General features: G+C 59.7%; 34 protein-coding genes and 1 pseudogene. 18 read left to right on the top strand and 17 right to left on the bottom strand.

Annotated features, from left to right (window positions below; translation table 11 throughout):
• Window positions 1–1,016: 1,016 nt before the first annotated feature.
• The 4 genes from frc to GSQ93_RS07095 all read left to right on the top strand — a co-directional run bounded on the left by frc (window position 1,017) and on the right by GSQ93_RS07095 (window position 5,394).
• Complete coding sequence (frc, locus tag GSQ93_RS07110) at window positions 1,017–2,264, top strand: formyl-CoA transferase (RefSeq protein WP_158934913.1); 1,248 nt, start codon at window positions 1,017–1,019, stop codon at window positions 2,262–2,264.
• Window positions 2,265–2,373: 109 nt separating this feature from the next.
• The gene (locus tag GSQ93_RS07105) at window positions 2,374–3,162 is read left to right on the top strand and encodes a fumarylacetoacetate hydrolase family protein (RefSeq protein WP_158934912.1); all 789 of its coding nucleotides are present in this window, start codon (window positions 2,374–2,376) and stop codon (window positions 3,160–3,162) included.
• A 13-nt stretch (window positions 3,163–3,175) separates the two neighbouring features.
• Window positions 3,176–3,895 carry a hypothetical protein gene (locus GSQ93_RS07100; protein ID WP_158934911.1) on the top strand — a complete coding sequence of 240 codons (720 nt, stop codon included), beginning with the start codon at window positions 3,176–3,178 and terminating at the stop codon, window positions 3,893–3,895.
• A gap of 254 nt (window positions 3,896–4,149) precedes the next feature.
• The gene (locus GSQ93_RS07095) at window positions 4,150–5,394 is read left to right on the top strand and encodes a YbfB/YjiJ family MFS transporter (RefSeq protein ID WP_158934910.1); all 1,245 of its coding nucleotides are present in this window, start codon (window positions 4,150–4,152) and stop codon (window positions 5,392–5,394) included.
• A 166-nt stretch (window positions 5,395–5,560) separates the two neighbouring features.
• On the opposite strand, the gene GSQ93_RS38650 is transcribed toward GSQ93_RS07095, so the two are convergent.
• Entirely contained in the window at window positions 5,561–6,238 is a 678-nt protein-coding gene (locus GSQ93_RS38650; RefSeq protein WP_367889738.1) for a DUF4148 domain-containing protein, read from the bottom strand.
• Window positions 6,239–6,483: 245 nt separating this feature from the next.
• Complete coding sequence (locus GSQ93_RS07085; protein ID WP_158934909.1) at window positions 6,484–7,383, bottom strand: LysR substrate-binding domain-containing protein; 900 nt, start codon at window positions 7,381–7,383, stop codon at window positions 6,484–6,486.
• Window positions 7,384–7,497: 114 nt separating this feature from the next.
• On the opposite strand from GSQ93_RS07085, the gene GSQ93_RS07080 reads away from it, so the two are divergent.
• Window positions 7,498–8,664 (top strand): mandelate racemase/muconate lactonizing enzyme family protein, encoded by a 1,167-nt coding sequence (locus GSQ93_RS07080; RefSeq protein WP_158934908.1) that lies wholly within the window; start codon window positions 7,498–7,500, stop codon window positions 8,662–8,664.
• Window positions 8,665–8,785: 121 nt separating this feature from the next.
• Window positions 8,786–10,414 carry an NAD-dependent malic enzyme gene (locus GSQ93_RS07075; protein WP_158934907.1) on the top strand — a complete coding sequence of 543 codons (1,629 nt, stop codon included), beginning with the start codon at window positions 8,786–8,788 and terminating at the stop codon, window positions 10,412–10,414.
• Between the two features lie 128 nt (window positions 10,415–10,542).
• On the opposite strand, the gene GSQ93_RS07070 is transcribed toward GSQ93_RS07075, so the two are convergent.
• Window positions 10,543–11,067: a hypothetical protein gene (locus GSQ93_RS07070; protein ID WP_158934906.1), complete on the bottom strand. Its 525-nt coding sequence runs from the start codon at window positions 11,065–11,067 to the stop codon at window positions 10,543–10,545.
• A 277-nt stretch (window positions 11,068–11,344) separates the two neighbouring features.
• On the opposite strand from GSQ93_RS07070, the gene pyrE reads away from it, so the two are divergent.
• Together pyrE and GSQ93_RS07060 are read left to right on the top strand one after the other, a co-directional pair.
• Complete coding sequence (gene pyrE, locus GSQ93_RS07065) at window positions 11,345–11,860, top strand: orotate phosphoribosyltransferase (RefSeq protein ID WP_158934905.1); 516 nt, start codon at window positions 11,345–11,347, stop codon at window positions 11,858–11,860.
• Window positions 11,861–11,961: 101 nt separating this feature from the next.
• Window positions 11,962–12,357, top strand: coding sequence for a VOC family protein (locus GSQ93_RS07060; protein ID WP_158934904.1), 396 nt, complete (start codon window positions 11,962–11,964; stop codon window positions 12,355–12,357).
• 294 nt (window positions 12,358–12,651) lie between these two features.
• On the opposite strand, the gene GSQ93_RS07055 is transcribed toward GSQ93_RS07060, so the two are convergent.
• Window positions 12,652–12,876, bottom strand: coding sequence for a hypothetical protein (locus GSQ93_RS07055; RefSeq protein ID WP_158934903.1), 225 nt, complete (start codon window positions 12,874–12,876; stop codon window positions 12,652–12,654).
• A 765-nt stretch (window positions 12,877–13,641) separates the two neighbouring features.
• Between GSQ93_RS07055 and GSQ93_RS37590 the strand changes: the two genes are divergently transcribed.
• Both GSQ93_RS37590 and GSQ93_RS07050 read left to right on the top strand, forming a co-directional pair.
• Complete coding sequence (locus GSQ93_RS37590; RefSeq protein WP_174254585.1) at window positions 13,642–13,782, top strand: hypothetical protein; 141 nt, start codon at window positions 13,642–13,644, stop codon at window positions 13,780–13,782.
• Between the two features lie 519 nt (window positions 13,783–14,301).
• On the top strand, window positions 14,302–15,834 hold the full coding sequence (locus GSQ93_RS07050) for a GGDEF domain-containing protein (protein ID WP_158934902.1): 1,533 nt from the start codon (window positions 14,302–14,304) through the stop codon (window positions 15,832–15,834).
• A gap of 215 nt (window positions 15,835–16,049) precedes the next feature.
• On the opposite strand, the gene GSQ93_RS07045 is transcribed toward GSQ93_RS07050, so the two are convergent.
• Window positions 16,050–16,523, bottom strand: coding sequence for a hypothetical protein (locus GSQ93_RS07045; RefSeq protein ID WP_158934901.1), 474 nt, complete (start codon window positions 16,521–16,523; stop codon window positions 16,050–16,052).
• 166 nt (window positions 16,524–16,689) lie between these two features.
• Here GSQ93_RS07045 and GSQ93_RS38015 point away from each other — a divergent pair.
• Window positions 16,690–16,821: pseudogene (locus tag GSQ93_RS38015) on the top strand (IclR family transcriptional regulator); the annotation flags it as partial.
• 72 nt (window positions 16,822–16,893) lie between these two features.
• On the opposite strand, the gene GSQ93_RS07035 reads toward GSQ93_RS38015, so the two are convergent.
• The 5 genes from GSQ93_RS07035 to GSQ93_RS07015 form a co-directional block, all read right to left on the bottom strand.
• Window positions 16,894–17,430, bottom strand: coding sequence for a YMGG-like glycine zipper-containing protein (locus GSQ93_RS07035; RefSeq protein WP_158934900.1), 537 nt, complete (start codon window positions 17,428–17,430; stop codon window positions 16,894–16,896).
• Between the two features lie 25 nt (window positions 17,431–17,455).
• Entirely contained in the window at window positions 17,456–17,806 is a 351-nt protein-coding gene (locus GSQ93_RS07030; RefSeq protein ID WP_158935014.1) for a hypothetical protein, read from the bottom strand.
• A 660-nt stretch (window positions 17,807–18,466) separates the two neighbouring features.
• A complete protein-coding gene (locus tag GSQ93_RS07025; protein ID WP_158934899.1) occupies window positions 18,467–19,150 on the bottom strand; it encodes an anti-sigma factor in 684 nt (227 codons plus the stop codon).
• A complete protein-coding gene (locus GSQ93_RS07020) occupies window positions 19,140–19,748 on the bottom strand; it encodes an RNA polymerase sigma factor (protein ID WP_158934898.1) in 609 nt (202 codons plus the stop codon). The genes GSQ93_RS07025 and GSQ93_RS07020 overlap by 11 nt, the downstream gene beginning before the upstream one ends.
• A gap of 165 nt (window positions 19,749–19,913) precedes the next feature.
• Window positions 19,914–20,051 carry a hypothetical protein gene (locus GSQ93_RS07015; RefSeq protein ID WP_158934897.1) on the bottom strand — a complete coding sequence of 46 codons (138 nt, stop codon included), beginning with the start codon at window positions 20,049–20,051 and terminating at the stop codon, window positions 19,914–19,916.
• Between GSQ93_RS07015 and GSQ93_RS07010 the strand changes: the two genes are divergently transcribed.
• Together GSQ93_RS07010 and GSQ93_RS07005 are read left to right on the top strand one after the other, a co-directional pair.
• A complete protein-coding gene (locus GSQ93_RS07010) occupies window positions 20,050–21,015 on the top strand; it encodes a metallophosphoesterase (RefSeq protein WP_158934896.1) in 966 nt (321 codons plus the stop codon). The genes GSQ93_RS07015 and GSQ93_RS07010 overlap by 2 nt on opposite strands.
• Window positions 21,016–21,050: 35 nt before the next feature.
• The gene (locus tag GSQ93_RS07005) at window positions 21,051–21,416 is read left to right on the top strand and encodes a cupredoxin domain-containing protein (protein WP_254073788.1); all 366 of its coding nucleotides are present in this window, start codon (window positions 21,051–21,053) and stop codon (window positions 21,414–21,416) included.
• A 5-nt stretch (window positions 21,417–21,421) separates the two neighbouring features.
• Here GSQ93_RS07005 and GSQ93_RS07000 read toward each other — a convergent pair whose 3' ends face one another.
• A complete protein-coding gene (locus GSQ93_RS07000) occupies window positions 21,422–22,519 on the bottom strand; it encodes an aldose epimerase family protein (RefSeq protein WP_158934894.1) in 1,098 nt (365 codons plus the stop codon).
• Between the two features lie 11 nt (window positions 22,520–22,530).
• A complete protein-coding gene (locus GSQ93_RS06995) occupies window positions 22,531–23,739 on the bottom strand; it encodes a DNA-binding transcriptional regulator (protein ID WP_158934893.1) in 1,209 nt (402 codons plus the stop codon).
• Window positions 23,740–23,986: 247 nt separating this feature from the next.
• On the opposite strand from GSQ93_RS06995, the gene xylA reads away from it, so the two are divergent.
• The 5 genes from xylA (at window position 23,987) to GSQ93_RS06970 (ending at window position 34,417) form a co-directional block, all read left to right on the top strand.
• A complete protein-coding gene (xylA, locus tag GSQ93_RS06990; RefSeq protein WP_158934892.1) occupies window positions 23,987–25,303 on the top strand; it encodes a xylose isomerase in 1,317 nt (438 codons plus the stop codon).
• Window positions 25,304–25,567: 264 nt separating this feature from the next.
• A complete protein-coding gene (gene xylF / locus GSQ93_RS06985; RefSeq protein WP_158934891.1) occupies window positions 25,568–26,596 on the top strand; it encodes a D-xylose ABC transporter substrate-binding protein in 1,029 nt (342 codons plus the stop codon).
• A gap of 78 nt (window positions 26,597–26,674) precedes the next feature.
• Window positions 26,675–28,231 (top strand): D-xylose ABC transporter ATP-binding protein, encoded by a 1,557-nt coding sequence (xylG, locus tag GSQ93_RS06980; protein ID WP_158934890.1) that lies wholly within the window; start codon window positions 26,675–26,677, stop codon window positions 28,229–28,231.
• Entirely contained in the window at window positions 28,228–29,427 is a 1,200-nt protein-coding gene (locus tag GSQ93_RS06975; protein ID WP_158934889.1) for a sugar ABC transporter permease, read from the top strand. Before xylG ends, GSQ93_RS06975 begins: the two co-directional genes overlap by 4 nt.
• Window positions 29,428–29,542: 115 nt before the next feature.
• Entirely contained in the window at window positions 29,543–34,417 is a 4,875-nt protein-coding gene (locus tag GSQ93_RS06970) for an NAD-glutamate dehydrogenase (RefSeq protein ID WP_158934888.1), read from the top strand.
• 61 nt (window positions 34,418–34,478) lie between these two features.
• Here the strand turns inward: GSQ93_RS06970 and tdh are convergent, their stop codons facing one another.
• The 5 genes from tdh to GSQ93_RS06945 all read right to left on the bottom strand — a co-directional run bounded on the left by tdh (window position 34,479) and on the right by GSQ93_RS06945 (window position 40,468).
• The gene (gene tdh / locus GSQ93_RS06965; protein WP_158934887.1) at window positions 34,479–35,507 is read right to left on the bottom strand and encodes an L-threonine 3-dehydrogenase; all 1,029 of its coding nucleotides are present in this window, start codon (window positions 35,505–35,507) and stop codon (window positions 34,479–34,481) included.
• Between the two features lie 35 nt (window positions 35,508–35,542).
• Window positions 35,543–36,742, bottom strand: coding sequence for a glycine C-acetyltransferase (locus GSQ93_RS06960; RefSeq protein WP_158934886.1), 1,200 nt, complete (start codon window positions 36,740–36,742; stop codon window positions 35,543–35,545).
• A 169-nt stretch (window positions 36,743–36,911) separates the two neighbouring features.
• Window positions 36,912–38,174: an MFS transporter gene (locus GSQ93_RS06955; RefSeq protein ID WP_158934885.1), complete on the bottom strand. Its 1,263-nt coding sequence runs from the start codon at window positions 38,172–38,174 to the stop codon at window positions 36,912–36,914.
• Between the two features lie 318 nt (window positions 38,175–38,492).
• Window positions 38,493–39,290, bottom strand: a complete 798-nt coding sequence (locus GSQ93_RS06950) for an ABC transporter substrate-binding protein (RefSeq protein WP_158934884.1) — start codon at window positions 39,288–39,290, stop codon at window positions 38,493–38,495.
• A 116-nt stretch (window positions 39,291–39,406) separates the two neighbouring features.
• Window positions 39,407–40,468, bottom strand: coding sequence for a GlxA family transcriptional regulator (locus tag GSQ93_RS06945; RefSeq protein ID WP_158934883.1), 1,062 nt, complete (start codon window positions 40,466–40,468; stop codon window positions 39,407–39,409).
• Between the last annotated feature and the right edge of the window lie 647 nt (window positions 40,469–41,115).

Below are 41,115 nucleotides of genomic sequence, written 5' to 3'. Positions count from 1 at the left end.
TTTTAACCGCACTACCCTAAGTGTCCACAGCGTGCAGTTCCCATTCATAGGTGCCCCAAAAGCACGGTGCTCGCCAGAGCTTCGGATGTGTGAAACCCTCCTTCTCCGAACACGGGTTCTGACTCGCTTCGCCACCAGTGACTGAACCTGCCCATGGTTCACCCCGCGCTATCCGCGGATAACCTCCCTGCAAATTTGTTTGTACAACGAATTACTAAGAATAGAAACTGTAAAAAGCGGCAAATTTGTCCTTGGCTATCGTTCAGGAAAACGATAGTGCGGAACGCTCCTTTAACCCATTAAGAAAGTCGCCGCAAACGTGCGTGGGGCTGTTCGGGTTCCTTGGCAAGGGTGCTTGCCCGAGAGCACTGGTGGCAAAGCGTGTCTATGTCAGGATTCGCGGGAAGGAGGGGTTCAAACATCCGTGGCTCTGGCGAGCACCGTGCTTTTGGGGCACCCATGAATGGGAACTGCACGCTGTGGACACTTAGGGTAGCGTGTTTTAAAAGCGTTTTCTTTGCTTCGTTTCTTTGTCGCTTTGGACAAAGAAATGACGTGCCGCCACGCACAGTGGCTAAAAGTGATAAAGAGAAAATCCGACTCACGCAGACCGCTAAGGCCGAAAGCACCAACCCGGCACTGACCCCGACCACTAACCTTAGAACCCAGCACCCCGGGATAGACCCCACCCCGACTATGAATCCATCATCTCGCGCACTGCAGCAAAACCCGCCCAACATTCGCCACTGCGCGACCATCTCCGCCTTACCGCACCGCACAACTCCCCGCGTACCACGCAAAAACCCTTGACTAATACTGTGTATAGAATATTGTATATCACAGTGACAGCACTTCACCCGGTGCCATGAGGGCAGAAGCACAGAAGCGGAGCAAACCAGCCCACCATGACCGGAGCAATACGAAACAGAACGAATCCGCAACACTAAAAACCCGCCACGACCAAAGCGCACCACAAGTACCACGATATAAAACCTACTAAAGGTTAGGAGACAGGCATGAGCAAAGCCCTCGACGGGGTGCGTATCCTCGATTTCACGCACGTTCAATCGGGCCCGACCTGCACGCAATTACTTGCATGGTTCGGCGCCGATGTCATCAAGGTCGAGCGCGCCGGCGCAGGCGACGTCACGCGTGACCAACTGCGCGATATCCCCGACGCCGACAGTCTTTACTTCACCATGCTGAACCACAACAAACGTTCGATCACCATCGATACGAAAAACCCGGACGGCAAGAAGGTCCTCGAGTCGCTCGTGAAGACTTGCGACGTGCTGGTCGAGAATTTCGCCCCCGGCGCACTCGACCGCATGGGCTTCACATGGGAACACATCCAGGAGCTGAACCCGAGGATGATCGTGGCATCGGTGAAAGGCTTCGGCCCCGGCCCGTACGAAGACTGCAAGGTCTACGAGAACGTCGCACAGTGCGTGGGCGGCGCAGCATCGACCACAGGTTTCGACGACGGCCCGCCGGTCGTCAGCGGCGCGCAAATCGGTGACTCAGGCACGGGCCTGCATCTCGCGCTCGGCATTGTCACCGCGCTCTACCAACGCAACGCCACCGGCCGCGGCCAGAAGGTGCTCGCCGCCATGCAGGACGGCGTGCTCAACCTGTGCCGCGTGAAGCTGCGCGATCAGCAACGGCTTGAACGCACCGGCACGATGAAGGAATACCCGCAGTACCCGAACGGCACGTTCGGCGAGGCCGTGCCGCGCGCCGGCAACGCATCGGGCGGCGGGCAGCCGGGCTGGATCCTGAAGTGCAAAGGCTGGGAAACTGATCCGAACGCGTACATCTACTTCATCACGCAAGCGCCGGTCTGGGGTGAGATCTGCAAGGTGATCGGCAAGGAAGAATGGATCGATCATCCCGACTTCCGTACGCCCGCCGCGCGGCTTCCGCACCTCAAGGGCATCTTCGCCGAGATCGAACAGTGGACGATGACCAAGACCAAGTTCGAAGCCATGGAGATCCTGAACCAGCACGACATTCCGTGCGGCCCGATCCTCTCGATGAAGGAAATAGCCGAAGACCCGTCGCTGCGCAAGACCGGCACGATTGTCGAAGTGGACCATCCGGTGCGTGGCAAATACCTCACCGTAGGCAACCCGATCAAGCTCTCCGATAGCCCCACGGACGTCGTGCGTTCACCTCTCCTGGGCGAGCATACCGACGAAGTGATGGCGGAACTCGGGTACTCGCCCGATCAGGTCGCGACGTTGCGAAGCCTCGGGGCGATCTAGATAACGGGCGCACTAAGGTCGCGCTCGCGTTGCTACTTGCAGGCGGGCATCGCTGCGGGTTACGGCCGCCGTTCTTAAACGGCAGCACCACTTCTTCAGGGCTTTCAACGTGGCTAACTGGATACGTTTTTCCCGCGCCGATGGCGCGGTGGGCTTCGGCACGCTGTCGGAAGACGGCAGGCGCGTGACGCAGTACGAGGGTTCTCCCTTCGACATCGACATCGTTAGCACAGAGCCAAGCGGCGAGGAGTTGGACATAGAAGCGCTCACGCTGCTGGCACCCTGCCAGCCGGGCAAGATCGTCGCGCTCTGGAACAATTTCTACGCGCTATCGAAGAAGCTCGATAAAGCGCCGCCTAAACATCCGTTGTTCCTGATCAAGCCTGCACGGACGGTGATCGGCACACGTGATGCCATACGCCGGCCCGTCAGCTACGACGGCAAGATCGCTTACGAAGGCGAGCTGGGCATCGTGATCGGACGGCGCTGCTCGTCGGTATCGGCGGAAGAAGCCGAGGCCGCGATCTTCGGCTACACGTGCGTCAACGACGTCACCGCCGGCGAACTTCTTCAAGAGGATCCGAACTTTCCGCAATGGTGCCGGGCGAAGGGATTCGATACATTCGGGTGCATCGGACCCACGATCGCAACCGGATTCGACTGGCGTGCGGCGCGCGTGATCACCACGCTCGATGGCGTCGAGCGGCAGAACTATCCGATCGACGACATGATCTTCACGCCCGCCGAACAGGTCAGCCTGATCTCGCACGACATGACGCTCGAACCCGGCGATGTCATCGCCTGCGGCACGTCGCTCGGTATCGGTTCGATCAAGGATGGCGCCGAGGTGTGTGTCTCGATCGAAGGTATCGGGACCCTGGTCAATCGCTTGCTCTGATGCGGAGACATCAATGCTCGACGGTGCGTTATGTGCGTTCGCGGTAATGGCATCGATGCAGAGCCTGAAGGCGCCGGGCGCAGTCTCGCCCACGCGGCGGCAGGCATTGCGCGATGCAACCGGCGTGGGGGCGGCGGTGATCGTGGCTTACGGCATGGCGACGGGCTTCGACTCGATGCTCGTCGCGCTCGCCATCGCGGCGTTCGCGATGCTGACGCCACGACTAGGCCGGACCACGCCCGCATCGATGCAAAGTGCGCTGGCGCTGGCCGCGCTTGCGTCGGCATCAGCAGATCGTGTGCTCGGCTTTGACCCGGGTTCGTCGCTTGAATTGACAGCGCTCGGCGGCATCGCGGCGATTGCGTTTGCGTTCGTGTTGGGCCGCGTGCGCTTCCGGGTATCGAATGCAAAACTAACTAGCGCGATGCACTTCGCCTGCGCCGCGTTGTGCACGGTCATTGCCTATACCGCTGGGTTCGAAGGCGGCGCGGTGGCGGTGGTGATCATCGGGGCGATGGTCGCGTTGATCGGCGCTTACCTTGCAATGGCGATGGCCGATCGCGCGTATCCGGTTTTTATCGCTGCGTTGAACGGCTATGCCGCATGTTCGGTTGTCGCGGCCGGCGTCGGGCTGTCAAACGGCGCGCTGGTGGTGACCGGTGTGGCGCTCGTACTCGGATGCGTGGCGACGTGTACGAGTGTCAGGCCGTCGGGTGTGCGCATCGAGAAGTAGGGCCGCGAGTCTATGCTGCGGGGTATCGAAATAGCGTGCTTCGGCGCGCTATTTGCGTTTTGAAGCCGAAGTTTTGTTGCGCCGAAGGGAGGACTCGGCATCAAGGCGTTGAGCAGGGAGCGAAGGGCACGAGCGTGCCGCTACGATGAAGGCGCGTTACCATAGCGACTCGTCGGCAGATGCCGTGGCCGAGCCCGGTAACGTTCATATCCTCCGAGTTTCTTTAGCCCTCAGTCCACAAGCCGCCATAGCCGATGATCGACGAAACAAGCAGAACCGCGGCACAGGCAGCGCCTGTTCATGCATCGCGCACTCGCCGGCACACGCTTGTGCTGGCCGCGGGTTTGTCATTCGGGAGCGCGATCGCGCTTGGCCTCACGCGCTTCTCCTACGCACTTCTGCTGCCCGCTATGAAGGCCGATCTCGGCTGGAGCTTCGCGCAAGCCGGCGCGATGAACACCGCCAATGCGCTGGGTTACCTGCTGGGCGCGCTTGCATTTCCGTTTGCATCGCGTCGATGGCCTGTGGGTCTGTGTTTCATCGCGGGATGTGTCTTGACGGCGGCGTTGATGACCCTCGGCGGCCTGGTTTCCGATACCCATGCATTGCTCGCGCAACGGGTCGTCACCGGTATCAGCAGTGCGTTGATTTTCGTCGGCGGCGGGGTGCTGGCAGCGCGTCTCGCATCGGCCCATCCACGCGATGCAGGCTTGGTCCTCGGGCTCTTTTACGGCGGTGCGGGCAGCGGGATAGTCGTCGCGGCATTGCTGGTGCCCATAACCACGTTTAGCGGTCTGCATGGCTGGCAATGGGCCTGGTTCGCGTTGGCCGCGGCTTGCGCGTTGGCGTCCATCGCAGCAATTGCCGCCGCTCGCAGGATCGAGCACAGCGAACCAGCGCCGGCGGTTCTTGCTGCACACGCTGCTTCGCCAGTGCGCCCAGCCCCTTTGCCCTGGCGCCATTTCGGTTTCATGCTGGCCGCTTACGCGCTGTTCGGCGTGGGTTATATCGGCTACATGACCTTTCTTATCGCACTGCTTCGCGCAGCCGGCATGAGCGCAACAGTAGTGACCGCGTTCTATGTGCTGCTCGGTCTGGCGACCATTGTCTCGGCCCGGCTCTGGTCGGGGTTACTCAACCGCATGAGCGGCGGGCAGGCGCTGGCGGTGTTCAACGCGGTTCTTGCGTTTGCTACCGTGATGCCCGCACTGTTCACGCAACCGGCGGTGGCATTCGTATCGGGCGCGTTATTCGGCGCGACGTTTTTATCGGCGGTGGCATCGACCACGGCATTTGTCCGGCACAATCTTCCAGCCACGCAATGGACTCGCGGAATCGGTGCATTTACGATCGTGTTCGCTGTGGGGCAGATTGTTGGGCCAGTGGTCATTGGCTGGATCTCGGATGGTGCCGGTCTCGCTCGCGGGCTCATGTATTCATCGATCCTCCTTGCCGCAGGCGCTGTTCTCGCGATGTTGCAGAAGCCATTGCGCGTTTGAGTGCGGTATGCGGGCTTTCCGTTGATCGGAGGCCCGGACTTGATTAGTACTGAGCAGAGCTTAGTTGTCTACCGCGCATGAAAAATCGCTCAGAACCCACAAGGTAATGAGCGATTTTTTGAATCCCTAGGCTAAGCGATCAAGCCGCGGCACGATCGATCAAGTCTTAGTGACCAAAGTAGATTGAGTGCTGATCGTCGCCGGAAGCCGGCGTGACGGGAACGTGTAAGCCTGAAGCTGATGTACCGCTGGTCGAAGGACCATACGCTTGTGATTCAACCCCGTTCGATGCATCAACGCGTTGCTGCGCTTCCTGCAGCGCTTGCGGATAGTAGTTGTCGTTCGTCGCCGGACTGTAGCCGGCCTTTTCTAACTGGGTCAACTGCGCGCGAACTTCCGCACGCGTCACGGGTGCGTTGTTGTCCTGAGCGAATGCGAATGAAGGAGCTGCAAGCGCAGAGGTTATAAGCAGGGCAGGGAGAAATAGCTTGGGTAACTTGGCTGACTTGGTCATGATGAAACCTCCAGAGTTTGTTTTCGATTTCGGAAGACGGTGAGACTGAGTGCCCGTGTCTGCATGCGCTTCTGATGAAAACAAGTCTAGGCCGCCTATTGCCGGTTTTAAACGATAGTTTCGGCGAAAGATATTTGCCGTTTCGGCAACAACGGGCGCGTGTCCCAAGGGTGGTGCATACGTGTTGGCCCTATTTCGGTAACAAATCGTCCTTCTTGTGATGGACCGTGCGTACGCATTCGATTCCAGCACGAACGCCTCGTTGGCGAGACGGCCGTCGAACGCAACCGGACGCGACGAAATCACCGCTGCCGCGCCGAGCTTGCTCAACGCATCAAGTGCTTGCTCATGCAGCGCGATGCTACGTTGCGCAGCGTCCGCATCGAAGCTTGCATGCTCCGCGAGCCACGGGCCGAACGGCATTTCGTTGGTGACGAGAATGTCGGGGCGGGCACTTTCGACGGAGCGGCGGATGGCATCGCATGCCGGCCCGGCCGGTTGCAATCCTTCGGGCTACTATAAATACGCAATGCGAGCAGTTGTCGTGACGAAGTAGTCGTTATCACCAAGCGAGGTTACTGGGACGTGCGAAAGTGCTCGACCAGGAAGTCGATAAACGCACGCATACGCGCGGGTTGATTGCGGCGGCTTGGATAGTAGACAAACAAGTCCGCGGGCGGCAGCAGGAATTCCGGCAGCACGACTTTCAGCCGGCCGCTTTCCAGGTACTTCGCGAGGTCCCATTCTGAGCGGATCGAGATACCATGTCCATCGAGCGCCCATCCAAGCACGATGTCGCCGTCGTTACTCGAGAGGCCGCCGTGCACCTTGACCGACACCGTCTCGCCTTCGCGCGTGAAACGCCAGACCCCGTAAGCGTCGTCGTTTTGCCGGTGAAGGATAGTCCGGTGGCGAGCGAGATCGGCAAGCGCCGTGGGGTTGCCATGCCGCTGCAGATACGCAGGCGATGCGCACAGGAAGCGCCGGTTCGACATGATGCGGCGCGCGTTGAGCCGCGTATCGGGTAACGCGCCGAAACGGATAGCGAGATCGAAACCCTGCTCGACAATATCCACCGGTCGATCCGTCACATCCAGTTGAACCTCGACCTGCGGATAGCGCTGCACGAACGCGGAGACGAGCGGCGAGATGGTCGTGCGGCCGAAACCGAGAGAGGCATTCACGCGCAATATGCCGCGGGGTGCTTCGCGGCTGCGCGAGACTGCATCTTCCATTTCACTGACGGCGGCAAGAATACGCGTAGCGTGCCGCAGATACGTGTCGCCCTCGTCAGTAAGGCTCGCGCTGCGCGTGGTGCGGTTGACGAGCCTGACGCCCAGCCGCTGTTCCATCAGCGCGAGCCGCCGGGTGGCTGCGGGTGGCGTCAGATCGAGCGCACGCGCAGCCGCCGACAAGCTGCCAAGGCGCGCCAGTTGGACAAAAAACTCGAGATCGGAGGTGACGTCATTCTTCATTTAAACTGAATAATCATATGTGTACCGTTGAAGTGTAACGCGGCTGCGCGCGCGTAAGCTTCGTTATCAGCTTATGCGTTCCCACGTATTCCTCGGCACACAGGAGACAGTCACATGAAAATCGTCGAAATCCGCGAGCAAACCATTCCGATCAGTTCATCCATTCGGAATGCGTATATCGACTTCAGCAAGATGACCCTGAGTCTCGTTGCCGTCATCACCGACGTCATTCGCGACGGCAAGCCCGTCGTAGGCTACGGCTTCAATTCGAACGGGCGTTACGGCCAAGGCAAGCTGATGCGCGAACGTTTTATCCCGCGCGTGCTGGAAGCCGAGCCAGATTCGTTGCTCGACACGTCGGGCAACAACCTCGACCCGCACAAGATCTGGGACACGATGTTCACGAACGAAAAGCCCGGCGGCCACGGCGAGCGCTCGGTTGCCATCGGCACGATCGACATGGCGGTTTGGGATGCGGTCGCGAAGATCGAAGGCAAGCCTCTGTTCCAGTTGCTGGCAGAACGTTATGGCAACGGCACGCCGGATCGGGACGTGTTTGTCTATGCAGCGGGAGGTTATTACTATCCGGGCCAGGATTTCGGCAAGCTGAAAGACGAGATGCGCAGCTATATTGACCGCGGTTATACGGTGGTCAAGAAAAAGATAGGCGGCGGTTCCCTTGACGACGACCTGCACCGGATAGACGCGGTGCTGTCCGTGCTGCAGGATGGTCAAAAGCTTGCCGTGGATGCAAACGGCCGCTTCGACCTGGACACAGCCATTCAATATGCAAAGGCGCTCTCGCAATACGACCTGTTCTGGTATGAAGAGGCGGGCGACCCCCTCGATTTCGAACTGCAGGCCACGCTGAGAAATTACTACGACAAGCCAATGGCGACCGGTGAGAATTTGTTCTCGATGCAGGATGCGCGTAACCTGATCCGCTATGGCGGCATGCGGGCCGACCGCGACTATCTGCAATTCGACTGTGCGCTGAGCTATGGGCTGGTCGAATATTTGCGCACGCTCGACATGTTGCACCAGCACGGCTGGTCCCGTTCACGCTGCATTCCTCACGGCGGCCACCAGATGTCGTTGAACATTGCAGCGGGTCTCGGCCTGGGCGGCAACGAGTCTTATCCGGATCTGTTCCAGCCATTTGGCGGCTTTCCGGACGGCGTGAAAGTGCATAACGGCTATGTGAGCTTGCCGGATCTTCCCGGCATCGGCTTTGAAGGCAAGAGCGATTTGTATGTCCACATGCAGGCTTTGTCGTCGTAAGGGTTTCTTCTCTTCACCGTCACATGCCTTAGCTATTTTCTAGCCTTTGGCGTGGCGTCGCCCGATGTATTCATACGCTATTCGGTGCAGTCCCTAAGCGCCGGCTGACAGGAATATTGCAATGCAAAAAACTAGCGAGCTGACCGGCCGCGATCTCCTTCGCGATCCCCGTCTTAACAAAGGCTCTGCCTTTACCGAAGCCGAACGGCGTCAATACCATCTTGAAGGGTTGCTGCCGCCGGGCAGCAGTTCATTGGAATTGCAGGTCGCGCGTACGCACACGGAACTGGCCAATCTCGACAACGACTTGCAAAAATATCTTCTGTTGTCCGATCTTCAGGCCCGCAACGAGACCTTGTTCTACGCCACGATCATGTCCGATCCGGCGACGTTCATGCCGCTCGTCTATACACCGACAGTCGGCGAGGCATGCCAGAAATTCAACCATATCTTCCGTGCAACGCGGGGCATGTATGTGCCCATATCGGCACGGGGAAGGGTGAAAGAGCTGCTGCAAAACTGGCCGGAAGAGGACGTTCGCTTCATCGTGGTGACGGATGGCGAACGCATTCTCGGACTAGGCGACCTGGGTGTCGGCGGGATGGGCATTCCTATTGGCAAGCTCTCGCTCTACACGGCCTGCGCAGGTGTGCCACCCCAATACTGCTTGCCGGTGACGCTGGACGTGGGCACGAATAACCGCGACCTGCTCGACGATCCTCTGTATCTCGGCCTGCGTCAGGAGCGTGTTCGGGGCGACGAATACCATGCATTCGTGAACGAGTTTGTCGAAGCCGCGCTGGAGCTGCATCCGAAATGCTGCATCCAGTGGGAAGACTTCGCCAACTTCAATGCCGTGCCGCTGCTGGCGCGATACAAGGACAAGATCTGCACCTATAACGACGACATCCAGGGCACGGCCGCCGTCGCGCTGGCGGGTATTTTCGCCGCGCTTCACATCTCGAAGCAAAAGCTCGTCGACCAGCGGTTCCTGTTTTTGGGCGGCGGCTCCGCCGGGACCGGCATTGCCGAGTTGATCAGCCAGGCGATGGTGCTGGAAGGCTTGAGTATCGACGAAGCACGGGCGCGCAATGCGCTCTTCGACGTGAACGGGTTGATGGTGAAATCGCGTCAGGACCTGGCCGACTTCCAGAAGCCTTTCGCCGTGGATCATGCCCCCGTGAACACGTTTGCTGACGCAGTGAAGGCACTGAAACCGACGGGCATCATTGGTGTCAGTACCGTGCCGAAGCTGTTCAACCAGCAGGTGATCGAGGCCATGGCGGAGATCAACGAGCGCCCGATCATCTTCCCGTATTCCAACCCGACCTCGCGCTCCGAGTGCACGGCCGAGGAAGCGTACCGGTGGTCCTCCGGCCGCGCGATTTTCGCGAGCGGCAGTCCGTTCCCGCCGGTGGAAATAGAAGGGCGCACGTTCGTGCCCGGGCAAGGGAACAACGTCTATATTTTCCCCGCGCTGGGCATGGCCGTGTTCGCCACCCAGGCGACTCGCGTCACGGACGAAATGTTTATTGTCGCGGCGAAAGCAGTGGCCGAGCAGGTCTCCGAAGCCAGTCTTGCAACCGGCCTGATCTATCCGCCGCAGAGCAAGATTTTCGAGGCCTCGCTCCACGTGGCCGTGCGCGTGGCCGAGTGTATTTTCGATAATCAACTGGCGCGCGTGCCAAGGCCGGACGACATCACCGCGCTGATCCGCGGATGCGCCTATAAGCCGGCATACGCGCTCTGAGCGGGTCGTGCGTTCGATTTGCTCAAGCCGGATTGTGCCGAGGTTGGAACAACTTGAACGCTCTCGGCACGCTTGGGCCGGAAATTCCGGCCCAAGCGGTTTTGCTCTGCCTTCAGGGCGCTGATACGCTAGGCGAGCGCGGCCCGGATCCGGTCGATCGCTGGTATCTCCGGCGCGTTCTCGCCAAGCCGTTCACGAGGGCACCACGGGTACGGTAGGGCGTCGGCCCATCGCAAGATCGGCTCGACTGTGTCCTGCGGCAACGTCGTCATCTCTTCTATCGTGATACGAAGTTGGCGGACCTGTCCGGAATGCTCGGCCGCCAGCCAGCCGTATCGGCCGAAACCGGCACGCGCCAGACCGGTGCTTTTCTCAGACATACAGACAAGCCAGTCGCAGCTAAACGCCAGACCCTCTGCGGGCGGGGCGCCAATGCAGAACGTGTAGACGTTCTCATAGCGCTGGGCAAACTCGCTCACCAGAACAGTCGAAATATCTTTCGCGCCTTTGACCGTGGCCGGGAATGAGATTTCCGAGGTATTCACTTGCATCGTCAGTTCGGCATCGGCGGTAAATGCCTCGGAGATCAAAAACGGCCGATTGCCGTCCTTCGCCCGAATATAGGTTTCGATGGATTTTTGCAGGGTGATCATGGGCAGTTCATTGACTATGCTGACAGGATAGGAACGGGTGCGGGGCCGAGTCTATCGCTGCCTGGCGCGTGCAGGGGCGGTATCCCTGCGGGCTGAGCGGGCATGCGGCCCGTGTTTTATCGCGGTCTTGCGCGCCCGGAAATTCAGGCGGGCTTTCTCATTGCGCCGTGTGGAAAAAAGCCGGGCTTGGGATAATTGCTTCCTCGAAAGCCAGTTTTCGCGTAGATTTGCGACCGCGAAACAATTGTTACCCGGTAAAAGTAAGAGGAAACCATTCATGACCATTGCCCGGCGAATCCGCGAAGTGTCCAAGTTGACCGGCGAGTTCCTGCTGCGTTCAGGCACGCGCAGCAACACCTACTTCGACAAATATCGCTTCGAGTCCGATCCCGTCTTGCTAAAAGCGATTGCGGAAGCGATGGTGCCCCTGATCCCCCCAGGCACTGAAATATTGGGCGGTCTCGAGATGGGCGGCATTCCGATCGTGACCATGCTCAGCCAGGTGACCGGCTTGCCGGCTGCGTATATCCGCAAGGAAGCGAAAGAGTACGGCACGTGCAAGTACGCAGAAGGCGCCGATCTGGCCGGACGCAAGCTTGTGCTGGTCGAGGACATTGTGTCGAGCGGCGGCGCGATCTCCGACGCGGTGACTAAACTGCGCGCCGACGGCGTGCCCGTCTCGCTGACGCTGTGCGTGATCGACCGTGAAAGCGGCGGAAAGGAAATGCTGGCGGGAATCGGGATTGAATTGAAATCCCTCTATACTTTCTCGCAGATAGAAGCCGGGCAGTAAGGCTTGCTTTGCGCTGATTTCGTGTAGATTTTGTGCCGATTCTGTATGCGCTTGGCACCCTGAGCACGCCACCCTGAGTCTCCATCCTTGAGCGCCCGAGCATGCAGCTTCTCGATCACGTTTCTATCGGTGTTCCCGATCTCGACGTAGCCCGGCATTTTTACGACGCGATCATGAGCGCGCTCGGGGCAGCGAAGGTGTATGACTTGCCTCACGCGCTTGGATACGGCGAACGGTGCACACCGCAGGATGCTGGGTCGACCTATTTAGCGGTGTACCTGGATCAGGGCCTGATAGGCGACAACAAACGGCACTGGTGTTTCAAGGCCGCCTCCCGTGCGCAGGTCGACGCGTTCCACGCGGCTGGCCAAGTCGCCGGGGGAAGTTCGGACGGCCTCCCAGGCTTACGATCCGACTACCACCCAGGTTATTACGCCGCCTTCCTCTATGATCCGGCGGGCAATCGCGTTGAAGCGGTTTGTCACCTTGACGGCTGATGGCCGCTTTGTTTTAAGTCTCCGCTCAAGCCTTTACTAAGCGTCTGAGTCTCCCGCAAACACAGTTGTATGCGCGGGAGAGATCGTCGATGGTGATGGCTTGTTCGAGGCTCTTGGCGATGAGGGTTTTACGCTGCCACTGCAGTACGAGAATCCGCGTTGCACCCAAATATAAATAATCATTAGCATGACAAAATTATTTGTTTCGCGCGAGGGGAATCTTTCGTACGCCAATCAAACAGCTAGTGTCCTTCTCGCCGCCGTCGTCAGAACGGCAAGCAAGTGCCAGTATGGCTATTGAGTTTGGTCGGTATCCGTCGAGGCCTGCTGGTGCCGATGCCCGTGGCCTCGTCCGGTCGCGGCCGGGGCGCTGGCCTGAACGGGCGGTGCGGGCGGATGGTTGATGTACTGGAAGTTTTGTGCGATGACCGAGTTGGCGGTGTCCTGACTGGACTGTGCGTAAGCAGAAGAAACGAACAACAGACAGACGACGCCCGGAGCAAACAAGAAACGGTTCATGTGGGACTCGGTTGTATTGATCAGCTCATGGTTTTCAGTCGCACGTTCCGGTCGGATAGAACTAGAAAGCTTGCCGAAAAGTGCGGCCGCTGATCCAACTCGTGAACGTGATCAAAGCGAGATCAAAACGTAGAGAAAAAAACGGCCCACCCATGAGGGCGGGCCAAGCTGCAGTCACTTGCATCACTCACAACCGCGTCCTGGGAGAAGACGCATATCGAGTGTATGCCGCGCTTGCGGCGAATGCGTTGCAAGACCGCTTACATGCGTTACACGGCATGACAAGAGGCCATCGAAAGTAGCAGGAACAAGCCTTGCATAATGTGGCCAGACTGCATGCCGAAACCTGGCGTGCAGCGTGATCGATGAACGGCACATGGCGTCCGGATAGCCCGGATAGATTACAAAACTCCAACATGGAACCTGTATTCGACGAAAGCATTGACCAAGCTGAACCGATCTTAAGTTCCGGATCTTGATTCACGCTTGCTTCGCGTAAACCCCAGCGTTTTTGGCACAAAAAATTGCGAAAAGTTTGTTATCCAATTCGTTTTCGAGCCGTTAACAAGGGGAATAGGCGGGCAACCATCGACTGGCGGGAAGTTCCTGGAACACATGATCAATGACATCGTCAACCGTGAATGTCGGGGTTAAGGCGTGTTGTTGAACGTCCGCCGATGTCGGCGTCTGTACCGCCTGTGCACGAACAATTCGCTCTGTGAAGCCAATTCACTTTTTTACTGCCTCACCCCTATGGAAAACACCATGAAGAAAATTGCCATCACCCTTGCTCTCGCTGCAACGACGTTTTGCGCTATCGCCCCGGCCTACGCTGCGCCGTATCATCACCATCGCGAGTGCCACAAAGTGAAGGTGCATCATCATTGGGAAAATCGCTGCCATTGATTACGGGGAGCTTTCCGGCTGATCGATGTGCGGGCTTGGCATCGATAGCCGGTTAAATCCGCGACATCAACCGAGAGATCGTCAAGATCTTGGGCATCGCGATTAAGCAGCATTTGAAAAAGCCGTTCCGCATTTCGCCGGAACGGCTTTTTCGCATCCGGCATTTCACAGCGCGACGGGTATCGTGACGCGGTTGCATTGCAAGAACAGCCTTGACGGGTAAGCGCGTGCAAGAGAAAGAAAGATCATCGCAGGCCGGCTTGGAACGCATAGAATAATTGCATGATGAATAGGTGCCGGGGTGTGCACCAATAAATGGGAACAACCAGGCAGATCGAAAGGTGGGACGTGCATGCAAAGCATTGACTGATTGCATGGGTAATTGCGGCTTTAGGGAAAAACCAGTTTCCACAAGCGGGAAAGTCGATCAGCGAAGTGCAAACAGGCGCGGGTCGGCTCGGGTCCGATAAGCGCCAGACAATAGCGACTTAGTAGCGCCTTAGCGTTGGAAGCCTTCGAATGTTAAAAAAACCGACTATTTTCTTTCGGCTAAGAGCGGCATTAGCGCGCCATCCGAATGCAATAGGTCTAGGCAGCATCGCTTTCTCGGTGATCGTACTCGGGTTCGCCCTCGCTGTTCTCGTGGAAGCGCGTCAGGACGCCACCGCCCGGGCTATCGAGAATGCGGACAACCTGGCGCGCGTCATTGAACATGACATCACCTACACCTCCCAACTCACGGACCTCTCTATCCAGGCGGCCGTGGACGGCGCGCAAGACGCAGATGTCATGCGGCTGCCGGACCGCCTGAGGCGGGAACTCCTCTTCGACAGATCCGCCACCGCTAGCCAGTACATAGGCTCGTTGCTGTGCCTTGATTCGAGGGGAAAGATCATTGTCGATTCCACCAGCGTGGTTCCACGCAGCGTGGATCTGGCCGATCGCACCTGGTTCACCGTTCATCGCGACAATCCGGCACTGGGGCTGTTCGTCAGCCGTCCCCTGCAGTCGCGCCTCAATCCCGGCGAAGTCGATCTCATGTTCAGCCGGCGCGTGAACCATCCTGATGGCTCGTTCGCCGGCGTGGTCGTGGCGGCCTTCCGGCTCGACTACTTCCAGAACCTGCTGTCGGGCGTCCAGCTTGGTCCCGGGGGTGCCATTACCCTCTTGCAGGATGACGGCCATGTGATCCTACGTTATCCGAATGATGGGAGCCCGGTCGACGAGAACTTCAGCGGAAGAAAAAACTTCGAGCGGTTCAGGCAAACCCATGAGACGTCGTTCATCGACACCTCGGGACGCGACGGAGTGGAGCGGCTGTACAATTTTCGCAGGTTCGACAAGCTGAAAATGATCGTGATCATTGCGCCTGCGACCCGTTACGTGTTTGCAGACTGGACGAGCCGGGCGTGGTACATCGGCATTGTCACCGCGCTGTTGATTGTCGGTATGTTGTTTGCCGCGCAGCTGCTCTCCGTGGAATTCCGGCACAGGCTGGAAGTCGAACAACAGTTGCGCGACATGACGCGTATCGACGGGCTGACGGGCCTGAGCAACCGGCGCAGCCTGGACGATCGCCTTATGCTCGAATGGCACCGCTCGAAACGATCAGGCAAACCGTTGGCGCTCCTGTTCGTGGATATCGACCGGTTTAAACGCTACAACGACACGTACGGTCATCAGGCGGGTGACGATGCGTTGACCGCCGTGGCGCAGGCGATCGCGCGTAACAGCCAGCGGCCAGGCGATATCGCGGCGCGCTTTGGAGGCGAGGAGTTTGTCGTCGTGCTGCCGGAGACGGACGGTGCGGCTGCAGCTACGGTGGCAGCCGCTATCCACGCGGCTGTGCGCGGACTGGCTATCGAACACAACGGCAGCGAGCATGGGGTTATCACGGTAAGCATCGGCGTGGCGTGTACCGACACCGAGGAGGTAACCGACGCGCTCGCGCTGATCAAGGTGGCAGACCAGGCCGTGTATCGCGCGAAGGCGTCAGGCAGAAATCAAACCAGCATGGCCGAGCCATTCGGCGGAGCGGCCGTTACGTCCTAGGCCGGATTTCAAAGCCCGCGGCTTGATGCAAGGCGTGCATCGGCGTGACTTTTACTGATGCGTGAGCATAGGCTGATAGTGACGAGGACACGCCCCGGCATTCGATCAGCGGGTTCCGATCGAAGAGGCCAGGGCGGTGATGGTGTCCTTACGTTGCTGTGCCTTGGTTGCCATCCCTTACTTGCTCGCGGCAACATCCTTTCAAACGCACGCTCTCAGGCCGCGCCGGTGACCGGGGTTTTATCACGCGTTGACGTGACATGCTGTCTGGCCGCCTCGTTGCAATGAGCGAGCGCGCGCACGGCAAGGGAAAACGCTACCTGGGTGTCGTGAGCGACGGCGCTACGGTCATCGTCGAAGAGCTTGGCTGCGTGGCGCAAATGCTGCGCTGCTTGTCCATGCAGTTCCGCGGCTGCCGCGTGATGCTGCGCTGCGGTGGTGCTGTGTTCAGCGGACCCTGTTGGCGGTGGTAATACGGTCGACGCGCCCGCGTTGTGTTTGACGACGTTGTTGGCTTCGTCTATGGCGTGAAGCGCATAACCATGTGCCATGACCGCTTGATGGGCGGCGTGGTCGTAGTCCTTGCCTGCTCCGAAATGGTGTGACGCCTCGCGATGAAATCGCGCGGCCTGCTCGTGATGCGACGCTGCGGCTTCGAGATGTCCCTTTTTACTTTGTTTTGTGTTCATGGCTGCTCCTCCTGTACACCGTGTCCGACTTCGACGTTTGACCCGTCGCATGATCCACGCAACAGGCCGGAACCTATCCAATGAATTTACGCTTCTTCGGTTCCCGGAGGTTTTTTTTCGGCAACGGCAACGGCAGCGGCCGTGGTTGACGGCGAACGGCGGCCGGCGGCCGGTGGGGTCCGTACATGTTGTTGCGCCCACAAGTCGCTGGACGCTCGCCGAAGCGGAGCAGCGCCTGGCACCGGCGTTAATTGATTGCGCGCGCGGAATCAGCAATTCGATCCGTACGCAGGGATAGATTTTTCGTTCGCACTGCTCCAACAGAACCCGTTGGCCGGGTGCGAACGAAACCTGCGAAAGTGCGCCTTCTTCAATACCCCGGCGGCGGAGGCGGCGGCATCCCGGGCGGCGGGGGCGGAGGCGGCGGTTGCGTCGAATAAACGCCTTGCGGTGCCGGTGCGCTCATCATTCGCCCGCGCATTGGCACGCGGTTGCCGTTCGCATACATGCACTGCAGATACGCGTAGTCATAGCGTCGCTGCACGTCGTACGCCGAACCTTGCGCGTTGGACGCACCAAACAGGCTGCCGCCCAGCAGACCGGCGCCGGCGCCGATTGCTGCGCCCGAACCACCGCCGAACGCCGCTCCTGCCGCGGCGCCTATCGCGGTACCGACCACCGCACTGCCCACGGCGCTATTGGTCGTGGACTGATTAGCCTGGTCGCCCCCCACCTGTCCATACGCAAACTGACGACAAGAACCGTCATCCGCGCGGAACTGGTCAAACGTCTTGCCAGTACCAGGAAGGGCCATCACGCTCGGTCCCTGGGGCACCACGGCGCACCCGCCAAGAATGCCCAGCGAAACCCCCATCGAAACGAGTAATACAAGTCTTGGATACTTCATGACGCTTTGATCTTCCGTTCAAGGATTACTGAGAGTTGCCTGGCTGGGGCGCCACGGGACGCCAGCCCGCCGGGCATTCCTTCACATACGGGTAATACGCTTTCGATGCCTCGCAGTAGTACCAGGAACCGCGCTGCTGTCCGGAGGCATCGGCTGATGGCCCCGGGTCCTGCGCTGGTCCCTGTTCGACATAGTCGACCGGTGGCGCCGGTACAGCTACGACCGGCGCGTAAGGGTAGTAGTAAGGAACGGGCGCGACCGGATAGTAATAAGGTACTCCCACCCCCACACCCACGAAAACACGTGCAGCATTCGCCGGTCCGCAAATACAGGCTGCGGCGACTGCCACCGCTGCCAGCGGCAAGCAAGAATTCAGGCGTTTCACGACATTTCTCCCAACCTGGTTTGACGACACGCTCCCCGGCTTTCTTACCGCAAGCAGATTCCGGACCGTCTCGCGAGTCCGCTGCATTAAAGGAGCACAACTGAACGCTAATTCAGTTGACCACGAAGTGCCATTACAGACGTTACGCGCCATTTTTCCGATCGTTACAAGACTGCAGTTATCGCACTTGTTTGCAAGAATATAGACAGCATTAAGTAATATGTTTGACGACAACTATTCGGAAAATCGGCGACATATCGGGTGACCGTAAGTGGGGTGAAGACATCTGCCCTAAGCGTTCCTGTGGCATGGCTCCTACAAATGAAAACGATCACCTCGTCCGATAATTCCGCACGCGAAACGGTTTTTACATGAGACGCCTATTCGTCTGCAGACACAAGGGCCGGCATGTGTGGATGTTTGATCGCGCGGTCGCCCGAGCGAACGTGGATGGAGGAGGAGATGTTGATGCAGCAGAACCGATCGCCGTGAGGGGCGGTGGCTAGGGTCGGAGCGCAACCAACGAAGCGGCGAGGCCGAATACAAAGCGGGTGCGCAGGAGCGGTTCGGGTGGCGCCATGACGCTAACCATCGCAGCGGCCCGCGAACAAGTGAACCGCTGACCACCGGTGTCAAGCCACGCGGTCCCGCCTATTGCCGCGTTCCCGCCTTGATCGCTTCGGCGAACCGCTTGATGTAGACAGGCGATGCATCGCTGATTGCCCAATACACCATGCCGTCCTGATGCCACTCGACCAGCGAATAGCCATCGTCGGATTGCGTGACAAGAGGCGTGGACGAATGCGCGTTTTTGCCATGATCTTCAGGGAAGACATACAAGTCGATCGGATGCTTCAGATACTGGTAGATCATGACGGCAACAGGACGATGGTCTACATAATCGAGCCGTCCGCCAACCAGCGGAAAGCCTTGAGCCTTCGGATCGACCACAGGCGGCGCATAGTCAATGCGCCCGTTGAACCAGGGCTTGACCGTATGCTGGTCGCTCGACAGCACATCCATCGTGCGCGCCGAGATCAGCGCCCGTACATGGCTTGAGACGATCTCCTGCTGCAGATCACCGCCGCGGGGCGGCGGTTGAGTCCAGAGCAGCGTCATGAAGACCAGCGAGCACAAGCCGATTCCCGCAATTCCTCCGCCGATGAATGGCAGCCCTGCCATGCGCCACGACCAGCTCCGAGGCGACGGACTTTTCCTGGCTGTTTCTGCTTTCAACCGGGCTTGCACCTGCACGCGCAAGGATTCCGGAGCGCGTTCGTAAAGCGAACCGTCGCGCAGTTTCTCAGCGAGCGATGAGTTGGATTTAGTTTCCACGCTTGGACTCCTCCGGACCGGCGGGTGGTGTTTTGACCAGGCGGATCGCCTGCTGTTCCGGCCCGCCCTGGGCCGCCCGTACAGCCGCGCACAACAGGCGGCGCGCGCGCGAAAGCCGTGACATGACCGTCCCCATGGGTATCCCCGCCACGGCCGCTACGTCCTTGTAGCTCATGTCTTCAAGTTCACGCAACACGATCACCTCACGATATTCAACCGGCAACGTAGCCAACGCCCGATGCACGAGCTCAGTCTCGTCTTGACGCACCGCCAGCTTCTCCGGATCTTCACCGCTTTCGTCGGCCCAGCCGGGAAGCTGATCGTCGACATTGAGCGAGTCGTCGTAGGGCGTGGAATCGGCGCGGTTATGTTGCCTGCGCCACTCGGTGAACCACGTGTTGCGCACGATCGCCAGCAGCCAGGCGCGCGGATTGTCGCCCTCGTAGCCATCGAAGAAACGAAAGGCTCTCAGGAAGGCTTCCTGCACGACGTCGTCGGCGTCCGTGGGACTGCCGCTCAACCAGCGGGCAAGGTTATACGCCGCGTCCAGATGCGGAAGCATCAGCGCATCGAAGCGATTCGGCGAGTGCTTCGCCATCGGTACTCTCCCTGGCAAACGGTGTTACCGCGGAACGTGCTGAACGTGCAGAACGTGCGCCACGCACGGACGTGCATGGCGGGTCGCCGGACTGCCTGCAACACCGCAACTCAAGACGCCGGCTCTCAACTCTACTTACCACTCGGCGGTCTGATTTATTCCCGATTATGCGTGTTTGGCGAAAAAATTCACCGGGAATAAAGCAGTGAGCTTCTGAGTTTGATGGGCATCGGGCAATGCATCCGTACCTTCCATACCTGTTGCATACCCGTTTTTCTCACCCATCCACCAGGAGCCGTTCATGCCCGCCCTCGACAAAAAAATCCTCCCGCCCGAACCCCTCACGGACCACGGCGCCAGACGGCGTACCGCACTGACGTGCATGGCATGGGCCGGTGCAGGCATGCTGTGGACGTTGAACGGCGGCGTGCCGGGGTCGAAGCTGATAGGCGGCACCGCACAGGCTGCAGAAACCGACCGTCATGCGTTCAGCTTCGTGCAGATCAGCGACAGTCACATAGGCTTCAGCAAGGACCCGAACCTCGATCCAGCGAGCACCTTGCAGGAAGCGGTCGACAAGATCCGCACGAGCTCGGAGAAACCCAGGTTCATCATCCATACCGGCGACATCAGCCACCTGTCCAAACCCGGCGAGTTCGACACCGCCACGCAGATCGTCCAGAGCGCCGGACTCGATGTGCACTACGTACCGGGCGAGCACGACGTGCTCGTCGACGACGGCGGTTCCTATTTCGAGCGCTTCGCCAAACCCGCGGACCCCAAGTGGTACAGCTTCGATCAGGGCGGGGTGCATTTCATCGGCTTGACCAACGTGCTTGATCTGCGTGGCGGCGGCCTGGGTTTTCTCGGCGATGAGCAGCTAGCGTGGCTGAAGCAAGACCTGCACGCGCGCACGAGCAGCACGCCGATAGTCGTGTTCGCGCATATCCCCCTCTGGTCTTTGTATCCGCAGTGGGGCTGGGGTACGGATGACAGCGCGCAGGCGCTGGCCATGATGAAACGCTTTGGTTCCGTCACGGTGCTTAACGGCCATGTGCACCAGGTCGCGCAAAAAGTTGAAGGCGAGATCAACTTCTATTCGGCGTTGTCCACCGCATTTCCGCAGCCGGCGCCCGGCACAGCAGCAGGTCCTGGTCCGATGAAAGTTCCCGCCGACACGCTACGCAAGATGCTGGGCGTACGCACGGTCAACTATGTTCCAGGCAAAGCTGACCTGGCCATTGTCGACACGCGGCTTAGCGTATGAGCGCCATCTTGAACAAGCGGAGAACGATGATGACAATGCCGGATTTTCAGGGCGTATGGATAGCGAAGACTGTCGCTAAAACAATAGCCGCACTATGCTTCGCGACGGCACTGGCGGCTACGTCCGCGTTCGCTGCCGAGGCTAAGCCGGCCGCTACCGTTGTGATCGACAATTTTTCGTTTAGTCCTGCTCAGTTGTCTGTTGCAGCAGGGTCGACCGTGACATGGGAGAACCACGACGACATGCCTCATACCATTGTCAACGATGCAACGCCGCGCGAATTCAAATCGGCGCCGCTCGATTCCGGGGAGCACTTTTCACAGACGTTCGCGAAGCCCGGCACGTACAAGTATTTCTGTTCGATCCATCCGCATATGACGGGCACGATCGTGGTGAAATAAAGGGACTATTGCTGTAGACCCAGCCGATACCACGTGACTTGGCGGTATGGTTCTCCGGGCCTCACGATCACGCTGCCCGCGTCCGCCATGTTGACCTGGTTCGGGAACGCGCCGGCCTGGAGGCACAGGCCGGCGTGTTTGCCGTAACGCCATCCGTGCCGTCCCACGATGCCATCGAGATGATTGCCGGTATAGAACTGCACGCCGGGCGCGTTGGTTCCCATCGTCAACTCGCGGCCACTGCCGGGGTCGTAGAGCCGCACGACGGGCTTGAGCGTTTCGCCGTTTTCACCTACGACATAACAATGATCGAAGCCGCCTGCACGCGCGAGCTGATCGTGCGGCCAGTCGAGCCGCGCGCCGAGCGGAGCGCTTGCACGGAAATCGAACGCATGGCCCGCGACCTGCACGCGGCCTTCGGGGATCAGCGCGGCGTCAACTTCGAAGAATGTGTCGGCATCGATGGAGATGACGTGGCCGCGGATATCGGCAGTTTCGTCGCCGGATAAATTGAAGCAGGCATGGTTCGTCAGGTTGAGCGGCGTAGGCGCATCCGATACGGCTTCATACGCGAGCGTCAGCGTGCCGTCGTCATCGAGCGTGTAGCGTAGTGTGGTCAATACATTGCCGGGGAAACCTGCGTCGCCCTCCGGCGATTCATGCGTGAGGACCAGCCCGCCGTCCACCTCTTGCGCGTCCCATAGCGCGCGATGAAAGCCTGCCGTGCCGCCATGCAGCAAGTTGTCACCCTCGTTGCGGTCGAGCGAATACGCGACGTTGTCGAGTGCGAAGCGCGCGTTCTCGATCCGGTTTGCCCAGCGCCCGATCACACCGCCGAGATAAGCATGGCCGGCGAAATATTCGGCGGGCGTGTCGTGGCCCAGCAGGACATCGGCCACGCGTCCCGTGCGATCGGCCGTATTCCACGAGACCAGCGTCGCGCCGAGATCGCTGATGGCGACGCGCATGCCGTGCACATTGCGCAGCGTGAACAGGCGCGCCACGTCGCCGCCGGGCAACTCACCCCAGCGTTCGACACTGACGCGCGCGGAGCCTGGGCGGAGAGGAGTGGGCATATCGGCGAAAATATCGGCGAGATTCATGGGGGGCGGGATCAGCCGGGTTGCGCGCAGGGCGCAACGGGCTGGCGCTCCTGATATTCACGCGGCGTACAGTCCAGCTCGCGACGGAACACGGCGTACATGTATTGCAGCGAAGTAAAGCCGCAGCGGATGGCGACTTCGGCGCTTGATAAATCGTGACGCGCGAGCAGTTGTTTCGCGACGTCAAGTTTGTGATTCAGTATTTCCTGATGCACGGTGCAGCCGAGTTCGCGGCGAAAATGATCCTCCAGCGACGAACGCGATACGCCCACGTAATCCGCCACTTGTTCGGTCTTGATGCCCTGGCATCCGTATTGCCGGATGTAGTGGCGTGCGCGCATCACATAGGGGCTCGACACCGGTTGATGCCGCGTTGACTCAAGCACGTTGATGCCCACCGGCGGCACGAGGATACGTCTGCCGTGAAAGCGCGCGCCCCCCAGCATCTGGTGCAGCAGATGGGCAGCTGTCCTGCCCATTTCCTCAGTTCCCTGGATCACGGAAGACAGCGGAATGCGGGTTAGCGAGCGTGTCAGCGGATCGTTGTCTATGCCAATGATGGCCACTTGCTCAGGTACGGGAATACCCGAAATGAGGCACGCCTGCAGCAGGTGCCGCGCACGGGCATCGGTCACGGCGATCACCCCGACGGGCTTCGGCAAGCTCTCGAGCCAAGATGTTAGTTGCGCGCTTGCCTGGCTCCAGACGGGTGCGCTCGTTGGCAGTCCGCGATGAATATCGGCCTCCAGCCCATCAGCTGCGAGCAGCGCTTTGAAGGCCAGTTCGCGTTCTTGCGCCCAGCGGTTTTCGGGCGATTCAGGCAGGCTATAAAGCGCAAAACGCTGCAGACCCGCACCGATCAAATGCGTGTACGCGAGCGAGATCAGCTTCGCGTTGTCGGTCGCAATATAGGGCAACCTGGCCGGATAACATGCCGGGTCCGAATAAGAAGAACCCACCGCGACCACGGGCAGTTGCGAATCTCCCAGTGCTTCGGCCACCTCGGGATCGTCGAAATCCGCGATGATACCGTCGCCCTCGAAGCGTTCGATACCGTTCAGCCGGCAGCGAAAGTCCTCTTCGAGGAAGAGATCCCATGCGACGCGCGTGGACAGCAAATAGTTGCCGATGCCGGTAATGACTCCGCGGTCATACACCTTGTTCGCGTTGAACATGAGCGCGATCCGGTGAGAAGCCTGAGCGGTCTGTGGTCGTGTCATTGAACTCCGGACAGGAGCATGCCGCGGTGTCGCGATATGCCCGCCGTCTCCGTTGCAGCGCAATATGCGCCGTGTTTTTTAACGCGAGTCTTTTTAGCGTTTGCTGATTCTAGGCCCGCGCACCGAGCCGCCGCCAGCCTGATTTTCACTTAGCTGAAGAAACACCATGAGCACTGGCGGATTTCGCAATTGCTCGTTGCACAACGATGCTGGCAGCATGGCATCACATTAAAAAGAAGGAGACGCCATGTCGTATTTCGAACATTTGCCGGCCGTGCGTTATGAAGGCCCCGAGTCCGACAATCCTTTTGCCTATCGGCATTATGATCGCGACAAACTGGTCCTCGGCAAGCGCATGGAGGATCACTTGCGGCTGGCCGTTTGCTACTGGCATACGTTCGTATGGCCGGGCGTGGACATGTTCGGGCAGGGCACCTTTCACCGGCCGTGGCAGCAACCCGGCGACGCAATTGAACGAGCCCACGTGAAAGCCGACTCGGCGTTTGAATTCTTCTCGAAGCTGGGCGCGCCGTATTACACCTTCCACGACACCGACGTATCGCCCGAGGGCGACAGCATCAAGCACTACGTCAACAACTTCAAGGGCGTCACGGACTATCTGGCTGCCAAGCAGGAGGAAACCGGTATCAAGCTGCTGTGGGGCACGGCGAACCTGTTCTCGCACCCGCGTTACGCAGCCGGAGCTGCGACCAATCCGAACCCCGAAGTGTTTGCGTTCGCGGCCACGCAAGTGTTCCAGGCGCTCGAGGCTACGCATAAGCTGGGGGGAGAAAACTATGTCTTGTGGGGCGGCCGCGAAGGGTATGACACGCTGCTGAACACAGACCTCAAGCGTGAACGAGACCAGCTTGGGCGTTTCCTCAACATGGTGGTGGAGCATAAGCACAAGACGGGTTTCAAAGGTGCGTTGCTGATCGAGCCGAAACCGCAGGAACCGACCAAGCACCAGTACGACTACGACGTGGCGACGGTCCACGGTTTTCTCGCGCAGTTCGGTTTGCAAAATGAAATCCGCGTGAACATTGAAGCGAATCATGCAACGCTCGCGGGGCATTCGTTCCACCACGAGATTGCAACGGCTTATGCGCTGGGTATCTTCGGCAGTGTCGATGCGAATCGCGGCGATCCGCAGAACGGCTGGGACACAGACCAGTTTCCGAACAGCGTTGAGGAGCTGACGCTGGCGCTGTATGAGATCTTGCGACATGGCGGCTTCAGCACCGGCGGCATGAATTTCGATGCAAAAGTGCGGCGTCAAAGCGTGGCGCCCGAGGACCTGTTCTTCGGCCATATAGGCGCAATCGACGTCATCGCCATCGCGCTTGAAAGGGCAGCCACGCTGGTCGAGAACGACAAGCTTGCCGCGTTCAAGACGCAGCGTTATTCGGGTTGGGACACGGAATTCGGCCGCAAGATCCTCTCTGGCGGTTACTCTCTGGAGTCGCTGGCGATGGATGCGCTTGCACGTCGTGTTAACCCTCAGCATGTGAGCGGGCAACAGGAGCAGCTCGAAAATATCGTGAACAGGGCGATTTACAAGTAATGCGTGGGCTGACCGAGCCCGCTAAGAAATCGCATCGAAAATCATTAAGCGGCCCGGCTGATTTCGCAATTGCGTCCAAGGCGGATAAAGGCCCAAGCTAACGACAAACTAAAGAGACCGCTTCCCTTAAAACCGACGACCGTGAACATCGATTCGCGGCGCAAGCAGTAGATTCCGCCGACGTCCCTTCTCTCGCACATGCGTTGCCCTGACCGGCCACGCAGGGAGACGCATCGGCTAGTCAACCATAAAAAGGAGTGAGACATGAAGTTCGCAAAACGCCGCGCCGTGCTCGGATCGCTAGTCTGTGGAGCGATGTTCGCCGGTTTGACTGTGCTTCCTACGTTGGCGCATGCCAGCAAGGACAAACCTGAAATTGGTTTCTGTATTGACGACCTGCGCGTCGAGCGCTGGTCGCGCGACCGCGATTATTTTGTCGCCGCCGCCACGAAGCTGGGCGCCAAGGTGTCCGTGCAATCCGCCGATGCCAGCGAAGAACGGCAGATATCGCAGATTGAAAACCTGATCTCGCGGGGTGTCGATGTCATCGTGATCGTGCCGTTCAATTCGAAAACCCTCGGCAATGTCGTGGCCGAAGCGAAGAAGGCGGGCATCAAGGTGGTGTCGTATGACCGATTGATCCTCGATGCCGATGTGGACGCCTATATCTCCTTCGACAACGAGAAGGTCGGCGAAATGCAGGCGCAGGGCGTGTTCAACGCGCAGCCTAAGGGTAACTACTTCATGCTCGGCGGCGCACCGACCGACAACAACGCGAAGATGCTGCGTGAAGGGCAGTTGAAGATCCTGAAGCCGGCTATTGATCGTGGCGACATCAAGATTGTCGGCCAGCAATGGGTGCCGGAATGGAGTGCGGCGACTGCGCTGCGCATCACGGAAGATGCGCTGACCGCGAACAACAACAAGATCGACGCTATTGTGGCGTCCAATGACGGCACGGCCGGCGGCGCTATCCAGGCGCTCGCCGCGCAACACCTCGCGGGCAAGGTGCCTATCTCCGGGCAGGATGCTGACCTTGCAGCGGTCAAGCGGGTGGTAGACGGCACGCAGACCATGACGGTCTATAAACCGCTCAAGCTGATTGCGGGCGAAGCGGCCAAACTGGCGGTGGACCTGGCAAAAGGGCAGCAACCGGCCTATAACGCGAAGTACGACAACGGCATGAAGCAGGTCAACACCGTGTTGTTGCAGCCGACGCTCCTGACAAAGAGCAATGTCGATACGGTGGTGAAGGACGGTTTCTATACGCAGGCCCAGTTGGCAGGGAATTAACCTGCCTGCTGCGTCATGCAAGGCGCGAAGGCTCCTACGGGGTCTTCACGCTGATTCACTGTCCAGGATAAAAACCGCATGGCAAACGCGCTGCTGGAAATGCACGGCATCGTCAAGACGTTTGGGGGTGTGAAGGCGCTTGATGGTATCGACCTCGTGGTCTCGCCCGGGGAATGCGTGGGTTTGTGCGGCGAAAACGGCGCAGGCAAATCGACGCTGATGAAGGTGCTGTCCGGTGTTTATCCGCACGGCACGTGGGAAGGTGAAATCCACTGGGAAGGTAAGCCATTGCGGGCATCGACTATCCGCGAAACGGAGGACGCGGGCATTGTCATCATCCACCAGGAATTGATGCTGGTGCCGCAATTGTCAGTGGCGGAGAACATCTTCCTCGGCAACGAAATCACGCTGAGCGGCGGCCGGATGAACTACGCGGCTATGTATCAGCGCGCCGACGAATTGCTGCGCGAACTGAATATCAGCGGCATCAATGTGGCTCAGCCCGTGATGAACTACGGCGGCGGTCATCAGCAACTGATCGAGATCGCCAAGGCGTTGAACAAGCGCGCGAAATTGCTGATCCTGGATGAACCTTCGTCGTCCCTGACTGCGAGTGAAATACGGATCTTGCTCGACATTGTGCGCGACCTGAAGAAGCGCGGCGTGGCTTGCGTGTACATCTCGCATAAGCTCGACGAGGTGGAAGCGGTCTGCGACACCATCACCGTAATCCGGGACGGCAAGCATGTCAGCACGCAGCCCATGAAGGATCTCAGCACGGACAACATCATTGCCATGATGGTCGGTCGAGAGATCAAGAACCTGTTCCCACGCGAGCCGCATGACATTGGCGAAGTGATTTTCGAGGCCCGCCATGTCACCTGTTTTGATGTGACCAACCCGCGGCGCAAGCGCGTGGATGACGTCTCGTTTTCGCTGCGAAAGGGAGAGATTCTCGGCGTCGCCGGCTTGGTCGGCGCAGGGCGGACCGAACTGATGCAAGCGATCTTCGGCGCGTACCCGGGCGTGAGCGAGGCGGAGGTTTATCTGAACGGCAAGCGCCTGAAGATCAAGACCCCGGCCAATGCGATCGACGCCGGTATCGGCATGGTGCCTGAAGACCGCAAGCGTCACGGCATCGTGCCGCAGCTCGGTGTGGGGCATAACATCACGCTGGCCGTGCTGAATCGTTTTGCGAAGGGCGGGCGGATTGATTCCGCCGCCGAACTCGATACCATCCATACAGAAATGAAGCGGCTTTCCGTACGTGCCGCTACGCCTATGTTGTCCATCGCCAGCTTGTCCGGCGGCAATCAGCAGAAGGCCGTGCTGACCAAGATGCTGCTGACCGACCCAGCCATTCTTATCCTCGATGAACCCACACGGGGCGTCGACGTCGGCGCCAAGTTCGAGATCTATAAGCTCATGTTCGCGCTGGCCCGGCGCGGTGTATCGATCATCGTGGTGTCGTCGGAATTGAATGAAGTGCTTGGTGTAAGCGACCGCGTGCTGGTGATAGGAGAGGGTCAACTGCGCGGCGACTTTATCAATGAAGGGCTCACGCAAGAACAACTCCTGGCGGCGGCTATCCGCGCGACTCCACAGACCCACACTTTTCAAGGGAGCGTCGCATGACACCTGACGTCACCTCGTCGCCCAAACGCAGCGCCACTGGAAGTTCAAGCACCACCTCCGGGCAGCGCTTCAAGCAGCTTTTCATGCGATACAAGTTGCTCGCGTTGCTGCTGGCGGTCACCGTCATCTGGATCTTCTTTTCCTTCCTCACCGATGGTGCGTTCGTCACGCCACGCAACCTCTCGAACCTGCTCCGGCAAATGTCGATCACTGGCATGCTCGCGTGCGGCATGGTGTTCGTGATCATCTCGGGCGAGATCGATCTGTCGGTCGGCTCGTTGCTGGGATTGCTCGGGGGCGTAGCCGCTATTCTCGATGTCTCGCATCACTGGCCGATTCAGTTCACCGTGCCGGCGGTGATGCTGCTCGGCATTGCAATTGGCATGTTCAACGGCTGGTGGTCGACGTATCTGCGAGTGCCGTCGTTCATCGTCGGGCTTGGCGGCATGCTCGCGTATCGGGGCGTGCTGCTGGGTGTGACAGGCGGCTCGACCATCGCGCCGGTCTCCAGCAATCTTGTGTTTATCGGCCAGGGATATTTGCCGCGCATGGCGGGTAATGCGCTTGCTGTCGTGCTGTTCGCGTTGCTCGTTTCGCTCACCGTGCGCCAGCGTCAGAACCGTTTGCGTTACAAGCTGCCGGTCGTGCCGCTTTGGCAGGACGGCGTGAAGATCGTCGCGGCGGGGCTCGTGCTGGTCGCGTTCGTGACCACGCTGAACCAATACGGCGGTATTCCCGTACCGGTGTTATTGCTGCTCGCATTGCTCGGTATTTTCACCTATATCGCCACGCAGACTGTGTTCGGCCGGCGCATTTATGCGGTGGGTTCAAACCTCGAAGCAACGCGTTTGTCGGGCGTGAACACGAACCGCGTGAAGCTGATCATCTTCGCGTTGATGGGCCTGATGTGCGCGCTTGCCGGCTTGGTCAACACGGCGCGGCTCGCGGCCGGGTCGCCGTCGGCAGGAACCATGGGCGAGCTTGACGCCATTGCCGCGTGCTTTATCGGCGGGACGTCCATGCGCGGTGGTTCTGGAACCGTCTATGGCGCATTGATCGGGGCGCTGGTCATGGCGAGCCTGGACAACGGCATGTCCATGCTGGATGTCGATTCGTATTGGCAGATGATCGTGAAGGGCGGCATTCTCGTGCTCGCGGTATGGATCGATGTTGTCTCGGGCTCTAATCAGCGTTAGGGTCAGTGCCAGGGTCAGGGTCTGAGGGTTTCCGCGGACGGTGCTTGCGGCGTTCAAGTGTCACAGAACTTGGCGCATAATCCGAGCACCGTACGTGCCAGATCCGGGAGACGACATGCTGACCAAGAGCGAAGAACGTGTTGCGCACCTTCTCACCGACGTAGTCGACTTTGCGCGGGGACGGCTTCCAGAGCCGGCGTTCAAGCTCGTTGAACCACTCCTGAGCCACTACTACGAGCTAGCGGACCCCGAGGACGTCCAGAGCCGCGATATAGCCGATCTCTACGGCGCGGCCATGGCGCACTGGCAGACGGCGCAAAAATTCTCGACGGGCCGCGAAGTCCTGCGGGTATACAACCCCAACCTCGAACAACACGGCTGGCACTCCGATCACACGGTGGTCGAGATCGTCAATGACGACATGCCGTTCCTCGTCGACTCGGTCACCATGGCGGTCAACCGTCTTGGCCTGGCGATGCATTCCGCCATTCATCCGGTGTTCCGGGTCTCACGCGATGCAAGCGGGGCCATCACGCGTATCGCGTTGGGTCACGTTGACGGCGGCGATCCTCAATCACGCCTCGAATCGTTTATTCATTTCGAAGTGGACCGCTGCGGCGAAGCAGCAAAACTCGACGAGCTACGTAGTGACATCGCGCGCGTGCTCGGCGACGTACGTGCTTCAGTGGAAGACTGGCCGAAGATCCTCGAGGTCGCGCGCGCGACCATAGGTGAAATGAAAGCGCGTGAGACCAGCGCTGACGGCGTCGAGGCTCGCGCGTTCCTGGAGTGGATGGTAGCGGATCATTTCACCTTCCTCGGACACCGCGACTACGAACTCATTACGCAAGATAGCGGGTTCGCGCTGCGTGGCGTGCCGGGCTCCGGGGCGGGACTGCTGCGTGAAAGTCTGCGGCCGCCATCCGCCGATAACACCACGCCATTGCCTCCGGCAGCGGCGGCCATCATCAATGGCTCCGCGCCGATTTTCCTCACCAAGGCCAATTCGCGGGCCACCGTGCATAGACCGGGTTACCTGGATTATGTCGGCGTGAAGCGCGTTGGGGCGGATGGCAAGGTGATTGGCGAACGGCGGTTTATTGGCCTGTACACGTCCACCGCGTATCTGGTTCCCACGTCCGAGATCCCGATCGTGCGGCGCAAATGCGCGAACATCATCAGGCGTGCCGGCTTTCTCGCCAAGGGGCATCTGCACAAGTCGCTCGTGACCGTACTCGAACAATATCCTCGGGAAGAGCTCTTCGAAGCGGATGAGGACGACCTGTTCGACATCGCGCTCGGCGTGCTGCGTTTGCAAGAGCATCAGCGCACAAGGCTGTTCGTGCGGCGCGATCGGTTCGATCGTTTTGTCTCATGCCTCGTGTTCGTGCCGCGCGACAAGTTCAATACGGACCTGCGCAAACGCATCGCGAACGTGCTCATGAAAGCGTTCAATGGCAAGAGCATCGAGTTCACGCCGCTGTTGTCCGAATCTCCGCTCGCGCGCATCTACATCACCGTGCGTTCGGATAAAGGCGCCATGCCCGAGGCCGATACACGCGAGCTTGAGCAACAGATCGTGCAGGTTGCGCGCCGCTGGCAAGACGATCTCGCAGATGCGTTGGTCGACAGCTTTGGCGAAGAGCAGGGCAACCGGCTCCTGAATCGATACGCGGATTCGTTTCCGGCCGGGTATCGCGAAGATTATCCGGCTCGGACGGCGGTACGCGATATCGAATTGATCGAACAGACCCAGGTGAGGGCAGGCGGTCTCGCGATGAGCCTTTACAGGCCGATTGAAGCTGGACGGAGAGCGTTTCGCTTCAAGGTGTACCGGGTGGGAGACCCGATCGCGCTGTCGCATAGCCTGCCTATGCTGGAACATCTCGGCGTGCGAGTTGATGAAGAGCGGCCGTATCGCATTGAGCCGCTGGGTGCGCCCCACGCATGGATACACGACTTCGGGCTGGAGCTTGCCGACGATGTGGAGTTCGATATCGATCGCGTCAAGGAACTATTTGAGAACGCGTTCGCAAGCGTCTGGACCGGCGAAGTCGAGAACGACGACTTCAACCGGCTGGTCTTGCGCGCGCAACTCGGCGCCCGCGACGTCACGATCCTGCGCGCATACGCCAAGTACCTGCGGCAAGTGGGCTCAACGTTCAGCGACGCCTATATAGAACGTGCTTTGACCGGTAACCCGGCGATCGCGCGCAAGTTGCTTGAGCTGTTCCTGGTGCGCTTCAATCCGGCTCTTCCAGGGGCGCTTGGCGATAACCCTCAAAGCCGTGAGCTTCGCGATACCCGCACGCAGCACGTGCTGGCCGAAATCGAAGCCGCGCTCGACAACGTACCGAATCTCGACGAAGACCGGATCCTGCGGCAGTTCCTGGGCGTCATCAACGCGACGGTACGAACCAATCATTTTCGTAAGGATGACGAAGGTAAACCCAAACCTTATCTGTCGTTCAAACTCAATCCATCGATGGTGCCGGGGCTACCCGAACCCAAGCCGATGTTCGAGATCTGGGTCTATGCGCCGCGCGTCGAAGGCGTGCACTTACGAGGCGGCAAGGTGGCGCGAGGTGGCTTGCGCTGGTCGGATCGACGGGAAGACTTTCGCACGGAAGTGCTCGGTCTCATGAAGGCGCAGATGGTGAAAAACACCGTCATCGTGCCAGTTGGATCGAAGGGTGGTTTTGTAGTGAAGAACCCGCCGCCGGTGTCTGACCGCGAGGCGTTCGCGCGTGAAGGCGTGGCGTGCTACCAGATGTTCCTGCGTGGTCTGCTCGACGTGACCGACAACCGCGTGGCCGGCGTTATCGTGCCGCCGCCGGATACCGTGCGTCACGATCCCGATGACCCCTACCTCGTTGTCGCCGCCGACAAGGGCACCGCTACGTTTTCCGACTATGCGAACGCAATCGCTCGTGAATACGGCTTCTGGCTCGACGATGCATTCGCTTCGGGCGGTTCGGTGGGCTACGACCACAAAAGAATGGCGATCACCGCCCGCGGCGCGTGGGAGTCGGTCAAACGCCATTCTCGCGAGATGGGCGTGGATACCCAGACAACAGACTTTACCGTGGTCGGTGTCGGCGACATGTCGGGCGATGTTTTCGGCAACGGCATGCTGCTCTCGCGTCATATCCGCCTGATCGCGGCGTTCGATCATCGTCATATCTTCCTTGATCCGGAGCCAGATACCACCGCGAGTTTCAACGAACGCGAGCGGCTGTTCGCGCTGCCGCGATCGAGCTGGGCAGACTACGACGCGACGCTGATTTCGGCCGGAGGCGGAATATTTCCGCGCACGGCTAAGACGATCGCGTTGTCGGCACAGGTCCAGGCCGCGCTCGGCGTGACAGCGGCAACGCTTGCACCGAACGAGTTGATCCGCGCGATCTTGTTGGCGGATGTGCATCTGCTCTACAACGGCGGCGTAGGTACGTACGTCAAGTCGGCACGCGAGACGGCTGCGCAGGTCGGCGACCGTACTAACGACGCCGTACGCGTCAACGGTTCCGAACTGCGCTGTAAGGTTGTTGCCGAAGGCGGCAATCTTGGCGTGACGCAGCTTGGCCGGATCGAATACGCGCAGCATGGCGGACGCATCAACACCGATGCGATCGACAATTCCGCAGGCGTCGACTGTTCCGATCACGAGGTGAACATCAAGATCCTGCTGGGCCTGGTTGTGGCTGACGGCGAGATGACCGAGAAGCAGCGTAATGCGTTGCTTGCCGAGATGACCGATGAAGTCGGCCTGCTCGTGCTGAAGGACAACTACGCGCAGACGCAGGCGTTATCGATTGCGAACCGCTACGTGGCCGACATGCTCGACGCCGAGGCGCGGCTGATGCGCTGGCTCGAACGCGCGGGCCGGTTGAAACGCAAGATCGAATTCCTGCCGTCGGACGAAGACATCACCGAGCGTCAGGCGGCGAGGCTTGGGCTCACGTCGCCCGAGCGCGCGGTGCTGCTGGCTTACAGCAAGATGTGGCTCTACGACGAACTGCTCGCCTCGGATGTTCCCGAGGACGTGCTTGTCGCTGGCATGCTGCCCGACTATTTCCCGTTGCCCTTGCAGGCACGCTACAGCGAACCGATGCAACGCCATCCGCTGAGGCGCGAAATCCTCGCCACGCACCTGACGAACGCACTGATCAACCGGGTCGGCTGCACCTTCGTGCATCGCTTGATGGAGGAAACCGATGCGTGTCCCAGCGACATCGTGCGTGCCTGCATCATGGCGCGGGATGTATTCGACCTGAACGAGATTTGGCGCAGTATTGATGCGCTCGATAATCGCGTGGCAGACGAAGTGCAGGCGAAAATGTTCGTCGATGTCGTGCGCTTGCTGGAGGGCGCAACGCTCTGGTTCCTCCGTCATTTGAAGGTATCGACGGAGGACGCGAGTCTTGCGGCCGAGCGTGTCGCGCGTTGTCGTGAAGCAGCGCAAAGGCTTGCGCCGCAGTTGGCTGCCTTGCTCCCCACCGGCGAACTTGAGGAATGGACAGAACGGCGCCGCGTGCTGGAGGAAGCGGGCGTCGACGCGCGACTCGCGGCGCAAGCGGCGAGCGGGGAGATACCCACTGCGGTGCTCGATAGCGCCGAAGTAGCGGCCAATTGCGACCGTAGTCTTGAGACCGTCGCAAGCGTTTATTTCGCCATAGGCACATTGCTGAACTACAGTTGGATCGCCGAGCGCGCGATGGCGTTGCCGGCGTCCACTCATTGGGACCTGCTCGCACGGGCCGCTGCTTTGGAAGAGCTCGCGCGGCTTAAGCGTGCATTGACGGTCAGAGCGCTCGAACAAACTCGCGATATCGATACGCCTGAAGTGATCGTTGAGAACTGGCGGTCCAAGAGGGAAGCCGCGGTCGAACGTTACGCGCGTTTGCTGGCGGAATTGCGCGCGACAAGTGGTGCAAGTCTTTCGATGCTGCTAGTTGTGGTCCGTGAGATAGCGACGCTGGAACGTGCGTAGTTGCACCGGGCCGGAGTATAGGCACGTACTCCGGCCCTGCAGCATCAATGCGTGAATAAAATCAAACCGTCCAGTCCAGAATCACCTTGCCGCTCTGACCGGAGAGCATGGTTGCAAACGCTTCTTCATAGTCGTCCACCGCAAAGCTATGCGTAAGGATAGGGGAGAGATCGAGTCCGCTCTGCAGCATGGCGACCATCTTGTACCAGGTCTCGAACATCTCGCGGCCATAGATGCCCTTGATCTCCAGTCCTTTGAATATCACCTGGGTCCAGTCGATCGCCATGTGCGCGGGCGGGATACCAAGCAGCGCCACCTTGCCGCCGTGATTCATCGCTTCCAGCAGGCCCGTGAACGCGCTCGGTACGCCGGACATTTCCAGCCCTACATCGAACCCTTCCGTCATGTGCAACTCCGCCATGACGTCGCGCAGTGACGTCTCCGATACATTGACCGCGCGCGTCGCCCCCATCTTGCGGGCAAGTTCTAGCCGGTAATCGTTCACGTCGGTGATCACTACATTGCGCGCGCCCACATGCTTGGCAATTGCCACAGCCATGATGCCGATGGGCCCGGCGCCCGTGATCAGCACGTCCTCGCCGACCAGATTAAACGACAGCGCCGTATGCGTCGCGTTGCCGAACGGATCGAAGATAGCGGCAAGATCGTCGGAAATTTCCGGTGGGATCTTGAATGCGTTGAACGCCGGAATCACGAGAAATTCGGCGAACGCACCGGGACGATTGACGCCCACACCCACCGTATTGCGGCACAGATGCCTGCGGCCAGCACGACAATTACGGCAGAACCCGCAGGTGATATGACCTTCACCCGACACGCGATCGCCGATAGCAAAACCCCGCACTTCCTGCCCCATCTCGACAATCTCGCCAACGTATTCATGGCCCACATGCATGGGCACCGGAATCGTCTTCTGCGCCCACTCGTCCCATTTCCAGATATGGATATCGGTACCGCAGATCGCCGTGCGCGTGATGCGGATCATCACGTCGTTGTGACCGACTTCAGGCTTCTTGACGCGCGTCAGCGTCAGCCCCGGACCCCGTTCCAGTTTTGCCAGTGCTTTCATGATTGTCCCGATTGGTTCCGATTGGTCCCGATGCTTCAGATGATGCCCAGTGAACGGCCGACGCGTGCAAACGCATCCACCGCGCGGTCGATCTGCGCCGGCGTATGCGCGGCGCTCATCTGCGTGCGGATGCGGGCGCGGCCTTTCGGCACCACGGGGAACGAAAACCCGATCACGTAGACGCCTTCATGCAGCAACGCGTCCGCCATACGCGATGCCACTTGCGCGTCGCCCAGCATCACCGGGATGATCGGATGTTCGCCGGGCACGAGCGTGAAACCGAGCTTGCTCATGGCGTCGCGGAAATGGGCGCCGTTGGCGCGCACGCTGGCACGTAACTGGGCGCCTTCGTCGCTTGCGAGCAAGTCGAGCACCTTGAGCGTGGCGGCCGCAATGCTCGGCGCCAGCGAATTCGAGAATAGATAAGGACGCGAGCGCTGCCGCAGCAACTCAACGATCTCGCGGCGCGCAGCCACGTAACCGCCCGACGCGCCGCCCAGCGCCTTGCCTAATGTGCCAGTGATAATGTCCACGCGAGAGAGCACGCCGCAATGCTCCGGCGTGCCGCGTCCGTGCTCACCGATAAAGCCCACCGCGTGTGAGTCGTCGACCATGACCATCGCACCGTATCGATCGGCGAGGTCGCAAATGCCGGCGAGATTCGCGATGATGCCGTCCATCGAAAATACGCCGTCGGTGGCGATCAGCTTGAAACGCGCGCCGGCAGCATCCGCTTCGCGAAGCTTCGTCTCAAGGTCGGCGAGATCGTTGTTCTTGTAGCGGTAACGTTTTGCCTTCGACAAACGCACGCCGTCGATAATGCTCGCGTGATTGAGTTCGTCACTGATGATGGCGTCGGACTCGTCGAGCAAGGTTTCGAACAGGCCGCCGTTTGCGTCGAAGCAACTTGAGTACAAGATGCAGTCGTCGGTTTGAAGGAATGCGGCGAGCGCTTGCTCGAGTTCCTTATGTACGGTCTGCGTGCCGCAGATAAACCGCACTGACGCCATGCCGAAACCGTCGCGGTCGAGGCCCGCTTTGGCGGCTTCGATCAGGCGGGCGTCGTTGGCCAAGCCGAGATAATTGTTCGCGCAGAAATTCAGCATGTCGCCGCCGCCCGCGAGCTGGATGTCAGCCGATTGCGGACTTGAGATCACGCGCTCGGACTTGTAGAAACCGTCGGTGCGAATTTGATCGAGAGTGCTGCGCACATGCGCAAGATAAGAATCATGCATGGATCATGCTCCTGAGTAATACGGTGACCACGACGTGTGAGCGCACGGCAACGCCGTTTCAATGCTGCAGCTGCCAGTATGAAGGAAAATGCCATTCGCGCGAACGATCGGGAACGCTGACGGGTATCAGTGCACTGCCAGTCAGCGCTCCATGACCCAGCGCTGCGAATCACTCCAGTGCGACTCCGCGCAACTCTGGAATCAGGAAGAGCGTTGCCAGCAGATCGACAATATAAATCGATGCCAGCAAAGCGATTGCCGTGCCGAAAGAGTAATGCGTGGCGAGTGCACCGATCGCGAGCGGACCGAAACCGCCCACCGCGCGCCCGATGCTCCACAACACGTTTTGCGCGGTGCTGCGCGCGTGCGTTGGATAGAGCTCGGCCATCAGCGCGCCATAACCGCCCATCATCCCGTTCACGAACAAGCCCATGAAAATACCGCCGATCAGGAGCGCATTCGGGGTGCTGAGCGTCGAGTAGACGAACACCATGACCAGCGCGCCGACCTGATAACCGATGAAGGTCGGCTTGCGTCCTATCCGGTCCGCGAGCTGGCCGAAGATCCAGATGCCGGCGAGCATGCCGAGGATCGATGCGCCGGTCCAGATTGCCGACTTGGTGAGCGTGTAGCCGAACATCTTCGACAGGTAAGCCGGCATCCATACGATCAGGCCGTAGTAACCGAAGTTCTGAACCGAACACAGGATGATCACGCCAATGCTGTGTTTGGTCGTGGTCTTGTCGCGGAACAAGGTCTTGATCGGGAACTCGCGTTTTTTCGTGGCATGCGTGCGCACGAACAGTTCGGATTCGCCGATCGCCTTGCGGATCACGAACGATCCCACTGCCGGAAACAGGCCGACTACAAACATGCCGCGCCAGCCAATATGCGGCAGCAGCAGCGGCGTGACCACGGCCGCCGCGAGGACGCCCAGTTGCCAGCCCATGCCGACATACGACGACACGCGGCCGCGCTGGTCAGCAGGCCATGCTTCGATGGCAAGCGCCATGCCGATACCAAACTCGCCGCCGAGTCCGATGCCTGCAATGAACCGGTAGACGAGCAGGTCTCCATAACCGGTTGCGAGCGCGCAGAGGCCTGTAAAGAGCGCGAACAGCAGGATGGTGTAGGTCAGCACGCGAACGCGGCCGAGGTAGTCGCTCAATATGCCGAAGCCGATGCCGCCCACGACCCCGCCAGTGAGCGTCCACGTGACCAGCGATCCGGCTTGAGAACTCGTCAGGCCCAAGTCCGCGGAAATCAGGTTCAGCATGAAGCCGAGGATGAGCAGATCGAATCCGTCCATCGCGTAGCCTGAAACCGCTGCGATCAATGCGCGAACGGGGCTGTGCGCACCGACCGCGGAAGGCGCGCTGGCGTTGGCCGGGACGTCGAGCGATTCGGCGCCGTCTTGCTTGTAGCTTGTCATGAAGGATGGGCTCCGTGCGAATGGCAGTGACCCTGCCATGCACTCTGGTGTCGAGCCGCGTTTGCTCGTGAGGCAGTGGTGCGCTGGCGCCAATCCTCTCGACGATCAACCCGTGAACTCGAAGCCTGGTGTGAGCCCGTGATGATACAGCCTGCCGTACACGATCAAAAAAGGGCGTACGTCCCGTGATATTCGTTGCGATGTGACTGAAAGGCGGTCGGCGTATGTTCCCGATCCATTCACGCCAGGCGTCATGGTGGCGCCTGGCGTTTGCTTGGGCGGGTCGATCCCGCGCGGCAAGACCGATCGCGAACGCTCTTACTTCACGACCACCTTTACATCGAAGTACTTCGACCCCAGCTTGTCGATGGTGCCGTCAGCCTTGAGATCCGTCAGCGCCTGATTCAGGGCATCGTTCAGCGCGTGGTTGTTCTTGGCTACGCCAAAACCCACACCCGCGCCGAGCAGTTTCTCGTCAGCCACGGCGGGTCCCACGAACGCGAAGCCCGTACCCTGCGGCGTCTTCAGAAAGCCCTTCGACGCGGCTTCCGCGTCCTGGAACGCTGCATCCAGCCGTCCGGCTGCGAGATCCGCGTAGACCTGATCCTGCGCCTGATACGACACTACGTCGATACCGGCTGTCGACCACTTGGCCTTCGCGTACGCTTCCTGGATCGACCCTTGCAGCACGCCAACGTGCGCGCCCTTCAGGCCGTCGACCGTTGGCAGGATCTTGCTGCCTTTCTTCGCGATCAGCTGGTTCGGGATCGCGTAGATCGGATTCGTGAAATTGATGGCCGCCTTGCGCTGGTCGGTGATCGTCATGTCCGAGTTGATCGCGTCGAACTTGCGTGCCTGCAGGGCAGGGATCAGGCCATCGAACGAGTTCTCGACCCAGACGCATTTGACCTTGAGCTTCGCACATACGGCGTTACCGACATCGATGTCGAAACCGATCAGCTCGCCGCTCGGCGACTTCGATTCGAACGGTGCATACGACGCCTCGACGCCAAAGCGAATTTCCTTGAGATCCGCTGCCTGCGCGCTTGATGCGGCGAATGAGGCAGTAAATACCGTGGTGGCGGCAACCGCGAAAGCGGCGACTTTGTGATTCATCCAATAAACGTTCTTCAACTCATACCTCTCAGGGGTGGGGCGGTGATTTTAAGCGGTCGCGCGGTCAGTCTCGGCGAACGCGAGATGGGGAGCATGCGCAAGCCAATGAAAGGGCTTCAAACGGGGTTACGCGATGAGCCGAGCAACGCGCCGCCACGCGGTTCATCCGAGGCTTGGCCGCTGTGCTTTTCGATCCAGTTGCGACGCTCTTCACGGGGTGTCACACCGAAGCGGTCGCGATAAGCATTGGAGAAATGCGCCGCCGATGCAAACCCGCACGCGAGGCTGATCTGCACCACTGACTTGCTGGTGCGCTGCAATTGCGTGCGGGCTTTGGTCAGGCGCAGGTTGACGTAGTACTTCGATGGCATCGCGCCGAGGTACTGTCGAAACAGCCGTTCGAGCTGGCGTCGCGAGATGCCGACAAGTCCTGCGATTTCATCGGTGGCGAGCGGGTCTTCAATGTTCGCTTCCATCAGTTGCAGCGCGTCGTTAAGCTTCGGATGGCGTTCGCCCGGCGCGGTCACAAACGGAATGCGTTGACGCTCTTCGCCCGAGCGCAACACGCCGATACCCAGCGAATCGGCGATCCGTTCCGCCAGATCCGCGCCCTGGTCGCGGGCGATCATCGCGAGCATGAAGTCGACCGTCGCCTGGCCACCGGTGCAGGTCGAACGATCGCGGTCGATTTCGAAGATCTGCTGCGTGACGATCGAACGCTCGAACTCTTCGGCAAACTGCTGGTAGGTTTCCCAGTTCACGGCCACGCGGTAGGCGCTCAACTGGCCCGCCATGGCGAGCCACCAGACGCCGTGGTGAATGCCGGTCACGCGTGGCGTGCGGCTGCCCACGCGCGCGAGGCTTTGCAGGAACAGCCGGTAGTCGGCGAATTGCTGATACCGCTCGCTGACCACGATCAGCCAGTCGCAGCTGACGGCGTCGCCGAATGCGGAATTGGCGGGAAGCTGCGCGCCGCCGGCGAACGTGACCGGGCGTCCGTCCCAGGAGCAGATCTGCCAGTCGTATAGCGCGTGGCCGTCGATCTCGTTCGCGAGGCGCAGGCTGTCCAGGATCAGTCCCACGCCGCTCAGGGAGCAGGGCGGCAGGACAACGATCGTGACTTTGAGCGGCTTGGCGCCGGGGCCCGGGCTGGGGCTGGGGTTAATGCTCGCGCTCATGTTCGGTGGTTTTCGTTCGCACTCGGGGGGTGGTTTGGGGTTTGTCGGTGAGGGTAGTCAGGGTCAATGTCGGAGTGCTGTTTTCAGTGTTGGCGGTCGGGGTCAGTGCTGGGTTGGTGCCGGGTTGCTGCTTTCGGCGTTAGTGGTCTGCGAGAGTCGGATTTTCTCTTTATCACTGTTAGCCACTGTGCGTGGCGGCACGTCATTTCTTTGTCCAAAGCGACAAAGAAACGAAGCAAAGAAAACGCTTTAACCGCTCTACCCTAAGTGTCCACAGCGTGCAGTTTTGATTCATAGGTGCCCCAAAAGCACGGTGCTCGCCAGAGCGAAGGATGTGTGAAACCTTCCTTCTCCGAACACAGGTCCTGACACGCTTCGCCACCAGTGACTGAACCCGCCCATGGAACACCCCGCGCTATCCGCGAAAAACCTGCTTCCGAATTTGTACGCATACCGAACCACGCAGCCAACCAACCAGGAAACGAGGCCACGAAGATACGTGAGGCCGAGCAGGTTTCTTGGCAACTGGTGCTTGCCCGAGAGCACTGGTGGCGAAGCGTGTCTATGTCAGGATTCGCGAGAAGGAGGGTTTCAAACATCGGTCGTTCTGGCGAGCACCGTGCTTTTGGGGCACCTATGAATGGGAG

It is taken from the genome of Burkholderia sp. S171 (assembly GCF_009766085.1).
Taxonomy (GTDB): domain Bacteria; phylum Pseudomonadota; class Gammaproteobacteria; order Burkholderiales; family Burkholderiaceae; genus Caballeronia.
Note: the sequence above shows the minus strand (reverse complement) of the source record. Positions and strands in the feature narration are given on the sequence as shown.

Coding starts and splice junctions, on each gene's coding strand:
- GSQ93_RS07095 (WP_158934910.1), top strand. CDS start 4,150: ATGATCGACGAAACAAGCAGAACCGCGGCACAGGCAGCGCCTGTTCAT.
- pyrE (WP_158934905.1), top strand. CDS start 11,345: ATGACCATTGCCCGGCGAATCCGCGAAGTGTCCAAGTTGACCGGCGAG.
- GSQ93_RS06995 (WP_158934893.1), bottom strand. CDS start 23,739: ATGACACGACCACAGACCGCTCAGGCTTCTCACCGGATCGCGCTCATG.
- GSQ93_RS07055 (WP_158934903.1), bottom strand. CDS start 12,876: ATGAACCGTTTCTTGTTTGCTCCGGGCGTCGTCTGTCTGTTGTTCGTT.
- GSQ93_RS07100 (WP_158934911.1), top strand. CDS start 3,176: ATGCTCGACGGTGCGTTATGTGCGTTCGCGGTAATGGCATCGATGCAG.
- GSQ93_RS06945 (WP_158934883.1), bottom strand. CDS start 40,468: ATGAGCGCGAGCATTAACCCCAGCCCCAGCCCGGGCCCCGGCGCCAAG.
- GSQ93_RS06955 (WP_158934885.1), bottom strand. CDS start 38,174: ATGACAAGCTACAAGCAAGACGGCGCCGAATCGCTCGACGTCCCGGCC.
- GSQ93_RS07075 (WP_158934907.1), top strand. CDS start 8,786: ATGCAAAAAACTAGCGAGCTGACCGGCCGCGATCTCCTTCGCGATCCC.
- xylG (WP_158934890.1), top strand. CDS start 26,675: ATGGCAAACGCGCTGCTGGAAATGCACGGCATCGTCAAGACGTTTGGG.
- GSQ93_RS06950 (WP_158934884.1), bottom strand. CDS start 39,290: ATGAATCACAAAGTCGCCGCTTTCGCGGTTGCCGCCACCACGGTATTT.
- GSQ93_RS07020 (WP_158934898.1), bottom strand. CDS start 19,748: ATGGCGAAGCACTCGCCGAATCGCTTCGATGCGCTGATGCTTCCGCAT.
- GSQ93_RS07015 (WP_158934897.1), bottom strand. CDS start 20,051: ATGAACGGCTCCTGGTGGATGGGTGAGAAAAACGGGTATGCAACAGGT.
- GSQ93_RS06975 (WP_158934889.1), top strand. CDS start 28,228: ATGACACCTGACGTCACCTCGTCGCCCAAACGCAGCGCCACTGGAAGT.
- GSQ93_RS07060 (WP_158934904.1), top strand. CDS start 11,962: ATGCAGCTTCTCGATCACGTTTCTATCGGTGTTCCCGATCTCGACGTA.
- frc (WP_158934913.1), top strand. CDS start 1,017: ATGAGCAAAGCCCTCGACGGGGTGCGTATCCTCGATTTCACGCACGTT.
- GSQ93_RS07050 (WP_158934902.1), top strand. CDS start 14,302: ATGTTAAAAAAACCGACTATTTTCTTTCGGCTAAGAGCGGCATTAGCG.
- GSQ93_RS07080 (WP_158934908.1), top strand. CDS start 7,498: ATGAAAATCGTCGAAATCCGCGAGCAAACCATTCCGATCAGTTCATCC.
- GSQ93_RS06970 (WP_158934888.1), top strand. CDS start 29,543: ATGCTGACCAAGAGCGAAGAACGTGTTGCGCACCTTCTCACCGACGTA.
- xylA (WP_158934892.1), top strand. CDS start 23,987: ATGTCGTATTTCGAACATTTGCCGGCCGTGCGTTATGAAGGCCCCGAG.
- GSQ93_RS07000 (WP_158934894.1), bottom strand. CDS start 22,519: ATGAATCTCGCCGATATTTTCGCCGATATGCCCACTCCTCTCCGCCCA.
- GSQ93_RS37590 (WP_174254585.1), top strand. CDS start 13,642: ATGAAGAAAATTGCCATCACCCTTGCTCTCGCTGCAACGACGTTTTGC.
- xylF (WP_158934891.1), top strand. CDS start 25,568: ATGAAGTTCGCAAAACGCCGCGCCGTGCTCGGATCGCTAGTCTGTGGA.
- GSQ93_RS07070 (WP_158934906.1), bottom strand. CDS start 11,067: ATGATCACCCTGCAAAAATCCATCGAAACCTATATTCGGGCGAAGGAC.
- GSQ93_RS06960 (WP_158934886.1), bottom strand. CDS start 36,742: ATGCATGATTCTTATCTTGCGCATGTGCGCAGCACTCTCGATCAAATT.
- GSQ93_RS07035 (WP_158934900.1), bottom strand. CDS start 17,430: ATGAAGTATCCAAGACTTGTATTACTCGTTTCGATGGGGGTTTCGCTG.
- GSQ93_RS07045 (WP_158934901.1), bottom strand. CDS start 16,523: ATGAACACAAAACAAAGTAAAAAGGGACATCTCGAAGCCGCAGCGTCG.
- GSQ93_RS07010 (WP_158934896.1), top strand. CDS start 20,050: ATGCCCGCCCTCGACAAAAAAATCCTCCCGCCCGAACCCCTCACGGAC.
- GSQ93_RS07085 (WP_158934909.1), bottom strand. CDS start 7,383: ATGAAGAATGACGTCACCTCCGATCTCGAGTTTTTTGTCCAACTGGCG.
- tdh (WP_158934887.1), bottom strand. CDS start 35,507: ATGAAAGCACTGGCAAAACTGGAACGGGGTCCGGGGCTGACGCTGACG.
- GSQ93_RS07005 (WP_254073788.1), top strand. CDS start 21,051: ATGCCGGATTTTCAGGGCGTATGGATAGCGAAGACTGTCGCTAAAACA.